Genomic DNA, 57671 nt, shown 5'->3' on the forward strand with positions numbered 1-57671 from the left:
CGTTAAATAAATATCTTTGAATGGAAAGAGAATAAATTTTAATTTTGAATTGCAAGCTCCTTTTCTACCTGAATTTGCAGCAATTCACACGCAGCATCCACTACAGACTCAGGCGTTACAAGACTTAGACATTGATGATGTCCTTCAGGGCAGATACTTTTGTAGCAATATTTGCAAGGTACATCGTGGAATAGCACCCGATTGGGAATACCCCAGGGAGTATGCTGAGGGTTAGTTAGAGCGTACAAATCAACAACTGGTGTACCAACAGCAGCAGCAATGTGGACGGGGCCAGTATTATTAGAAATTAGTAGGGAAGAAAGTTGCAATAGTGCTGCCAGTTCACTTAGGTTTAGGCATCCCACAAGTGAATGAACAGCAGCAGATTTTACAGATAAATCATTATTTACAGCAATTTTCTGACAGAAACCTTTAGCGATCGCATCCGTTGCCATCATTGCCTTTTCAATTTCTGCCACCAATTCTTGCTCTGATTCAGTACCAGTGAAAACAACTTGCATACCCATATCCAGAAGTAATGTTCTGGCAACCAGAGCAAATTTTTCTGGCGGATAGCGTCGTGAAGCAGCAGTCGCACCAGGATGAATCACAATTAAAGGACGCTGTTTATCAATGCTTAAGTTTTGGAGAATGCCCTCCACTACTGCCAAAGCTTCGTTTGGGACACGCAAAGACAATCTTTCATCATCTGTATAGCAGCCGATTGTGCCAACCAAATCCAGTTGACGCTGCACCTCATGACGCACAAACTTTTCCGGTTCTGGATCTTTTACCCAATCTGTTAGCAACTGATACGGATTTTCATGGCAGTGAGCTAACCGCAGAGGAATATCCGCCATGTAGCACAAAAATGCTGAGGGTAAAGGATTTTGACTATATACCGTGAAAATGATAGCACCATCGAAGTTTAAAAGCCGTAAATGTTCAGCCATTTCATACTCAGGACGGCTATTTAATCGCGGTGCTGTTGCTTTTAACCAAGGTGCATCGTAAACCATCACTTCATCAATTTCTGGCACAAGTGAGGCAGCGGCTACACCCGCAGAGGAAGTTAGCAGCGTAATTCGACGGCGAGGATTTGATGCTTTCAACGCGCGGATTGCTGGTGTAGTCATCAGGACATCGCCAATTGTGTCCAGTCTGATGCATAGAATATTTTCAGCAGATTCCCAGGTAGTCATTTGTTGTAACAATTTTGGATTTACGCTTGATGTAAATTGAAGTTGTGAAAAAGATGATGTTTTAGAAATCGACCACCGATGCACACAGATGGACACAGATAGACAGAATTCTCTTTAACTAATCCCCAATCCCTTTTCCAACTAGTTCACGGATGCGCTCAATTATGCGAGTAGTGGAACGGTTTTCTACAAACGGCAGCAATCTTACCTCTCCACCCAACTGTTCTACTAAAGGTGCTTCTGGTAATGTTTCTTTGGTATAGTTACCACCTTTGACAAAGACGTCGGGGCGAACTATACGAATTAAATTGCTAGGAGTATCTTCTTCAAAGGCTATTAGATGATCGACACAACCGAGTCCACTCAGAACTTGAATGCGGTCTTCTAAAGTATTAATGGGGCGACTTGAACCTTTTAGACGTCGGATACTGTTATCGGAATTCAAGCCAACAATCAAGATATCGCCTAATGCCTTAGCGTAATTGAGATAGGAAACGTGTCCGGCATGGAGAATGTCAAAGCAACCGTTTGTGAAAACAATTTTGCGTCCTGCTTTGCGGTAAGAGGTAACAAGGGCAAGGAGTTGGTTGAGATCCGAAATGTATTTTTGGGGTGACATTTCTGAAGACGCGGCTTCAAGGACGCGAGGAGATTGTATTGAAAAATTCCCCGTGTCTGCGTGTCCCCGTGTCCCCGTGTCCTTTTCTTCCCCCGTCTCTCCATTCAAGAGAAATTCCCGTAATTCTTCGGCAGAACAGACGCTTGTACCGTCTTTTCCTACAACTACAGCAGCAGCAGTGGCAGCGAAATCGGCTGCTAGTGGTGTTGCAGCACCAACAGCAAGGGCAAGGGTGAGGGCGCTAACAAATGTATCTCCAGCACCTGCGGTACGAGATTGAATTGTCGGTTGGGTATAGGTGCGATGGGGTTGTGAACCTCTCTCAAAAATAATTCCACCTTCAGCATCTAAGGTGACGGCAGCAATTGTTGCTCCTGTAAGTTCGAGTATCCGATCGCCATAAGGTAAGATTTGCTCAACACGCGATTTGACGCTCTGATTACCCGCTTTTAGAGGAGGAATATTCAGCAGTTTCAAAACCTGCTCATAATTTGGTTTAACTGCGGTAGTACCAATATGACGATAAGCTGCAAGATTTTTAGCATCAACAACTAAGACGTGGTTATGGCGTGCCTGGAGTTGAGATAATTTATCAATCACCCTTTCGGTTAAAATTCCATAGCCGTAATCTGACACGATCGCTGCATCACATTCTGGATATCTACGCTCAAGTTCGTCTATCAACGCTTGTTCAGCATATTCATCAATAGCATCTGTTGTACCAGAATCAAATCTTACTAGTATTTGTGAAGACGCCATCACCCTTTGTTTAGCCAGAGTTTGCCTGCCTGACTGTACTATTAGGTGTTTTGAGGGAACGCTGCGCCGTGAGAGTGCTTGGCATAGCAAAGAACCCTCGCCATCATCTCCAATCGCTGATATAAATGTTACTTTTCCACCCAGACTGCGGACATTAACAGCTGTATTAGCCGCTCCACCTGGAACATACTCGCTATTGGTAACAGTAACAACTGGCACCGGAGCTTCTCGACAAAGGCGATCGCTAAATCCTTCTAGATAGCAATCAAGAATCGCGTCACCGATAACAATGATATTTAAATTAGTAACTGCATCCAGTAAAGAATTTAAATGCGCTGTGGAGAATGCAGAATGCTGAAAATTAAAAACATGATGCTTCATAACTCATTTTTTGAGATTTCTTATAATCACTTGTGCTGCTGTTATCAAGTCAGCAACAGTGTAATGTGGGATTCGCATCCCAGACAGCAGCCATTCAGTCTCGTTGCCGTTGTCAATTAAAATCGTTTTACATCCAACCCGATTACCAGCTTCCACATCGTTGAGGATGTCACCGATAAACCAAGAATTTTGCAAATCAATATTGTGTTCGCAAGCTGCGCGTAAAATTAATCCTGGTTCTGGTTTGCGACAGTCGCAAGTAATTGCATATTCTGAAACCACGCCATCAGGATGATGGGGACAGTAGTAAAAACCATCCAGCGTAACTCCTTGCTCAGAAAAAAGTTTGAACAAATGCTCCTTAACCCCCACCAAGCCAGATTCTGGAAAATAACCCCGCGCAACACCTGACTGATTGCTAATGACAATCAATTTGTATTCATGTGCTTGCAGTAGTTGCAATGCCTCAATTGCACCCTGCGTTAACTCGATCAAATCGGGGCTAACGTTGTATGGCACATCCTCAATCAGAGTTCCATCTTTATCTAGAAAGACTGCTTTTGAAGGATAAAGTATTAAGGGTGAAGGCTGAAAAGATTTATTAGTCAGCTTTGGATATCTGTTGCTCATCTGTTTTTCACCTTGTTTTACTTCATCCTTCATACTTCAAACTTCATCCTTCCTACGGCCAAGATCCCTCAGCCATTGGCAAAACCATCATTTCGGGGATCACTGTTCCTTCTGGTGTTGATAGTAAAAAGCGAATGGTTGCGGCAACATTTTTCGGATCTTGCAACTTAGTGAGATCAATATCTGGGAATCGATCTAGCAAAAATGGTGTTTGCATACCACCAGCAACTAAGGCTGTAACTTTGATGTTATAAGGACGTGCCTCTACGTGCAAAGCGTAACTAAAGCCCAAAAGCCCCCATTTGCTGGCATGATAAGCGGAAGCATTAGCCCAAGCACGTTTTGCTGCTGTGGAAGATATATTAATAATGTGACCGCTACCTTGTTCTTTCATCACAGGTAAAGCGAACTTGGACAGGATAAAAGGAGCACGGAGGTTGACCGCAATAATTCTGTCCCAATCTTGAATCGAAAGCTCTTCAATCGATACAGTTACATCCGTTCCTGCATTGTTAATCAAAGCATCCAAGCGCCCGTACTGGGAGACAATTTTATTGATGGCGGTTTCTGCTTGCACTTCATCAGTGACATCTATTACCAATGGCATTGCTTGCAAATTATTTGCTTGAATTTCGCCAGCTACTTTTTGTGCCAATTCGTCTCGAATATCAGCAACCACAACACTCGCACCAGCTGAAGCTAAAGTGTGACATACAGCTTCACCTAATCCGCGCCCGCCTCCAGTTACCAATACCACTTTGTTTTTGAGTTCTTCCATAGTTATTTTTCCTTTGTTGTAATTAGATTGGTTAGTAGGGGAGCCAGTGCGTTGCGGAGAGAAGTCTGAGCGGCGGCTTCCGCCGCTCAGAACTTCGGAGGGTTTCCCCCGTTGTAGCAACTGGCGTGCGGGTTTTGCTGATTATCTTTAGGTTGAAACAGATAATTTATCTTTATAAACCTGCCTGTACAGTGGTTAGTAGTTAGTGGTTTATTACTCCCCTTGTCTCCTTGTCCCCGTGTCCCCTTGTCTCCCCCTCTCCCACTTGCTCCTCAACCAATTCACATAAAATATGCAGTACAAGGTGTTGTACCTCTTGGATGCGTTGGGTATCGGTTGCAGGAACGACGACTGCTAAATCTGCTAATGAAAGCAATTCGCCACCATCGCCGCCCAATAAGGCAATAGAGTTAATGTGAGCAGCACGTGCAGTTTTGAATGCTTCTATTAGATTGCGCGATCGCCCAGTTGTACTAATCCCAATTAACAAATCTCCTGGTTGGGCAAAAGTTTCTACTTGCCGAGAAAAGACATATTCGTATCCGACATCATTTGCCCAAGCACTCAAAAAAGATGAATCTGCTGTCAGCGCCATTACGGGAAGCCCCGGACGTTGGGAGCAGCGAAATTTACCAACAAATTCTGCGGCAAAGTGTTGAGCATCTGCTGCACTTCCACCATTGCCACATACCAGCACCTTACCACCCAAAGCAAAACAAGTGCTAATTGCTGCTGCTGCCTCAACAATTGCAGGTGCAAGAGTTTGTCGGGATTTTTCTAGTGCAGAAATCGCAGCTGTAAAGCTGTCATCTATAAGGGTAGAGGGTGAGGGAGAGTGGGGGAGTGGATGAGTAGGTGAGGGGGAGGGGGAGATGGGATAGATGGGGGAGAAAGTAGAGATGCGAAATTTCGCGTTTCTACTTTTTTCATCTGTTGGGGAGATTGTCAAAAATCTACACTCTTTGGCAGTGGTGGTTAAGTGTTCTGTTTGAGGGTACGAACCGTAAGGAACTTTTTGCAAGATTTCCTCGCTAATTTTTATGCTTGTCTGCTTGTAGCGTTTTACTGTAGTTAGAACTTCCTCATACAAAGCGGCAACAGCACTTGTTACCTGTTTCCAAGTAAATTTCTGATGAACGCGTTGTATTGCCTGATGACTCAAGCAATCAAGTATTTGAGGATTTTTGTAGAGGTAAGTAATTCGTTCGGCAATGGCATCAGGATTATTTGGTGGTACAAGATACCCTGTTTCACCATCTTTGACTGTAAATTTAATACCACCGACATTGGAACCAATCACAGGCGTTCCACAAGCCATTGCCTCTACAGGCGTAATCCCAAATGGTTCATACAAAGGCGTTGTAATAAATACATCCGCTGCACTGTAATAATATTTCAATACTTCTCGCTGACGGCGTCCAACAAAAGTCACTTGCGACTCAACACCTTCTTGACAAGCTATAGCCTGCAAACGAGCGATTTCAGGCGTGAGGCGAGGATCTGGTTGTTCTGATTCACCCCCGACAATCAATAGTCTTGCTTGGATGCGATCCTGTCTGAGCAAACATCCGAAGGCACGAATCACTGTATCGACACCTTTACGCGGCACTAAACGCCCCAATTGAAGGATGAGATTTTCATCAATTGGTAAACCAAGCTTCTGACGGGCTGTGGTTTTTTCTACTTGCCAAAATTCAGCCGTATCAAAGCCACAGGGAATGATTGTGATTTTCTCTTGGTTGGCATTGTAAAGACGCAATAGATCTTGTTCATCTTGGGGACATTCTGCGATGATGCGATCGGCTTCTGCTACAATGCGATCTTCAATGGTAAAACGGCGATCGGGAAATTCATCGGCATCACCTTGCCAAAAGCGACGCACTCTACCGAGAGCATGAAACGTGACAACAAAAGGTATGCCTAAAGCCTGCTTGATATCTGCTGCCACCATTGCTGACATCCAGAAATTTGCATGGATTAAGTCATATTTTGGTCTGTGCAAACTGCCGATTTCGTCAAAGCTGTGAGCAGGATTTTGACAAAAATTCAGAATATAAGCCGTAAATTCTTCCATATACGGCAGTATGTCTTCTTTTCGCACATATTTGGCAGGGCCAGCACCCACATTAATAATCCGAACGCCATCCATCCATTGGATGATTTCTGGCAATTCGTCGTTATCTCGTCTAGTAAAAACATCAACTTTGTAGCCAAAGGCAGCTAGATGTTTTGCTAACTGTCCTACATACACATTTTGTCCACCGCTATCTACACCCCCGAAGGTGCCAAGGGGTGAGGCGTGTTCGCTAATTAGGGCAATGCATTTAGTCATTAGTTAACAGTTATCAGTTATCAGTTATTGGAGAAGAACATTCATACCAATGACAGATTTGAAGGTTTTATCCCAATCGTTGATAAAGCGTTGGATATTAAAGCGTTTTTGTGCTGTTTGTGTTGCGCCTTGACTGAGATTTTGAGCGTGGTTTTGATTGCTTAAAAGCAGGCGCATTCTGAAAATCAGGTTTTCTAAATTCGTATCTACGTAACCCGAAACTCCGTTTTCTACTACCGTTGCCATTTCTGTAGTTGCCAGTCCAATGATTGGTAAGCCCACCATCATTGCCTCGCATACGGCAAGTCCAAGGCTGGTGTAGCGGATAGGGTTAAAGAAAAAGCGGTAACGTGAGGCAAATGCTGGCAGTTGGTGATGGGGAATCTCGCCGAGTCCATCCAGTTCTTCTGAACCCATGCCCACCAAGTCTAAAGGAACTTCTCGGCGAATGCGGGCAAATACATCAGCACCCAAACGACGACCACGCGATCGCAAACCATTCACTACTACCAGTCCTTTTTCTAACTCTCCTGTGTAGCGAATACCTTCAGGTACAATTACACCATGTTCAATCACACAAGTAGGAGTGCAACCGTTATCCCACATTAACTGGTTGAAATGCGTGACATGAACTAGCAATATATTTGGATCGTCTACGATGTGGCGTGTGTTGGTTGGATTTTCTCGTGGGGGATCGTGTTCTAGATAGATTCTGGGCAGTTGTCGCTGGGACTCAGAAAGAATCTCATACTGGTCTTCTAGATAATTTCGCTGAGACTGAAACAAAATACAGTCGAAGTTAAGGTTTTTGACTTCAGATGCCGGAAGATCATAAATATTATCTGACCAAGGCAAACCACCCAAACGGCCACCGTAACCTTCAGGTCGTTCTGGTTTAACAGGCAGGTAAAATTGATGCTGACTTTGGGTGAGGTAGTAAAGATAGCTGCCGTGAATATGCCAGGTAAGGATACGTAATGGTCGCATGGTTAAGTGAAGGGCTAGGGACTAGGGGCTAGGAGCTAGGAAAGAAGCACCAAGAGCAGAGGAGTAGAGGGGCAACAGGGGAGAGTGAGGGAGCGAGGGAGCGAGAGAATAAGAGTAAATACCCTCGTACCTTCCCTCTTTCATACCCTCACTCCTTCTGGGTGTCTCCTTGTCCCCGCGTCCCCGTGTCCTTTTCATTCCCCGTTGGTTTGACACAATGAGAAAGAACGCTGCCACCGAATTCTTGTGACTGACCGATGCGAATGGGAATTCCTGCTAGATAGCAAATGTAAGCTAGAGGATAAGGAGATTCGCTGGGATTGGTAAAAATTACAGATGCATCAAAAGCAAATTGGCGAAGTTTAGCAATTAAAGTTAGTTCGCACTCGCTATTCCTAAATTTGTTGTCAGCACCCTCGTATATCAATACGTCATCTATCCAAGGCAGCTGTAAACCTAATTCTTTGCCGCTGGGAGATACCATTAAAGTAATGGCTGCATCTGGTAGCAATTGACGCAACTGCTGTAATACCGTAATTGTCAGCATTAAATCTTGCTGACTACTTACTTGCATCACCAATACTCGCCGTAGATTTTTACACAAGTCAAGTAACAATTACAACCTCTTTAAAAAGTAAATCTTCTACCTGAGCCATTACCATTTCTGGGGTAACGGGAAGATAGGAGTTAGCAAGAAATATCGGACTTAGGGAACGGTGAATTTTACAGTTTAATGGTGCCCATCGATGCTGGGAGGAATTGGTAAAAATTACTACGCTTTTAATTTTTAAAGCAGCTGCTAAATGCGATACTCCTGTGTCATTACAAACTAGTAGGCTAGCCCTACTTAAAAGAGCTGCCATTCCACCCAAGCTTGTCTTTCCAGCCAAATTAATTGGTTCGCAATGCATCATCTGTGCTAATGCCTGCGTTAAAGTTGCCTCTGATTCTGAACCAGTCAGTACTACCTGAAAACCACGAGCAGCGATCGCATCACCAACAACTGCAAAGTTTTCTAAAGACCAACGCTTTTCTGGTAAACTTGCACCCGGATGAATGCAGACATATTGGCTTGGTATTTGCTGTATAGTTGCAAAATCTTCATCCTTGAGAGGAAATTCCAATTCATTACCTTGGAGTGGTATCCCCAAAAACTCCATTAGGCGCAGGTGACGCCAGATTTCCGGCTGATCATCTGGGTAAGGCAGAAAGTAATTGGGATCGGGGCAATAATAACCAGGAAGATAAAAACCAGCGTGAATACGAGCACCAAGCAAAGCAGTAAATGAATTAATGACAGTGCCGTTACCATGCATTTGCAATGCCAAGTCAAAGCATTGCTTATGGACACTGGTAAGAAACTTTGGTAATTTACCAACAGAAGGTGGCACTTCTGGAATTCCTGGATAGCCAGGAAATTCCAATAAATCATCTAGATAATGGCTAAAACGTTCTACAAAAGAATGCGCCCAAGGTAGACCGATTAAGGTAATCTGGGCTTGTGGGAAAGCAGCTCTAAGCGCTCGAAAGGCAGGTACAGCACAGAGCAAATCACCTAAACCTGGGAGCGATCGCACAATAGCTATCCGAGAAATAGACAGTTGCTTCAAGAGTTGATGCTCGTGTGACATACATCTTACAAAGGCAACTATCTTAAAAGTTACTTATTTAAGAGCTTAACTTCATTGGGCATTTGACTAAAGTATTGTTCTTATAAGTAATATCAATTATGCAAATGCACAATAACTCTCCATAGATTAACCACGTTTTTTCAACCCAGTTTTTTTATAAATTGAGAACTAATATCAAGCATTTAACTGTAGGCTTGCTAAGTAGGCTCATAAGCTCTCAAGGTTTATACAAGAGCGGAATTTGGTTACGAAGGCGATCGCTTGTAAGTAGCATTCATCTTGATGATAGTAAATACCTTCTATCTACAGAATAACCTGAGTAAAATATGTCTAACTCTTGAGCTAGAAAAAGTGCTTATATTTTCTCTTTCCATTTATAGATAATGTTTTGAAATCAATCAATTAAATTATCAAAATTATTATCAATAACCACTCCGGAGAAATTGTGTGAATCACGATGGTAGCTCTTTGAAAGAGCAAGTACAGAGTGGATTTACAGAGGCTGTCAAATCAAACCAGTCAGCCACGCTACCACCTAGCAAAAAAAATCTAAATGTATCTTTACTAAACACAACTACACAATTTGAACAAGTTGCCACCATAGTTGTAGAGCAGCTAGCACATCTACTGTGTGCTGAGGTTTGTATTATCAATCAACACGCTTATGTAATTGCCAGTAGCAACCCTAAACTAGTTAAACTTCACTTCAACCACATCTATAAAAATAATTCTCTAAATTATCTCAGATTACCACTATCATTCAATACACAAATTGGTGAAGTAATAGTCAGCAAACCCCACAATGGAGAAGTCATTTCTCCTCGGTTGGTGCAGGAAGTTGTAGAACTGGTAATTAATCAAACTACGGTAATTGATACTCTGCTCAACCAACACCAGCTGAAAGATAAGTTTATCTACGATTTACTTCACGGTTTGATTGATGAAGAAACAACTATTGCTCGCTACAGTAAGCTTTTAGGCATAGACTTAAACCCGCCTCGTGCAGTTATTTTAATCAATGCTGCTGATTATATATTGACGAATAATATCTCTTATCAACATCAGCAAGAAAATATTGAGACGCAAATACAGCAACGGGCAAATTTAGTAATTCGTAGTATTGTTAGTTTTTTCCAACTACCCAATGATACGATTTGCGCCTATCTCGGTGATGGTGAGGTGGCTGTACTGAAAGCCAGTGATACCAAAAACTTAGGTAACTGGGCAACTCGTGGAGATGTACCAGAGCAGTGTAGTTCTTCTTGGGCAAATCTCACGGCACTAAAGCGAGCAGCTAAAGCACTTTTAATGCGTTTGCAGAATGACACAGGTACATCAATTAATATTAGTATTGGTCGTTATCATCCAGGAATTCGGGGTCTTGCCCAATCTTATCAAGATGCGCGAGCTGCTTTGTCTTTGGGTAGTCGATTTCGGGGTTGCAATCAAGTACATTGTCTAGATGGACTGGGAATAGCTGCGTTTATTGGTATTGGAGATGAACGAACAAAAATCGAACTAGCTACTTATTTGCTGAGTCCTTTAGATCACGAACCAGAATTACTTGCTACCTTAGACACTTTCTTTACTGAAGACTGCTGCCCCTCTTCTACAGCTCATCAACTTTATATCCATAGAAATACCCTTAGTTATCGATTAGATAAGATTAACCTCCTGACAGGTTTCAATCCGCGCCGTTTTGATGATGCAGTGCAGATGCGTCTGGCTTTGTTGCTACGGGAATTGAGTAATCCAAGATAAAGGGGATCGGCAGAGGAAGAGATGAGGAGATAGGGAAGATGGGGAAGAATTTACTCTTATTACTTCCTCACCTCCCTTAACTTCCTTAACTCTTTGTTCCTTCGTCCTTTCCTTCTGCCTCCTGCCCCACCGAACTTAAGAGCGCCGTGCAACGGCGCTCTTAAGTTCTCTGTGCCATCTGCCTTTTGCTTATGATTCCCAACTAACTGCTCACGTGGGGATACAACCTATCTCCAGTGGTAGTATCAAACACAAACAATTTACTTAAATCCAACTCTAACAACAGGCGATCGCCAGAACGCGGATGCACATCTGCACCAGCTTGTACATTTACCATTACTCCCGAACCAAGCAAAGCTGCTCGAATTAAAGTCTCTCTCCCTAGTGGTTCTACCACCTTCACCTCAACCGCCAACTCTCCTATTTCTTCTCTTTGTGTCCTCTGTGTTCTCTGTGGTTCGTTAACTATATATATATGCTCCGGACGAATACCCAAATCAAATCCTTGCCCTTCCCGCAGATGTAACTTCTCTTTCATCTTTGTTGAAGCTAGGATGGTTTGCCCATTGACATCAAAACCTTGACCTACATATCTAGCTGGTAAAATATTCATCGGTGGGCTACCCAAAAAAGTCGCTACCATCCGACTGGCTGGCTTGGCATAAATAGTTTGCGGCTCGCCTATTTGTTGAATTCGTCCCCTTTCTAGCACCACAATTTTATCAGCCAAAGTCATCGCTTCCACTTGGTCATGGGTAACGTAGATTGTGGTAACACCTAAGTTTTGATGTAGTTCTTTTAACTCCGCCCGTGTATCATCTCGCAGTTGAGCGTCTAAATTGGATAAAGGTTCATCTAATAAAAATACTTGTGGTTGACGGGCGATCGCCCTTCCCAATGCTACTCGTTGTTGCTGTCCGCCAGAAAGCTGTTTAGGTTTGCGCTCTAAAAGGTGTTCTAGTGAAAGCGATCGCGCTACAGTCACTACCCTTTCTTTAATAATCTTGGGATCGACTTTGCGCATTCGCAACCCAAAGGCAATATTTTCTGCCACCGTCATATGGGGGTACAAAGCATAATTTTGAAATACCATTGCCACATCACGCTGTCTAGCCGGGACATCATTCATCAACTCATCCCCGATGTAAAGTTTGCCAGAGGTAGCAGTTTCTAAACCGGCAATGGTTCGCAATATAGTAGACTTACCACATCCTGACGGCCCCACCAAAACCCAAAATTCACCATCGGGAATATCAAAGCTAATATCCTCAATCGCGGTGACGTTGTTAAATTTGCGCTTAATACTTTCGAGACGAACTTTAGCCATTGTTCGATTTTGGATTTGCAATTTTGGATTGGTGGGAGCGATCGCATTTTATCCTAAAATCAATAATTTCTGCCTTCTGACTTTTATTTTGACCAAGCCGGATGAGCAAATAAAGAAGCAATTACTCGCACTCCACGCAATTGGTTAGAAAGAGGTAAGTGACCTTTAGGAGCATTTAAATCCCAGATAAATTCATTGGGATAGCGTGTCCAATTATTACCTTTTTTCCAACCGATTTTCGCCCAAAGATTATCCCAATTTTTTCCCAAACCTAACCAAATTTCTCGCTGTACTGAAAAGCCAAATTTGCCTTCGGAGTGAACTAACCACAAATTATTAATAGTTTGTAAGTCCGTAATTGGGAACTTGTCTACTTCGGTAAAATATAGCCATTTGCGTTTTACCGCCTCAGTACCAGCAACTTCACACATTTTTTGCAGAGTCATGTGATCGGCAGCCTGGAAATCTTGAGTTACGAGTAAAGTTTGTAAGGGACGGTAATTAATTCCACACTCTGATTTTAGAGGTACAACACCTTCCGGAAAATGAGTTTGCAGAAATTCTTTGGCTTGGGGCGAATCAGAGTTGTAAAGAGCTTGGTAGGCTTTGCCATCAACCCAAGTTGCGGTCGAGTCACGACGTTGCAGCAAAAATTCCATCAGGATATCTAATCCCCCATTATCTAAGACAGCAAGCTGCGGGATCAACTGTTGTTGCACTTGAATTGACCCAGCAATTAACTGGCGGCGCAAGGATTCGATGTCAGAAGAGGAGCCTGATACAATCATTGGGTCTGTCATGCCATTCTTGTGGAAACGCGATTGGTGAACAAGCAATTAACTAACAAATTTTGTGAACTGGTTAGTACTGATAGCGTAGAGTAGTTTACAGGAATTTGTCTGCGAAACCTACTCATTCATACTTGTGCTTTCATGAGTTAAATTAATATGTGCAGCACCTAAAGATCTGATAAACTCTCGCAAAATATCCGTTTTGGTTCTACCTACAGCCTGGCAGTGGGATTCTAAAATTGCGAACTCTTGCTCACTTACCCTGATGGTAATCTCTCGTTTGTTCTTCATTGCTGCTATTTTGCTGTATATATCCAGAGTACACTAATTGCGCCTGTAGGCGATAAGATAGCATCCAGAGACTCTGCTAACTCCTGAAAAGAAATACCCCGCTTTCTAACTTTATCAAAACAGGACAGGACAAAATCTGCTAGCCTTCCCAACAAGGCAGTACAGTTGGTTAGTAGTTAGTAGGGGAGCCAGTGCGCCCTTGCGGCTCCGCCGACATGTATCACAGCCGCGTGCGGGTTTTATTGATTAACTTTGGGTTAAGATTGACAATTTATCTTCTAAACCCACCCGTACAGTAGTTAGTGATTTACCACCATTCACTAACCACTATCCACTAACATTATTGAAGCTGAAAGCCCGAAATTCATTGATGTCGCTGCGTCACAATCAGGAGTGTGTGAATGTACGAAAAAATTACCCCCCCTTCAATTGGCTCAAAAATTACCTTCAACAATGGTGAGCCGATTGTTCCTGACAATCCAATTATCCCGTTTATTCGCGGCGACGGTACCGGTATTGATATTTGGCCTGCTACCCAGAAAGTGCTTGATGCTGCTGTGGAAGCGGCATACAAAGGCAGGCGGAAAATTAGCTGGTTTAAGGTTTACGCAGGTGATGAAGCTTGTGAATTATACGGTGTTTACCAGTATTTACCACAGGATACCTTGACGGCAATTCAAGAATATGGTGTCGCTATTAAAGGGCCGTTGACAACTCCAATTGGTGGTGGTATTCGCTCACTAAATGTAGCTTTGCGGCAAATTTTTGACCTTTATGCTTGCGTGCGCCCTTGTCGGTACTATGCAGGCACGCCTTCTCCTCATAAAAACCCAGAAAAACTCGATGTGATTGTTTATCGAGAAAATACGGAAGATATTTATTTGGGGATCGAGTGGCGGCAAGGTAGCGAAATTGCCAACACCTTAATTGAATATCTCAACAAAGAACTCATTCCTGCTACGCCAGAACACGGCAAAAAGCAAATTCCTCTAGACTCCGGCATTGGCATTAAACCCATTAGTAAATCAGGCTCCCAACGTTTAGTACGGCGTGCCATCAAACACGCTCTGCAATTACCTAAACATAAGCAAATGGTGACTTTAGTCCACAAGGGCAATATTATGAAGTATACCGAAGGTGCTTTCCGCGATTGGGGTTACGAACTGGCAACAAGCGAGTTTCGGCAAGAGTGCGTTACAGAGCGGGAATCTTGGATTTTGAGCAATAAAGAAAAAAATCCTGATCTAACTGCGGAAGCGAATGCCCGGATGATTGATCCTGGATTTGATGCCATGACTGAAGAGAAAAAAGCTCAAATTGTCAAGGAAGTGGAAACAGTTCTTAATTCAATTTGGGAAACGCACGGAAATGGCAAGTGGAAAGATAAGGTGATGGTAAACGATCGCATCGCCGATAGTATTTTCCAACAAATCCAAACTAGACCGGATGAGTATTCTATTCTGGCAACAATGAACTTGAATGGCGATTACTTGTCTGATGCGGCAGCAGCAGTTGTTGGTGGATTGGGCATGGGGCCGGGTGCTAATATTGGTGATCAATGTGCCGTTTTTGAAGCTACCCACGGTACAGCACCAAAACACGCAGGGCTAGATCGAGTTAATCCAGGCTCGGTAATTTTGTCTGGTGTGATGATGCTGGAGTATCTGGGATGGCAAGAAGCAGCAGACTTGATTAAGAAAGGTTTAGGAGATGCGATCGCCAATCGGCAAGTTACCTATGACTTGGCACGATTAATGGAACCACCAGTCGAACCCTTGAAGTGTTCTGAATTTGCTGAGGCGATTGTCAAGCACTTTAGTTAATAAAATTAAAGTCCTCAGACTTCGGTTGCAAGTGTTCAAATCCCCGATTTTTTAAAAATCGGGGATCTATAAAAAAGAGACTTATGGAATTAGTGTGCTATTAATTACGTGGATTGCCAACTGTGTCTCTACCAACTTCTTTTGCGTAGCTACCAGCATCCTGGATGTTTTCCTTGATATTTTCAAGTCCTTTTCTGGCTCCTTTGGCAAAATCTTCAGCTGTTCCTTGAGCTTTTTCTCCTACATCTCCAGCTTTTTGCTGAATATTTCTACCCAATTTTCCTGCATCGGAACCAACACGACTAGCAGCTTCACTTGGTTTATTTGTTGACTTCTCTGCTTGTAGTTGAGCAGAATTTTCCTTAAGATACTCAGCTCTTGCTTTTGCTCCACTAGCTGCTCTCTTGGATCTGGGATCTACATCACTAAAGTTATTCATCCCACCTTCAGGAGGATTGAGGACATTATCACCTTTGGGAACGTATACTTCTGAATTAGGTCTAACGCTGGGCTGGGAAGCTTGACGGGGTTGTACACCACTTTCCCCAGGCAGTGTCGCACCAGCACTACCACAAGCCTGTGTAAAGAATAATAGAATTCCTGCTACAAAAACCAGGAGAATTTGGTGTAGGTTAACTTTTTTGATCCAAGTAATGACTTTGTTCATTATGCAACTCCTTGCAGTTATTTGACGAAGTTAAAAGGTTAAAAGTTAGGCAATACCAATTCAAAATCTTAAATTTAAGATTTTAGATTGATAATAAATCTGAAAGGTTGGGACAAAAAATTACTTACCTTTATTTGCTATCTGCCCACTGCTGGATTTTTTTGCAATTCAGGTCTAGCACCAGCTTCATCTGCTTTATCTTTCAAAAAGCCAGAAGCTTCTTGAACTGCCTCTTTAACAGTCTCAAGTCTTCCTTTAACTCTTTCGCCTACATTTGATTCATATTGAATCTGTCCACCAGGTTCAGGTTGCTGAAAATCTTTTTCAGATTTCAATGGCAATTCACCTTCTTTGTATGCTCTACCTACAGGAGTTTCTGCACCTGGGTAAAGTAGTTCTTCGCTATTGGTGGTAGCAATTAGTTGTTGTGTATTTAGCTGTAAACTAGCTTGATCACGTCCAGACTTGGACATTTTCAAATTTGTATAATTGTCTCCACCATTCTTGTAGGGATTATTTGCGCCACCAGCTTGCACAGGTGGATTGTTGGGATTTGCTGCGTTAGGGTAGGGCTTACTACAAGCAGTGCTAACTATCAACAATAATCCGGCCAAAAATACAGTTACAATTTGGCGAATTTGCAGTTTTTTTAAAAAAGCAGTTAAACTGTTCACCAATTCCTCCTTTATAGTCCAAACAAGCTTCTGCACTGAAATTTCTATAAAATTCAGCCAAAAGTTCTTGCTGGATTTAATTGATTAGAAGCAACAATCGATTTTTAAGAATACGTAGTAAAAAGGAACCTTTTCCTCTAGCCGAAGTCACATTCTTATTTGTAATAGCGTGTTCTTTTTCTCTTACTTAAGAGAGATATAAGTTTCTATAATTAGCTTTTGATTTTAGTTAGTGAATATTAAATTATTAAATTAATGTTATAACCAGGCTGAATAAGTTGGCTGAGAAATCGACTAAAAGGGAAATGATAGCAATAAACTCAATAAATTAAAGTAACACTCAAGCAAGAATTTTTAGTAGCTAATATTTATTTTTTATAGACTGTCTCCAGCAAACTGATACCTGTGACTGAATTAGTATTAAATAGCTATAACAATACCACAAAAGGGAAATTTGAGAATTACTGGTGATATAACATATGATTTGATGTGTTCAACTATAAGAGTAGCTGCTCAGTTAAGTCACCACAATGATCAAAAAAATTTTACGCTGGCTAATTTTGGGTGGAACATTATTTTTTTTAGCAACAGCTTTAAAAAATAATTGGCAAGAAATTTCAGCCATTCACATTGATGCAGCAGGATGGGCAATTATCGCGATCGCTACGGGTGTAACTTTACTGGCACACACTTGGGCAGGTTGGATATGGACTTGGATTCTCAAAGATTTAAATCAATCAGTGCAGTCTTCCTCGTTTATCTATGTTTACTTAAAAACTAATATTGCTAAGTATTTGCCTGGTAATGTTTGGCATTACTACGGACGAATTATGGCAGCAAAAAATGCAAATATTTCAACTAGTGCAGCTACCCTCAGCGTATTACTAGAACCATTACTAATGGCAGCAGCAGCTTTAATTATTGTTTTGCTTGGCAGTTTTGTAGTTACAGTTAATACTCGTTTAGCTGTACGAGTAGTGCAAATAATTGGTTTGGTTGTAGTTCTTTGTGCAATCCATCCCCGTTTTTTGAACCCACTAATTCGCTTTTTACACCGATTGAAAACAAGAAAATCTAATACTGCAACATCCGATGTCAATTTAGCCATGAAAAACTATCCACTCCAACCTTTGTTAGGAGAGTTAGGTTTTTTGGGATTGCGTGGTACAGGGTTTATTTTAACTTTATATGCTTTGGAGCCTTTGAATTGGAGTCAAGTCCCTGTATTGCTGGGCGCTTTTAGTTTCGCTTGGTTGCTAGGATTAGTTGTTCCGGGTGCGCCGGGTGGATTAGGTGTGTTTGAAACAACAGCGATCGCATTATTACAGAATAATTTTCCGACGGCGGTAGTAATAAGTGCAGCGGGTGTATATCGATTGATGAGTATTTTAGCCGAAACTGGTGGTGCAGCCCTAGCATCCCTAGACGAACGCTTCTTTGATTAAACTAAAAATGCAGATCCCCGACTTTTCTAAAAAGTCAGGTAGATGAGACAGTGTTTCATTAGTATTCTGTAGGAATCATATTTGATTTTTGAAAAACACGTAGGGTGTGTTGTCGCGAAGCGCAACGCACCATTTTCAACGGTTGGGTGCGTTAGACTTAATTTTTCAGTAATCAAACCGGATTCCTATACATCTACCTTTAATTGAGAAAACACACGATAAGCATCCGGATTAAATTGAGATTTGCAGGTATGCTGCTTTTCTTCAACTTTAATCAAGTTATATTCAACATTTTCTGCATAAATAGCAAATGTGATACTAAAAATTTCAAGAAAATTTATCAGCCACTTACATTCTGCTTCTGAATACTGTTCGTAGTGATGAATTAAATGAGCTATACGAGCTTCTAAATGACTGCGAGAATTTGGACAAATCAAAATAATTTTTAGTAATACAATGACTAAAGTCAGGGGATGCCCTTGGGAAAGTAATAAAACAAACAAAGGCGAGGGTTCTTGCGTATTTTCTATTGTGAGATAATCAATAACTCGATTACAGGTTCTCAGTAATAAATCTTTATCAATAATCTCTTCGTCATATTCTGACTTCCAATTTAATAGCTTATCTAGTAGCTGTTGGTTTAAAGTCTCTATAAAGTTTTGTTGTCGGACATAAAAAATTAGATATTTTTGTAAGCTTTTTTTAAAATCTTTAAAAGTTTGATTTTTAATTTGCTTTAGAAATATATTGGCAATGTTCTCATAACTAAATACACCTTTCCTAACAATAATTGTTTTGATTAAACGTAATAACTCATCTCCCAAAATACTTGGATTTTGATAACGTGACTTACCAGAAGTATGAGACTGAGAACGAGCAATATACATTGCTAACTCAAATTTATACTTATCTTTTAGTTGCTTTGAAGCTTTTCTTGCTGCTTCTTGTTGCTCTTGAGAATTATTATTATCAATAGATTGAGCTACTAATAAATAAGAAGTATAACGATTTATCCAGTGAACTTTAGTCTTATCTTCATTTTTAGAGGCAAATAATTTAAGCTCTTGAAAATCCTTACTTGTAATAAATCTTTTTAGCCAGATTTGGTAAATATTATCTTTTTTATGATTTTTCCCTTGCTGCTTATTTGATTTATAGTCAATAAAAATCTGAACTAGTTCTTGAATATATTTATATTTTCTATTACTTTCCCAATTATTGACTAATATATAACAACAACGTTTCAGAGTATTGCGAAAATCTTGCTCATTATCAATAAGATGCAAAAGCCTATAGATTCCCGGTGCAGAATCTAAACTTATTGAATCCAAATTTTCTATAAATAAATGTTTAAATTCTCGTAAAACATCTTCAGGAGACCATACTTTTACAATTTCAATCAGAAAAATGTAAATTTTCTCCTGTATAACTTGTATATCTATATTCTTTACTTTTTCTTTAGAAAAAGGCTGCTCTGTATGAGTAATTGGTAAACTATTTGCCGTCATTATTACTTAAAATTTTTAAAGGTAGCATAGTTACATTTTCATTAGCTTAACTCTGCTCAAAAAGAGTATCAATCGACTCTTGAATAATTAAACTTTTTCTTCATCAAAGATTGATATACAGATTTATATATTGAAATAGATGAAGTATTTGATTGATTGAGTCTAAGTATAAAGTCAGCTTTGTAGTGTCAAAAATTACTATATTATTTAATTCCTTGATTCACATCTTGTACACCCAAGCTCACAAACCGTCGCTACTAGGTTTAACCTAATAATAAGAATTAGAGCCTCTGGCTCTCCATATTGAGGATTAAACGTTTAGATGAAGTTGCATGAATACAGATAAGATTACTTTTTGGCACAGTAGTAAACAAATCTTAAATTACTAAACATATGTCCGAAACTCCCTATTTGGGCTGTAACGGTTATGCTGAATCTAAGTGGTAACAGGCATATGTTTGTTTTGCCTTGACTCCACACTGTAGTAGCAAAACTACCATTGAGATTGCACTCTCGTAAGAGAATGCAACACCAGCGAGGATTAAGTGCATAAAAGAGGTAAACAGAAGGTGTTAAAGACACTTTTGGTAATTGCCATTGGTTTCTTGCCGTCTCTATTCTCTCTGTGGTTGATGCGTAAAACCCGGAATAGAACACGTTTGCTGCTCAGACGTACTGCTGTAGCTTTGCCTATGGAGCAGCTTCGGATCAATACCAGAACAAATGAGGGCGATCGCTATTACTTAGAAGGAGTGGGTTACCTGATTGGCGATATTAGCTGTCGATATAATGCTCGTTCTGGATATTTGCGCTGCGCTGTTAATCCTGATGGGCCATGTGAGAATTGTCGTTATTATGAACCTAGAGACTTCACAGGCATTGACAAAAAATCTTAAACAGTCTTTTACCCTTTAGAGTTGTTCTCAAAAGAGTGTTTGGGAGAAGTTGCAGTTACAAACAGCTTATTTTTCTCTTGACTTACAAACTTTTTATATCACACGATTTAACTGATTACGTCACTACGTCATCTTCTATTGATTTTGGTTAAGTAGCTGATTAAAGTCTTTGATAATAATCTTTTGCTAGCGGTAGTTCTCAGACTCATATTGATAAAATTAGTAGTTTTACAGAAGCCATATATTAAATTACTAAATAACATACCTAAATATATTCTATTGGTTAATAGATACAATTTATAAATTTAGAATCCTAAATCATTTATGAATAATTTTTTTCCCTGATCTCATGAGATAATTTCCAACTCAAATAGGACTACCATATATGACAATCTATTTTTATAGCACTCACGAACAATATGGCTGTTTCTCTAATTTCTCATACCACGGCTTCGAGTTAGATAATTTATATTGGCATACTAGCGAACACTATTTTCAAGCTCAAAAATTTATTGGCACACCTCATTTAGAAGAAATTCGTCTCATAAAAACACCAAAGGATGCAGCAAGAATGGGACGAGATCGCAAACGTCCTTTGCGTCCAGATTGGGAACAAGTCAAAGACGATATTATGCGAAAAGGAGTATTACGCAAGTTTGAAATCCATACTGATATTCAGGAAATTTTACTTTCTACAGGTGATAAGGAAATTGTAGAAAACTCTCCGATTGATTATTATTGGGGTTGTGGTGCTGATGGCAGTGGTAAAAATATGTTAGGAATCATTTTAATGGAAGTTCGAGAAATTTTACGTGAAGTTACTTGTTAATCTTTAATTACTAATTGTTTCTTACTATTATTTATCAACTATTAACAGTCACTTTTGTTGACTCCAACTTCTTTTAGCTGTCCAGTGGCGATCGCTTGATTGATAAATCTCTACTTTTTGCAAGTCTATCAGAGAAATTAACTGTTTCACTTCATCTAAAGTCAATGCAGCGTGGAGAGAGTCGCGGAATAATTTTTTTTGATACTCGTTGTATTCTTTACCAATACTATTAACCAAAGCATTCATTGTGGCTTCATCGGCAGGGCGAAACAAATCTCGGAGAAAGATACCGCCGTTAGGTTTCAGTACACGCTTAATTTCCGAAAAAAAGGACAGAGGATCGGGTAAATGGTGGACAAGGCTATTCGACACAATCAAATCAAATTGTCCATCCGCATAAGGTAAGTGTTTAGCATCTATCAACTCCAAACGAATTTGCGACTGTAAACCAGCCTGCTCAATGTGGCGAGAGGCAATTTCCAGCATATTTTTAGCTAAGTCAATAGCGATTATTTGCCATTGCGATCGCATCTGACACATTAAAATTGGAATACGCCCAGTTCCGGTACCAGCGTCTAATACTAAAGCATCTTCCGGTGGAGCCAGGGCGATCGCTTCTTCAGCAAAGGCAGTATTTACCTCAGTGAAGTTCATCTCATCATACTCAATGGCTTCTTCGAGGCAATCCATTACTTCTGGTTCTAAAACTCTTTCCATTGTTGGTTTGTTAGTCATTAGTGATTGGTTAGTGGTAGGGGCGGGTTTTTACAACAATCTCTCTAGGATGATGAAATATCTAAATAAACCCGCCCGTACAGTGGTGAGCCAGCACTCTTGGGAGGGTAACACGAGCGCAGGTGACTGGCGTAGACGCCCAGTAGACAGGCGTAGCCTGGCTTCTCGGAGAGTAGCCGAAGGGCTTCCCGCAGGGTACCCGGAGGGTTAGTGGTTAATAGTTAGTGGTTATTTGTCTCCTTTCCCCGTATCCCCTTTTCTCCCACTCTCCCTCTTTCGCACTCCCCAATCAATGAAAGATGTATCAAACTTCTAGGGAAGACTAAATACATATCACCAATATTAATTAGGGAAGGTTGATGTGGAAAGGCGAATTTTATCTCGCTCGAAAAACATACTTCCTTTGCAACTACTTAGAAACCTACCTCAAACACAGCAAACGCATTACAATTAGCCAAAATTTTAAAGAATGTTCACAAGCAGCACTCCAAATCCACAGGAGCAAGAGGATTGTAAATCGGAAGCATCAAAGCTATGGCAACAAGCCACTCAACAGCAACAAGCAGGTGAATTATCTGCTGCTTTGAAGTCTTTACAACAGTCATTAGTATTATTTCAAACAGTTAGAAATTGCCAAAAACAAGCACAAGTACTTTGTTGTTTAGCTTTGGTAGCATACAATTTAAGAGACTACAATGGTGCAATTTCCTACTCTCACGAGTGTTTATCTTTAGCACAGAATATAAAAGACTTACAGATCCAGGTGCAAGCTTTGTCCCATTTAGGCAATGCCTATCGTCATTTAGGAGACAATCATAAAGCTATTGAATCTTTACGAATATGTTTAGAGATTGCCCAGCAGTTGCAAGATGAGCGAAGTCAAATAGCAGCATTAAACAACCTGGGATTAGTTTATAAAGCTTTGAACGACATACCTCAGACTATTGAATTGCAGCAGCAAAGCCTAGAAATTACACGACAACTCCAAGATCATTGGGGTGAGGAACAAGTGCTGAAGAATCTGGGCAACTGTTGTTATGCTTTGGGGTATTATGCAAAGGCGATCAACTACTACGAGCAGTGTCTTGCGATAGCGCGTTCTTTAAATCGCAGTCGCAGCGCCATTCAGCTACTTAAAAATTTAGGTAATGCTTGCCATGCGATCGGCGAATACAACAAAGCAATTACGTATCATGAAGAACGTTTGGTATTAGCTCAACAAATCCAGGATACACGTACTCAAGAACAGTGTTTAGACAGCTTAGGAATTGCTTGTGAAACCTTGGGAGATTATGCCAAAGCAATAATTTATTATGAAAAACGTTTAGAGTTAGCTAGGAGTCTTAATCGCCGTAGCAACGAGCAACAAATTCTTGCTAGTCTCAGGGTAGCTTGCTACGCCTTAGGAGATTATGTCAAAGCAATGGAATACCAACAGCAGATTAAGTAGAAATATCACTATTAGCAGACATAATACTCGCTGCTACTTGTTATAACATAACTTTATTACAATCTAAATATTTAATTTAGATTTGACAGCTAGCGCTTACATTTAGTATTTAAAGTTTCATGAGTAGCGAACAACTAAGCCTTTTTGAAGAATCCAATTCCGATCAAAAAGAACTAATTCCCACAGACAGTAAAATTCCCATCCCTTCTGGCACCTATGGCAATATGGTGGAATTGGCACAGCATTGCAACCAGTGTCACCGTTGTGAATTGGGAAACACTCGTACTCATGCTGTTGTCGGTAGGGGCAACCTTGAAGCACAAATCATGGTTATAGGGGAAGCACCAGGACAAAATGAAGACGAAACAGGATTACCATTTGTTGGGCGAGCGGGACAACTTTTAGAAAAAATCTTGGCTTCTGTAAAACTGGATACAGAAAAAGATGTATACATTTGCAACATCAATAAATGTCGTCCCCCCAATAACCGAGTTCCTACCAATGAAGAGATGGAGGCTTGCAAACCTTATTTATTAGAACAAATTCGCCTAGTTGCTCCCAAAATTATTTTGTTGACGGGTGCAACTGCTGTAAAAGGATTACTTGGCGATAAGCGAGGAATTACCAAGATTCGTGGAACTTGGATGGAGTGGGAAGGGCATTTGTGTATGCCAATTTTTCACCCTTCTTATTTGCTGCGTAATCCATCTCGCGAAGTCAATAGCCCCAAATGGTTAATGTGGCAAGATATCCAAGCTGTACGTGCCAAATACGATGAAATTTGCCACAATAGCTAAAAAATTACTATTTTGAGAGGAAAAACTCCGCTCTTGTCTTGAGTTTGGATACAAGAGCGGAGTTTCTACTTAAACTAATGCCGTGACTTTCTCCACCAAGCCAACAAACAACTTCAATCCATCCGTATTGCCTAGCATTGAATCTGCCGCTCTTTCTGGATGCGGCATCATCCCCAACACGTTGCCCTCAAGATTGCAAATCCCGGCAATATTTCTCACTGAACCATTAGGGTTCTCTTGGGTGTAACGGAAGACAACCTGACCGTTATCTTCAAGTTTTGATATGGTTGCCTTATCAGCGTAAAATCTTCCTTCCCCGTGAGCAATGGGCAGTTGAATCACTTCACCAGCAGAATAAGTTTGTGTCCAAGGTAAATCGTTACGCTCAACTTTGAGGAGAACACGATCGCAGATAAAATGCAAATCTCGATTTCTTACCAATACTCCCGGTAGAAGCCCAGCTTCAGTTAATACCTGAAAGCCATTACAAATACCAAGAACAAATTTACCCTTTTGAGCGTGTTCAATCACCTGCTGCATTACGGGCGAAAATCGAGCGATCGCACCACAACGCAGATAATCTCCATAGCTAAAACCACCAGGGATAATTACTACATCCAAATCGGCAATATCCGTTTCTTGATGCCAAACCATCCGAGTTGGTTGTCCCAGTAAATCTCTGGTAACGTAAGCAACATCGCGATCGCAATTAGAACCTGGAAAAACAACAACACCGAATTTCATTTTTGGTTAAGAGTTAGTGGTTAAGTAGGGTATAGGTGGCAGGTGATAGGTGACAGGTAACAGGTGACAGGTGACAGTTTTCTTCATTCCCCCAACCTTATTCCCTGTTCCCTGTTCCCTTTTCCCTAATAAACTCCCGTCTGGGATTCCACCTCAATCAAATCAAACTTATAATTCTCGATTACCGGATTTGCTAACATTTTGTCACACATCTGATTCAAATCTTTACGAGCGGAGGTTTCATCAGGTGAAATAATATTTAATTCAATGTATTTACCAATCCGCACTTGTTCGACATTATCGTATCCCAACTGTTTCAGCCCAGATTGTACCGCCACTCCAGCAGGATCTAAAACTGAAGGACGAAGGGTAACTAAAATTTTGGCTCGATACTTCCTTTGCACTGACTTTTACTGAACACTGCGATCGCTATACTATATCTTTCTGTTGCTACTGAGCGACAATAATATTACAGAGCCATTAGCCTTAAGCTATAAGCTTACCTAAAATATACAATCTGAACGAAATTAACGTTCTGTCTAAAATTGCTATGAAATCCGTGCACACCCGCTCTCAAGAGCGTATTCTTAACCTTCTCAAAACCCTTAAACAAGGCATCTCTGCCCAAGATATTTACGTGGAATTACGTAATCGCAATCAAAGCATGGGTTTGGCAACTGTTTACCGCTCTTTAGAAGCTTTAAAGCTGGAAGGCTTGGTGCAAATGCGGACATTAGCTAACGGCGAAGCTCTCTATAGTTTAGTACAGCAAGACAAACACCACCTCACCTGTTTGCAATGTGGCATTTCTATTCCGATTTATCAATGTCCAGTCCATGAACTAGAAGTACAATTACAAACTAGTCATAATTTTAAGATTTTTTACCACACTTTAGAGTTTTTTGGTTTGTGCAATCAATGTCAAATAGCTCAAGCTGCTGGAGAGTAGGTAACAGGGAACGGGGAACAGGGAACAGGGAATAGGGTTGGGGGAATGAAGAAAACTGTCACCTGTCACCTCTTTTAACCCAGACGGTTATTATTTCCTGGGGAGATTTGGTTGTCTAATATAGGGTGATCTGTGGGAACATCTGAAACTATAGAGCGTATACCTTCCAAAGTCGCGGGAATAGTGCGCGGATCCATAAACATAACTTTACTGCTATCGCTTTTACCAATAGTTGCACCCATATCTAGATAGCCCAATGCCAACAAAATTTCTAAAGCTTGCTGGGCGCCAGGACTAGTTTTGATTTTTTGGGCAATAATGTCGGCAGATTCGGCAATTGCTTGAGCTTTGAGAACTTGCTGTTGACGCTCGGCTTGGGCTTTAAGAACCAGCGCTTTTTGTTGAGCCTCTGCTTCCAAAACGACTGCTTTTTGACGTGCTTCTGCTTCTAGAACTTGGGCTTCTGCTTTGCCTCTAGCACTATTAACAGCAGATTCTCGTTCACCCTCAGAAGTTAAAATTGCTGCCCGCTTGCGACGCTCTGCTGACATTTGCAATTCCATTGATTGCTGCACTTCCTGAGATGGAAGAATATCCCGCAATTCTACTCGTGTTACCTTCACTCCCCAAGGATCGGTAGCAACATCCAAATCCCGTAATAGAAGTTCATTTACTTCCGAACGTGCGGTAAAGGTTTCATCTAGCTCCAATTTGCCCATTTCAGCGCGGATTTGCGTCATCACCAAATTCACCATCGCCGCTTGAAGATTTTCTACTTTGTAGTAAGCTTTCTCCATGTCAACGATGCGCCAATACACCACTGCATCAACAACGATTTTGACATTGTCGCGGGTTATACATTGTTGTGGTGGAATATCTAAAACTTTCTCGCGGATTGTCTCACGGTAAACAATTCGATCAATAAAAGGAACAACAAAGTTTAACCCTGGTTCTAACTTTTTGTCGAAACTACCCAAGCGTTCTACTAAGGCTTCATTACCTTGATTGACTACTTTCACAGAACCCGCAACAGCAGAACCGCCCAAAATTAAACTAATTAGGAATAATATACCTTCCATAATCTATCCCCTGAATTTTTAAGTAGGTGATATAAATATTCTTTGCGTGATGGCTGTTAGTAGTTAGTAGGGGCGGGTTTTATCGATGATCTGTGGGTTCAAACCGACTATTTATCTTCTAAAACCACCCGTACAGTAGTTAGTAGTTGGTTGTTTACCACTAACCACTATCCACTAACTATTGGATTGAAGAATATTCTGGCATCACAATTAAAGTTGTACCTTCGCGCCTGACTACATAGACTTGTTGATGGGGTGCGATCGCCAAATGATCGTCAAAGCATCGGGCGCGCCAAGAATTGCCTTCGTATAGTACTCGCCCTGTTTTCCCGGCTGGTATCTCTGTTAAAGTTTCGGCTAAAACTGCGTCCTGAATTTTTGATTTTGCTCGCCGTGGTTTCACAAACCGACGGCAAAGCAAAATTAACACCACGGAAAGTAGTAGCCAAACCACCACTTGCAGCCATAACTTCCCTAAAATCACCCCAGAGAGTAACGCAACTACGAAGGCGCTAATTCCCATCATGAAAGCGACAAAAGCCGTTGGCAGCAACAGTTCCATTAAACATAAACCTGCTCCTAACACGAGCCAGATTATGGTAGAACTGGATATCGATGTTGCGGTATAAATTGGCATAGCGCCATCCTAGACACTACATTTGCGTAAATGTATTTCTGTTTTCAAATACAGACATACACAACTATTTCCAGAAATTGGAAGCTAGAATTTTTACGTAAGTTTTGGTTACTTTAAGTAATCAGTGTTGAATCGAAAACAGTTAAATCCAGTCTAATCTAACCTTTTAGTCTTTGACAGCTAGATTTAATCGAACTTCACCTATCCATTTGTTCGGATATTTACACCTGCATGATTTCTACCCAACAGTTAATTTATTGCCCAAATCCCATCTGTGCTAACCCCATCAATCCTGTAGACAACAGTCTTTGTGCAAGTTGTCAAACTCCACTGATTAAGCGCTATCTCTGGGCAGTTGGCGAATTTCCAACCAAAATTTCACCTGGAGAAATAGTGGCTGAACGGTATGAGGTAATAGCACCCCAAATCTGGTTAGATACTCAACCGGGAAAATTACCAGATATCCCTGAAGAAATATCAGATGAAGTTATTCCTTACCTGCGCTTATATCCACAGCGATTGCACTTGCCACAAATTTATGGATGTGTTCGCTCCCCAGCACAAGACGGAGTTGATCTTCTCTTGTTGGAAAACGTGCCTGTAGATGAAACAGGAAATCTCTACCCAGCGATCGCTACTGTATGGCAGCAAGCAACAGCGATTAGACAAGTTTACTGGCTATGGCAAATTCTACAACTATGGACACCTTTATCAGAATTAGGAGTTGCAGCCAGTTTACTGAAACCAGACAATTTACGAGTGCAAGGTTGGTGTGTGCGCCTATTGCAACTTCAGCATTCAAAAACAATAAGGAACCCCAGCTTGCAGGATTTGGCAGAGTGTTGGCAGCCTTGGGTAAATATCGCCAAAACTCAAGTTGCAGCGGGGTTGGAGAAAATAGTTCGACATATGGGTAATCCTGACGCCGATTTAGTGGCAATTTCTACTCAATTCAATACTTTTTTACTAGCATCTGCTGCCCAATTACCCTTAACTATCAAAATGGCAGGTGCAACTGATATTGGCTCGCAAGAACTGACTCAAAATGAAGATTCTTGTTTTCCCACTGCCAATGATTCAATAGAAGATCCTTTACTACTACAAGCAGCGATTATTTGTGATGGTATTGGTGGACATGAAGGCGGCGAAGTTGCAAGTCTTTTGGCAATACAATCTTTAAAATTGCAAATTCGGGCTTTACTCAAAGATATAGCTGAACAGACTGAAATTGTACCTCCTAATGTTGTACACAAACAACTAGAAGCTAGTTTGCGAGTTGTAAATAACGTAATCTGTAACTGTAATAACGAGCAAAAGCGCGGAGGTACTCAACGCATGGCAACAACTGCTGTCATGGCAGTGCAAGTGCCGCAAAATATCCCCAATGTTTCTAGTTTACAGTCAGAGAACGCCCATGAACTTTACTTAACGAGCATCGGTGATAGTCGTGCTTACTGGATTACTTACAACTACTGTCAATTACTTACAGTCGATGATGATGTAGTAGCAAGGGAAGTAAGTAACGCTCGCAGTTTTTATCATAAAGCGCTACAACGTCCAGATGCCGCTGCCCTTACTCAAGCATTGGGGACAAAAGATGGGGAATTTCTCCACTTTTGGATGCAACGCTTGATTGTCGAAGAAGACGGCATATTGCTATTATGTTCTGATGGCTTCAGTGACAATAACTTGGTAGAACAATCTTGGCGAGAGTATGCTTTACCAGTCTTAACAGGTGAATTTTCCCTAGAAGACGCTCTCTACTCTTGGATGAAAATAGCTAGTGAGAAAAATGGTTACGATAATATATCACTAGTTTTGATTCATTACCGTGTTTCCCCAGATTATCCAGTTCTGGTTACTAAGGCGCGATCGCAAATCGAAGTTGTTGAAGAAAAGCAAGTAGAAATCGTCACAGGAACACAACTAGAAATAGCACACGAACCCGAATTAGCAGAAAGTTCTCAGTTACTCTTGGATTTAGAAATTTCAGAACCTGCTACAGCCAAAGCAACCCAAACCCCTGCCAAAAATAAATCTCGTCAGTACAAACCAAAGTTTAGGCTCATAGGATTGTTGGTTGTATTGCTAGGAAGTACAACAGCAGGATTATATGCTTGGTGGCGATTTCATCCGCAATCATTCCAGCAAATGTGCCGACAACTTCCTCAGATAACGCGGCAATTTTGTATGCCTCGGAAGCAAGTGCTTAAAAATTCTCAATAAAATTAAATACGAATTGCGTATGAGATCAATTAGTAATGCTCTGGCAATGTGGTCAAGGCTAGGTATTTAATCCAAAGCAGCTATTCATGATGGTGTTATCTAATACAAGTATATAGAGTAACTGTAGAGCGGTTAATTCACAATACATCCTCTAGAATTTTTAAGTTTGTGAACGAAGAAAGTTCTTCTAGAGCAATACAATGTTCTTTATTGGAAAATACTGTACTTTTTAGGTAAATATTTCTTCACAAGTATATTATCATTGAAATAAGTATCAAGTTAATATCAGGTATATATAGGTTCGTAAATTTACTTTTTGTTTAACCATAAAATTGCCGTGGAAGAACTTATGGAATTTGTAGAAAGAATTCTACAAGATCAGCCTCTCAGTTCCATTCAGCGGTTTGTGCTTCATGAATCGTGGTTGGGCAAAACTTACGGTGAAATGGCAAAGAGATCAGGTTATAGAAGCCACTATATTAAAGAAGTTGGCTCTCAGTTATGGCAAGATCTTTCTGAAGCACTAGGAGAGAAGGTAACAAAAAAAAACTTGCATCTGGTCTTAAGCAAAAATCTGCAAGATAGAATAAAACCGCAAGAAAACAAGTTTTTACAGAATTTTTATTCAGATTATAGCTCAGAAAATAAATATTCAGACTTAGTATCAGTCAGTAAAATGGACTTTCCTAGCGGCCTTGTGCCTCTAGATTCTCCTTTTTACATCAATCGCCCTCCACTTGAAGAACTTGTTTGTCACGAGATTACACAACCTGGGTGCTTAATAAGAATCAAAGCACCAAGGAAGATGGGAAAAAGTTCGCTGCTCAACCGTGTACTTACTCATGCTAAAGAGTGGGGTTATCAAATTGCCTATTTAGATTTTCAAGAAGCTGATGAAGACGTTTTTACTTCCCTTGATAAATTCTTACGTTGGTTCTGTATAAATGTTAGCAGGCAGTTGAATCTCTTTGCCTGCCTAGATGATTTTTGGGATGCCCAGATGGGCAGCAAAGTCAGCTGCAAAATCTATTTCGAGGAATATCTGCTCCAATACATTGATAGTAGTCCTGTCGTCTTGGCTTTAAATGAAGTTCATCGGGTTTTTGAATATCCCAACATTGCCCAAGACTTCTTGCTTATGCTGCGATTTTGGCACGAAGTGGCAAAGCAGGATCAAACTTGGCAAAAATTGCGGATGATATTAGCCCACACCATAGAAATTTATGTTCCGCTCAAGCTCAACCAGTCTCCTTTAAATCTAGGAGTAACAGTTTCAATACCACCATTTACTCTAGAGCAGGTACAGAATTTAGCAAAATGTTATGGACTAGACTGGGCAGCAGATCAACAAGGGGCGCAACGCCTTGCTCCTCTACACGAAATGATAGGAGGATATCCCTATTTGGTAAACCTTGCACTTTATCATCTACACCACGGGAAAATCACACTAGAAGTGCTACTAAAAACAGCTCCAACACCAACAGGGATTTATAGTCAACATTTTAGAGAAATATTATCCCTACTCCAAGCTGAACCCCAATTGCTTTGGGCTATGCAACAGATTGTCACTACTCATGAGAGAGTGCAACTAGACACGATCGCTGCATATAAGCTCGAAAGCATGGGTTTAGTTAAACTAGATGGCAACCAAGCTCGTCTCAGTTGTGAGTTGTATCGTCTTTATTTTAGCCAGCAGTTTGGCAAGCAAAATAGCGCCAATGCTTTCTCAAAACTATCGGAGCAAGAACAAAAAGAATACTCGCTTACACTCTAAAACCAATCTAATTAGTCAGTTTCTCTGAGTAATTTTGCAGAGTTAATATTTTTTGGTACCTCTTTTCAAGTTTTCAGTCATCTGCGAAAGGCAAACTTCTCACAGCGCTGTCTTACAGTATCAGCTTTAACCTGTTAATTTTTACAAGTAGCAATGAAGGACGAAGGAATTGCTATTCATATCAAAGGATAAGTGATTGAAAACAGGTTTTGCATATTATATAAATTGATATTGTAATCACTTTTAAATATTCATAAGATTAGTATATTAGTTTTTAATACTTAAACTTAGAAACGCAGTCTTTGAACAATACTACTAAGTAGTCGTACAAAATAAATTATCTATTTAGGCAAGGGGACAGGGAACAGTCAAAGAATACAGCGATTTCAGTCGTGTTGCAAAATAGCTATTATGATATTTATGCATAGCTACTTAATTTAGCAGATCATACATATTTATTAGAATTATCGTTATTGAGCTTAAGGTTTTTATGGCATTCATTAAAGAACTTCATTAAAAGTTGAGTATTTATTTTTAGCTTAACAGATTTTTGAAATCAATGTAACTAAACCCTTAGAATCACTTCATTTCAAGAATCATAAAATTGATTTTGTAATTTAACTATTTTATTTAAATTTCATCTAATATTTTATTGTTTTTATATTGAATAATTTTCATTTCCATAGCAAAAAAATATATATAAATTTATCATTTATTAATTAGCAGTTTTTCTTGATAATCTAAATCTCAGTAACTAAACAAAATTAATTACAAACTCTCTACGTTTTTGTTCCCTGTTAAGAGTTCATTTCACTCCACCCGTAACTTTAATTTTGCCTAACCACTGATGTCAGCCTCAAGAACATAAATTTATTGGTTTTGAAAATACCATGTGGAAATTGAATACCGTTAACACTGCTAATATATTAGGTTATGAGTGGACAGAATCTTGTTAGTGGTAGTGCCGATGATACTATCAAAATTTGGCAGTTAACTTCCAATTAACATCAGATATAAATAAAAAACCCTTAGAGCGTAAGGGTTTTTAGATATAAATAAAATAAAAGAGAAAATGACTGTGTCGGGTGGTCTAATCATTTAGATAATTTGCATCTTCTATCTCCAGATTGTTTTGATGCGTCAATTATCTAAAGAATGCTAGCGTTTTTCCAGGAAATTTTGAATGGCATTGCCACCATTACCACCAACAGCAGGGATTTCTATCAGTTCATCTGTGGCTTTTCCAGTACCATCGTCTGTAACAGAGTTCTGATCACCTGGATGTCCATTGGGAATGAACAGTTGTGGATGGTCGAAAGGTGCTTTCTCAAAGCGAACTCGCTCATCGGTCAAACTCTTGAGAAAGGCAACTATATCCTGTTTATTCTGAGCACTCAGGTTAAGTACTGGCAGAACACCAGGAAAATCTCCTGCGCGAAAGTCTCCGCCACGACTGTAGAAATCTACCACTTGTTCGAGAGTCAATTGCCCACCATTATGGAAGTAAGGGGCAGTCAACTCTACATTGCGTAGTGTGGGTGTCTTGAAGGCTCCCTCTACACCCAAGTTTTCTTCACCCGTAGGGATAACTGATGGCTCTTCGCCAAGCAGTTGCTGGAATGTGCCATTAAGGGCTAGGCGAGATTCTGCAAGCGGATTGCCAAAAGGATCGTTACCACCAACACCACGGTCTTCCGCCGTAGGTCTGACACCGTTATTCAAGAAGCCAACATCTTCGATAGGTTGTTGACCAAATAGCGCAGGTGCGATGCGTCCTTGGGTTTTGATATGGCTAACTGAAGCAATGGTAAACTCTGCACCTATATGACAACCAATACATCCTTGCTCTTGGAAAGCTTGCAATCCCCGCTGCTGTTGTTCGGTGAGAGCATTGGTATTTCCTTCCATAAAGCGATCAAAAGGCGTATCGTCAGAGATAAGCGTGGACTCGTACATCTGAATGGCTAACCCGAAGAACAAGGGGAAGTTGTACTCCATCAAATTGTACTGGTTATTGTCTTGAAGATTGGGTATATCAACTATAGTCCGCGAACCATCAGAATTAATTTGAATCCACTTAGTAGATCTCCACCACTCTGGCTTGAAAGCATCCTCAATCAATCTTTCGTAGGTTATGGTTTTAAGACCAGGCTTGGGGTATCTACTATCAGCACCTAAAACACTATCTTCTGGATGCACAATTTGTTTGCCTAGCGGGCGAATGGGAAGCAACTTTTGACCTAGTTTTCGAGGTAGTTTTCTGCCCCTTTCAAAGACGTCGAATTCAAATCCTTGGTTGATTTGTCTCAACCTGTCAACTCGTCCTAATTTGTCACCAATCTCCTGAAACGTGCGACCATCAGCCGACATCTCAAAGGAACTGATTGGTGGAGCCAGCGCCTGGGAAGCTAGAGATGAATTCTTGAGACTAACTTTGACAAGTTCTAGCTCATGAGGCTTGTTTGCCTTACCAACAAACGCATTGGGATCTCTTAAGCCCCACGGATTTACACCATTGAAGATGTTCTGTGCTCTTCCATCCCAAAAGTTACGGAAGTTGAAGACTGCATCAATAACCGTTGGAGCGTTCCGCGGCTCAACCCGCCGTACATTAGTGCCATTAACGTTAAATATCGGATCGTCTTTGTGATTTACTTTGTCCTCCGCCTGACCAGGAACAACTTCAACAAACTCCGTATTGAAGACCGCATGGGATGAAACGATATCGTTACTGTCAGACAAGACCGTACTATTGACATCATCTGGATTCGACAGCTTGTGGAAAGGAAAATCTTCCGGCTTGAGCTGGTAGTTCGCTCCATTCCCGACTTGGAAAGTTGCATCCTGAACTAGGGGATCATCAATATTGACGCGCTCAACACCAGGATTGATCTGATTTTTGGATCTGTTGTCTGCGCCAGCATGGAAATGACAGCTAGCACAAGTCATCACGCCATCACTGCCAAGTTGCATATCCCAGAAAAGGGATTTCCCTAGCTTGATTGCGGCTGTCTTATCCCGAATGAAGTCTCCAAGATTATCAGGCTCTGGAACCGATACGGTTTTAAGCGAAGCCAAATCATCTGACGATGATGTTACCTGCGCCGACACAGTATGTCCACAGATGACAGCTGCGGTTACCAATACCGCAATTGTTATAGTTTTTGAATACTTTGATACTAGTCGTTGAGTAAGGTTTACAAAAATAAAACCCAACCCTCTCCCGAACATCGAAATTTTGTTACGGGATAATATTCCTCGTAGTATGCCCATTATGACAGTTCCTACTGCAAAGACAAAACCTAAATATTAAGATGAGATTGTTGACCATCTCAAAAAATAAACAACAACAAAAATCTCAATACAGCCATGCTATTTGAGTTGCTAGATTACTCTTTGGATCTGTAATTTGCCATCAGCAATCACAAGTCAATTACGCCTGATGTGAATTAGAAATGCCTCTTAATCCTAATAAGGCTTTCTAGGCTTTCTGAAGACAAGTATCTCAAAAATAGATGAAATTATAAGGATCTCAACACCCAGTTCACATTGAAACGCAAATTTTGACAGATGACAAATAAAAGTCAGTTCTAAACATCTCACAAATAAACCAGAATTACTACATATATAAGTTTTTTTTATTAAACATAAATCAAAAAGTATCAAGTGGGCAAAGCACAGATAATAAAAAGTTTTTATATTTAATTCTTCTTCTGTAAGTATTTAAGTTTAAAAACGTGAAACGTATACAGACAGAGATCTTAAGAATTTTATAAAATAATAATTCAAGAAAATTTTAGTATAAAATTATTTAATTAAATTTGCTAAATCCTACTTTTCTTACTCCAAATCCCACTTTTCCTACTTTAAAGTTAAAATGTAAATATTGGATCTACTACCAGTCTCAAAAATACTAGAAGTCTTACTAGAAGCATGTTATTTTAAAGTGTAAAATTAATTTGTATTATAAATCACGAGAATTTTTTGAATTATTCCAAAAGAAAGATAGACAAAATGATTTGTAATACTGTTATACTAATTTCGGTTATTTTCATTTGTTTTTATTGGGTAATTTTTTACTATTTATAAAATTTTTGTTTAGTAATACTTTCTTACGTTAATTTGCATCAAAAACTGCCAAGCATTATAAGTATGCAGCTTGCATTCATTAAAAAAGTATTAGTAGTTATTGCTTGGAATTGATGCCTTTAGTGTTCTTCAATGAGGCTAGATATTAAAGTGATGCTTATGGGTAGTAGGCAAGAATGGAATGAAAAAAAAATTCTGGTAATTGAACCTGAGGCAGAAATCCGAAATATATTGTTAAAAAGCCCCGGATCAAAAGGATTTTACATCATAGCTGCTGAAAATGGTCTTATTGGTGTCCAACGAGCGCAACAAGAGTTACCCGATTTCATCGTAAGTGAAATTTTGATTCCCAAGCTCGATGGTTACAATGTGCTATCCACGCTGCGCCACAACTTTGTTACAGCTATTATTCCTTTAATTTTTGTCACTTCTAAAGTGAATCGAGACGATATTCGCAAAGGTATGGAACTGGGAGCGGATGATTATCTGACTAAACCCTGTACAGGAGATGAATTGCTTAGAGCGATCGCTGCTTGCTTGCACAAACGAAACATCCTCCAGTACTGGTATGCTAAACAGTCTCAAGCATTGCCAGAACCATCACTAGCCGAACCTCATCACCAATGCCAAACATGCGCAGAACTACCACTAGCTGAATCTCATCAACAGTGCCAAACATGCGCAGAACAAATACTAACTGAAAACAGAAAACCGACAAACCATGAGTTTGTATTTCCGTCCGATCCTATGTTAAGTGAAGTCTTTAGTTTCATTGAGGCTAATTATCACCGACAAATTACCCTCAGCGACGTAGCTGTTGCAGTTGGTTACTCCTCGACTTACCTTACTAACCTGGTGCGACGTCAAACGGGACAAACCGTTCAGAACTGGATTATTGAGCGTCGAATGGCTGCCGCTCGCACCTTGCTCTTGGAAACTGATGAAACAGTAGAGGAGATAGCTACCAAAGTAGGATATCACAGTGTGGCTCATTTCTTTCGCCAGTTTCGCCAACACCATCACACCAGTCCCCAAGCTTGGAGAAGAGAGCAATTTATAAGAGGAGAAGCAAGAGCAAAGGAATTGCTATTAATATCAAAGGATAGGTGATTGCAAATAAATTTTGAAGTCATATATGCTTGTATTATAAATATATTTAATTTTTCTTAAGGAGTGTATGAAAATGACTTAGAAGTCAAATTTCAACTCATTTTTTGTAGGTTCATAATGGTTAGAAAATCCTGTGTACTAGTTCAGGTAATCTCATCATATTTGGTAGTTTCATAATATCAAAGCTGAGTGGATAATCATTAAATTTATCAACAAGCAAAAAGTGACCTAAAAAGCCTGATTAAATATAGTGGCAGTGTAGGATTTATTGTTGGTTGGGATTATTAATCAAGGTTGAACTTTCAATATTTGTGGACTTGACAATATAGATAAACCATTGAATTTATGCAACTAATGAGAAGTAGAGTTGCATATGCAAATTTGTAGCTAAACAATTGCAAAGCTACTTACTGTTAAGGCTTTTAGTTAAATAACACAACTGCATTGACAAGGCACGTGAAACAGTGCAGGGTTTTGGCTCTAAAAATTCATCTCCATACAAATACTCTCTGAGATAGACAAGAGATTTAGTTATATTCACTTAGGAAAATTATCAATTTTAATTCTAGATAATTTGTCTGAGTTGTAAATACCATTATTGACAATATATTCAAGGAGCGTAATTAATGATTATTGTCATGGGAAACAAAAGCCCAATAGAAGAAATTCAGCGAGTTAGCGAAGAACTAAGTATTTGGGATGTTACACTAGAAAAATCTATTGGAAAACACAAAGTAGTTATTGGCGTAGTAGGTGATACAGAGGCAATAGATCCCAAACAAATTCAAAATTTAAGCCCTTTTATTGAACAGGTTTTACGGGTGAAAAAACCCTTTAAACGGGCAAGTTTAGAATTCCGTTATGGAGAACCCACAGAGATAGTTGTACCAACCCCAAATGGATCTATAACTTTTGGTCAAAACCACCCTTTAGTCATTGTCGCCGGGCCGTGTTCTGTAGAAAACGAAGAGATGATAGTAGAAACAGCGCTGAGAGTAAGAGCCGCAGGAGCGCAGTTTCTCAGAGGAGGAGCCTACAAACCCCGTACCTCACCTTATGCTTTCCAAGGACACGGTGAGAGTGCGCTATCGCTATTAGCAAAAGCTCGCCTCGTTTCAGGTTTAGGAATTATTACAGAAGTCATGGATACAAGTGACTTAGATAAGGTTGCATCTGTGGCAGACATAGTGCAAATTGGTGCTCGAAATATGCAGAATTTCTCCCTATTGAAAAAAGTAGGTGCAACGGGTAAGCCAGTGTTGCTCAAGCGTGGTCTGTCAGCAACTATTGAAGAGTGGTTGATGGCAGCCGAGTACATTCTAGATACTGGTAATCCCAACGTAATTTTGTGCGAGCGGGGGATTCGTTGTTTTGATCGACAGTATACCCGCAATACATTAGATATATCTGCAATTCCGGTATTGCGATCGCTCACGCACTTACCTATCATGATTGATCCCAGCCATGCTACTGGTAAAGCAGAATATGTGTCTACCATGGCGATGGCTGCAATAGCTGCTGGCACAGATTCGCTGATGATTGAGGTTCATCCCAACCCAGCTAAGGCACTCTCAGATGGGCCTCAATCTTTGACAGTGGAAGGATTTGAACAATTTATGCAGGAGATGGCTGGTTTGGGCAGATTCTTCGGTCGTTGGACTCAAGATTACAACACATCTGCAACATTATCGCTACAAGTTTCTTCCACCACAGCTATTTTCTCTGGCTAATCCATGTCTGCACTGACTAGGTGTGCAGCATGAGAAGAAAATTCTAGATTAACACAGCACCCTTAGTTTGGGAATTTAGACAAAACTAAAACTTTCAAGGAGTAGAACACAAGATGATTGCAGTCTAACTGCACGCTTTCTCAAAAAGTTTTCGAGGAATTATCAATGTATTTGAATACTCATTGCTACAAAACTAAAGGCGAAATTTTTGTTTCTCGCTCCGTGACTAAAACTTCAATGGAGACTGCGATTGAAGAAGTTCTGTTGCGTCTTGATTCTCAACGTGGAGGGTTGCTAAAAAGTAGCTACGAATATCCAGGGCGGTATAAGAGGTGGGCGATCGGTTTTGTCAATCCACCCCTAGAAATTGCCACTCGCGACAACAATTTCACACTCACAGCCCATAATGAGCGGGGTATGGTGCTGCTAGAGTATCTGGCAGAACGTCTACACAATTTAGCCCAACTTCAGGGAGTAACCTGGAAAATTAATCGTATAACTGGCTCAGTTCGACCAACAGAACGTTTCTTCTCAGAAGAAGAAAGAAGTAAGCAACCTTCAGTCTTCAGCATAATCAGAGAAATTCTACACACTTTCAGTAGTCCAGAAGATGAGCATCTGGGGCTTTATGGTGCTTTTGGTTATGACTTAGTTTTTCAGTTTGAGCAAATGCCAAAGCATTTGCAACGTGCTGAAGACCAAAGAGATTTAGTGCTGTATTTACCTGATGAATTATTAATTGTTGATTACCATCAGCAAAGCGCATTTTGTTTGCAGTATGAATTCGTGACCAAGAATGGTAGCACTAGGGGACTGCCTCGCAGTGGTGAAGTGATTAATTACAGAGGTAAGCATCTCACCGCTACTCAAGTTTCCGCTCATGCACCTGGAGAGTATGAACAGCAGGTAGAAAAAGCACTCTCATACTTCCTTCGCGGCGATTTGTTTGAAGTTGTTCCCAGTCAAAGCTTTTTTCAAGCCTGTGATAAACCTCCAACCGAACTGTTCCGAACACTACAGCAGATTAATCCCAGTCCTTATGGATTCATCTTGAATTTAGGTGGCGAGTATCTTGTCGGCGCATCTCCAGAAATGTTTGTACGAACTGAAAACAGACGCGTCGAAACTTGCCCAATCAGCGGTACTATCAAACGAGGACAAAATGCCATTGATGATGCTGCTCAAATCCTGAAGCTATTAAACTCAGGTAAGGATGAAGCAGAATTAACGATGTGTACTGACGTGGATCGCAACGATAAGTCACGGATCTGTGAACCTGGCTCAGTACGAGTAATTGGTCGTCGTCAAATTGAGTTGTACAGCCATTTAATTCATACAGTTGACCACGTTGAAGGGACACTGCGACCTGAGTTTGATGCCTTAGACGCATTTCTTACCCACCTATGGGCAGTTACAGTCACAGGAGCACCAAAACGTTGGGCAATGCAGTTTATCGAACAGCACGAGCGTAGCCCTCGGCGTTGGTACGGTGGAGCTGTCGGATACTTAACCTTCCAAGGTGATTTGAACACTGGTCTGATCCTGCGAACTATTCAGTTGAAAGATTCAATAGCAGAAGTGAGGGTGGGTGCGACAGTTCTTTACGACTCAATTCCCGAAGCCGAAGCTCAAGAAACTATCACAAAAGCTGCTGCCCTCTTCCAGACACTTTATCAAGCTAAACTCAAAAGTAGTGATTTCTCAAGTAGCTTAGAAATTGAACATCAGCAGACCAGCGTAGAACCTGGCAAGCGTGTCTTATTAATTGACTATGAAGACTCTTTTGTACACACACTTGCCAACTACATTCGTCAGACTGGTGCTACTGTCAAAACATTACGTCACGGCTTTTCCGAATCAGTCTTTGATACAGAACGCCCAGACCTTGTTGTTTTATCTCCTGGCCCTGGTAGACCGAATGACTTTTGTATGACAGAAACAATCGCAGCTTGCATCAAACGGCAAATTCCCATCTTTGGTGTTTGTTTGGGATTGCAGGCAATTGTTGAAGCTTTCGGAGGTGAACTGGGAGTGCTTGGCTATCCCCAACATGGCAAGATGTCTCGTGTTTCTGTAGTTGCGACCGAGTCTGTCATCTTCAAAAACTTACCACAATCATTTGAAGTTGGTAGATATCACTCTTTATTTGCTTTACCTGAGCGTCTACCTCAAGAACTAAAAGTTACAGCAATTTCAGATGATGGTGTAATTATGGGTATTGAGCATCAAACACTACCCATAGTGGGTGTTCAGTTTCATCCAGAATCAATCATGACTTTGGCTGGAGGAGTCGGTCTAGCAATTATTAAGAATGTAGTTAGTGTATACGCAACTAAAAAATCCTCCTCAGTTGTCGCTGCATAAGAAGGCAGCTATGCAGGAGGCAGAAGGAAAAAGCCTCTTCAGGAGGAGTGTTACTGGTTGGCATTTTACATTTAATTATGTCCACCTATTTATTTGCAGAATTTTTCTGAGTTACCATCTAACCACCCCGGTTCCGTATGGATGTAAGTAAGAGTGTCTCTACCCTTGAAATTAATAACCCGGTGCCTGCACACTCGGTAAAACCGAGCCATATTCTTGAAGAGATTGTATGGCACAAACAAAAAGAAGTTGTATATATGAGCGAGCAGCTACCTTTGGTTAATTTACAAAATCAGATTAGTGCTGCTCCTCCTCTCCAAGATTTCTTGGGTGCCTTACGGCAGAATCCTATTAAACCTAGCTTAATTGCAGAGGTTAAGAAAGCCTCACCCAGTAAAGGAGTCATTCGTGCTGACTTTGATCCAGTTGAAATTGCTCAGGCATACGAGCGAGGTGGCGCTACTTGTCTATCAGTACTGACAGACAAGAAATTCTTTCAAGGCAGTTTTGAGAATCTGCAAAAAATAAGGAAGAGTGTAGCACTGCCGTTGTTATGCAAGGAATTCATTATTGACCCTTATCAAATTTACTTGGCACGAGTTAATGGAGCCGATGCGGTATTATTGATTGCTGCTATATTATCCGATCAGACTCTGCAAAATTTACTTCAACTCGCTCAGTATCTGGGCATGACTGCCTTAGTAGAGGTACATACTCTAGCTGAACTCGATCGGGTGCTGAGGTTACCAAATGTGCAATTGGTAGGAATTAACAACCGCAATCTTCAAGACTTTACTGTTGACTTAAAAACAACTCAAAGCTTATTGACAGAGCGTCGGGAAAGGCTAATTAGCTCAGGTATAACAGTCGTGAGTGAGTCTGGTTTGTACACATCCGCTGACCTAGCCTTTGTTGCCGAGGTGGGAGCCGAAGCAGCCTTGATTGGAGAATCCTTAATCAAGCAAACTGATTTAGAACAGGCAGTTAAATGTTTATTAAAACTTGTTAGTGGTTAGTAGTTAGTTGTTTACTACTCCTCCTCTCCTTGTCTAGTTGTCCCCTGTCTCCACCTCCCGATTTACCTACTTATTAACTTTCATGACTTTCATTGGCTCATAAAAATGACTTCTATTTCCCATCACTTTGAATCTTTACGAGCAAGCAATCAGTGTGCTTTGATTCCCTTTGTAACAGCTGGCGATCCCGATTTGGAAATTACAGCAGAAGCTCTACGAGTTTTAGATTCGAGTGGTGCTGATTTCATTGAACTTGGAGTTCCCTACTCAGATCCATTGGCGGACGGGCCTGTGATTCAAGCGGCAGCAACCCGTGCCTTAAAACAGGGAACCCGTTTGGCTAATGTTTTAGAAATGGCTCAAACAGTCACTCGTAGCTTGCGATCGCCTATCATCCTTTTTACTTACTACAACCCAATTTTGAATTTGGGTAAAATTTCGTTCCTAGAACAAGCTGCGGCATCGGGAATCAAAGGATTAGTGGTGCCAGATCTACCTTTGGATGAAGCAAGCGATCTGCTAGAGCTTGCTGATGCTGTCGGAATTGAAGTCATCTTGTTAGTAACTCCTACAAGTTCAAAAGAACGTATCGAGGCGATCGCTCGCCAATCTCGTGGATTTATTTACCTGGTAAGCGTAACTGGCGTGACTGGTATGCGTTCTCATCTCCAAATACGCGTTAAAGATGTACTAAAAGAAATCCGCAACGTTACAGACAAACCCATCGGTGTTGGTTTTGGGATATCAGGGCCAGAACATGCTCGTCAGGTAAAAGAATGGGGCGCGGATGCTGTTATTGTCGGCAGTGCTTTTGTAGAGCGTTTGGCAGAAAGCACGCCATATCGGGGGCTGCGAGCTATTAAAGATTTCTGTAGTGATTTGAAGACATCGATAGAAGGCGGAAGGCAGACGGCAGACGGCAGAAGGTAAGAAGAGTTCAAAACTCTGCGCTTCTTTGCGCTCCTGTGCGTTAAAAAATATATTTTTCGATGGCGTGCGATAAACCACTAGAGAAACCAAATTTATTTCACTTTTATTCCAGTATTATTCGGTAAATTCAATGTTAATAAATACACAAGCAATAGAAGCTGCAACTCAACTCCTCAGTCAGCAACCCGATGCAAATGGCAGATTTGGTCAATTTGGCGGTAAGTACGTACCCGAAACTTTAATTTCAGCGCTGATTGAGTTGGAATCTGCATTTAAGCAGTACCGTATCGATTCACAATTCCAGCAAGAACTCCAGGCGCTGCTACGGGACTATGTCGGACGCCCTACTCCACTCTACTTTGCCGAGCGTTTAACTGCTCGCTATGCTAGAACTGATGGCACAGGGCCGCAGATTTACTTAAAACGTGAAGACTTAAACCATACAGGCGCCCACAAAATTAACAACGCTCTGGCGCAAGTACTGTTAGCAAAGCGTATGGGCAAACAGCGCATTGTTGCAGAAACAGGAGCTGGCCAGCACGGTGTTGCCACTGCGACAGTATGTGCTCGCTTTGGTCTACAGTGTGTAATTTATATGGGCATCCATGACATGGAACGGCAAGCCCTAAATGTATTTCGGATGCGTTTGATGGGAGCAGAGGTTCGCTCTGTAGAAGCAGGAACGGGAACCCTCAAAGATGCAACTTCTGAAGCAATTCGGGATTGGGTGACAAATGTAGAAACGACTCACTACATCCTGGGTTCGGTTGCAGGGCCGCATCCCTACCCAATGATAGTACGAGACTTTCACGCAGTTATTGGTGAGGAAACTCGCGCTCAAGCACAAGAAAAATGGGGAGGGCTACCAGATATTCTCCTGGCTTGTGTGGGTGGTGGTTCCAATGCGATCGGACTGTTTCATGAGTTTGTCGATGAACCTTCTGTGCGACTGATTGGTGTTGAGGCTGCGGGTGAAGGTGTTGACACCCAAAAGCACGCAGCAACTCTGACAAAAGGAAGAGTTGGGGTATTGCATGGAGCCATGAGTTACATACTCCAAGATGAAGATGGTCAGATTGTTGAGGCACACTCAATCAGTGCAGGGCTAGATTATCCCGGAGTTGGGCCTGAACATAGTTATCTCAAAGAAATTGGGCGTGCTGAATATTATAGTGTGACAGACCAACAAGCACTACAAGCATTTCAACGCCTCTCGCAACTAGAAGGAATTATTCCAGCATTAGAAACTGCTCATGCGATCGCATATTTAGAAACTCTTTGCCCACAACTGGTCGAGAGTCCCCGAATTGTTATTAACTGTTCAGGGCGCGGTGACAAGGATGTGCAAACAGTTGCTTCGAGAGGAATAGGGACTAGGGACTAGGGACTGGGGACTAGGAATTTTAGATTTTAGATTTTTGATTCAATTCTAATCCAAAATCGCAAATCCGAAATCCAAAATTTAATTGCCCAGTCACCAATCCCTAATACCCAGTACCCAATCACCAGTACCCGATCCCCAATCTTATGGTTACAGTAACTATCGGTGTTGAAACAAATTCCTTAAACAACGACTCCCCTAATTGGTCTGCAATATTGCAGCAATTACTAGACCGTCAATCACTTTCGGTTTCCCAAGCTTCCGACTTAATGTACGGTTGGTTGGCAGAAGCTATTCCTCCTGTAATGTCAGGTGCGATTTTAGCAGCGATTCAGTGCAAGGGAGTATCTGCTGAAGAATTGCTGGGTATGGTCAAGGTTCTATACTCTCAATCCTTAAAAGCCACCTTGCGTGATCGCGTGGTTGGGAATTCATCACTCGTTGATACTTGCGGTACTGGCGGAGATGGAGCTTCAACATTTAATATTTCTACAGCTGTTGCCTTTGTCACCGCCGCAGCTGGGGTAAAAGTTGCCAAGCATGGCAATCGTTCGGCATCGGGTAAAACTGGCTCGGCTGATGTATTGGAAGCTTTGGGTTTAAATTTGAAGGCCAGCACCAAGAAAACTCAAGAAGCGGTTGAAGAAGTTGGCATTACTTTTTTGTTTGCACCAGATTGGCATCCAGCCTTGAAGGCGATCGCACCACTGCGAAAAGCACTGAAAGTACGAACCATTTTTAACTTACTTGGCCCTTTAATCAACCCTTTGCGCCCAACAGGACAGGTTGTTGGTGTTAACAATCCGGCAGTGGTTGAGACTTTTGCTCAAGTTTTACATCAACTGGGAATTCGTCGGGCGATCGTACTTCACGGGCGCGAGAAATTAGACGAAGCAGGTTTGGCAGATAAAACTGACTTGGCTGTAGTGACAAATCAAAAAATGCACCTGCTGGAATTAGATCCTCAGTATCTAGGTTTCAACCCAACTCCAACTAGTGAACTACGAGGTGGAGATGTCCGAGAAAATGTGGAAATTCTCAAGGCAGTCTTGCAAGGCAAAGGTACTCAAGCACAACAAGATGTAGTGGTATTAAATACGGCTTTAGCGCTCTATGTCGGCGAAACAGTACCGAAGTCTAGTGATTATTTTGATACTTTTGCTAAAGCTGTTGTTCTTGCCAGAGAAATTCTTCACAGTGGGCTTGCCTGGAAAAAGTTGGAACAGCTTGCTCAATTTCTTCAGTAGAAAAGTAGAAATGCAACAGTGATTCGCTATTTTGCCAGAGAATTCGGAGTATTTTGCCAATGGATATTAAAAGAATGCTTAATATGTGCAAGCTGGCGAATCGCCACGAAGGCAAACGCGTGACCATCTTGGGTGCTGGCATTGCAGGTCTGGTAGCAGCCTATGAGCTTGAGCGTTTAGGCCATCAAGTGGATATTATGGAAGGAAGCTCGCGCATTGGGGGTCGAGTCTGGACTCATCGCTTCACAGATGGCTTTAATGCTGCTTACGGGGAACTTGGGGCAATGCGTATCCCCAGCGAACATAAGCATGTTCTACACTACATACATGAAATGGGGCTGGCTGACAAGCTCTGCAAGTTTGTCACAGTCTTTGAGGAGCAAAATGCTCTGATGAGTATCCAAGGAAAAGTCTTCCGCATGAAGGATGCACCTCAGATATTTCAAAAACGTTATCCAAGTATTTTCTCTGACACGCGCTACAGTGAAAAAACTAAGCTGTTTGCAGCTTGGTTCAAGACAATTGTGGATGTGATTTCTCCTGGCAATCTGCGCTACAGTCTAGAGTGCGACCTCTCTTCAAAATTGATGGACGAGTTAGAGAGGTTAGATTTAGAGCCATATTTTAACGATGATAGTCAAACTATAGACCTCCATAGTTTTATCAAGGCAAACCCAAGCTTGCGGGCGCGGTGCAGTAAAGCACTCGATATGTTCCTGAGTGATATCCTGGTTGAGACAAGCCACGATTTACTGCAACTAAAAGGGGGGATGGATCAGCTAATCACCCATCTCGCTGCAGCAGTGAAAGCTCCGATTAAGTTTAACCAGAAGATAGTCGGTCTGCACGTACATGAAGACCATGTGAAAGTGTCTTACTTAGAGGAAGGGCAGTTGCGTACACGTCATTGTGATTACGTAGTGTGTACAATCCCCTTTTCTATAGTGCGTCAGATGGAGTTAGGTGGGTTTGACGATGATAAACTTGCCTCTGTCCACAACACTTTTTACTGTCCAGCAACCAAGGTTCTGTTTCACTGCACTGAGCCTTTCTGGCAAAAAGCCGGAATTAAAGGTGGTGCCTCATTCAACGACGAAGGCATCCGCCAAATCTACTATCCTTCGGTTGAGTGTAATCCTGCTAGTGGTAGCACGCTGCTGGCTAGTTACACCATCGGTGACGATGCAGATCACTTGGGCATGATGTCCGAACAAGAGCGTTACGCCTTTGTGAAAAATGCCGCGAGCAAGCTTCACCCTGAAATTGAAACACCCGGTATGGTTGTAGACATGGCAACGATCGCCTGGGGTAACTACAAGTGGAGCGCTGGTGGATGCTCTATTCCTTGGGGCGGTGACATTACCAGTGAATCTAACCACCACATCCATTACCTAGAGGCTGCCAGACCCCAGAATAAACTCTTCTTTGCTGGCGAGCATTGTTCCAGATTTCCAGCTTGGCTTCAGGGTGCGATCGAGTCATCCATAGAAGCAGTATACGATATTGCCGCCTCCAAGCCTGCTACTAAATCTACGACTCCAACCCCATCGGTGTCTGTCGAAAAAGTCAATGCTCCTACTTTAGTAGGTTACGGGGCATAGGTGAGAGGTTACGGTTTTCCTGTCCCCAGTCCCCAGTCCCCAGTCCCCTGATTTAAAAGCTATGAGCATCTTGGATTTTCCCCGTTTACATTTCCAGGGTTTTGCCCGTATCCATGCGCCCACAGGACAGAAAAATGGTCTAGTGGATCTAGGTAGCAATACTGTTTATATGAACGGTGTTCGCTTCGACCACCGCCGTTCATTGTCAGAGTTCCACGAATATTTATATAAATTGGGGCCAAGGTTTAATGCCGCAGGGGAATGGGATGAGAATGGCCCTTTTAGCATGGCTATGGGATGGGATTTTGGGGGTAATGGTCACTTTGCCATTGACGCAAAAATTGTCAGCACCCAACGTGAGTTTGGAGAAATTGACCAAAAAGATCCAGTAGTGGGACGCAGCGTTGATATGTGGGGTCACTACAACGAATATCTGGGAACTACCTTCAATCGTGCCCGCATCTTTGATTGCGATCCTGCATCCAATTGGACGACCACAATTATGGTGGGACAGTTAAGCTTTGGGCGACAAGGCAACTCCCATGAAGTCCCAAATATGCTCTCGGCTCCTGTAGAAGGGATGCAACCTGCCCGCTGGCAGAATTTCAACTATATTCGCGAATTGCCTGCACACTGCCTTAACAGTGAGTTTCAGCGTGCGGCTGTACATCAGTTCACTATCTCTAAAGTAGCCAAAGATTTGCTGTGGGGTGAAGAGACTACACTTTCACCAACCGTATCGTTGTTACGCGAGGCAATGAATCGTGACGATGTGTTGGGACTGGTTGTGCAGTTTGGCTTGAGCAATATGTCAACCCCACTGCAACCCGATTCGCCAACCTTCTGGGAACTGCATGGAAGTATCGGTTTGTGGTGTGAGGGTGAAATGAGTACTTATCCTCACGGGCGATTGTTGATACCAATTCTGTATGAAGATGCGCTGCGCGCAAGAAAGAAAAACGAACCACAAAGGACACAAAGTACACAAAGAGAGGAGGTATGGAGAAAATTTGGCGCGGCTTCACAAAGAAACGGTATGACACCTAAGAAAGAAGTCAAAGGGCAGTGGTTCGACTTCGCTCACCAACCGGCAGATGGCAGTAGACGCGGAGCGGCTTCCGAAGGTAGGGAAGAAAAAGCGCTATCTAACCTTACTGTCCAGGTTACTCACCAAGGTGTCAGCCTGAATATGGTTACAGCAGTGCCGTGTGTGGGGCGGGCGGTAAAAGCAGGGCCGGGGCCAACTCATGCGATCGCTTCTAAACTTGACCTGGGTGAGTTGGAATTACGTACAGTCAAAAGCCAACGTCTAGTGGCACGAATTCCCACAGAAGTTTACCAAAAAGAGGCACATCAACTCACTAGCGGCATTGTAGACATACCGCTAGCAGAACCCTTTGAAAATCTGCGTGATGAAATTGAACAGCAGGGTTTGTGCATAATAGACGAACAAGGGCAAATTCTGATTCAGGAAAAAGAAATCAATCTCCAGGTAGATAATGCTTGTCTATTTTTGGAGTTTCCTGACTGGAAGCGCGGTCAAGATTACACAGAAGAAATAGAGATACGCTCATTTGTCCGAGGGCGTCCAGCAGCAGTCGAGACTGTCTATCTGCAACAGTTCTACAATCCCAGAGGGCTGCCTCAGCTACGCTACGAATTTGAACGAGACACCGCTAACTTTGGCCAAACTTTCCACTTCCCCCCCAGTTCTGAACTGAACATCGTCCATTTCAAAGGGGGCAAGCGAGAGGAAATTAACGGCTTTGCCCCTACGTGCGTAGTTTCAACCAACTGTGAGGGGCGTGGATGGATAACTCTACACGGTGTCCAATCAGGAACTACACGGGTGCTACTGTCGGCTCAACCCGACGAACTACCCTGTGACCCTAACCACCTCGATCAAGCAATTCTCGCCTACGATAAGGATGATTTGCTTGGCTTCTGGTCTGGTGCTGGTTCCTTTGCTGTAAGAGTTTTAACCAACGACTGGTACTTGGAGGAAGTTGCGGATGAGGCAGTAGACTTCAACTTAATTTACGAACACATCTTGGCTTACTACGAGCTATGCTTCTCCTTCATGAAAGCAGAAGTTTTTAGCCTCGCTGATCGCTGCAAGGTAGAAACCTACGCCCGCTTAATGTGGCAGATGTCTGACCCCAACAATCGCGGCAAGACATATTATATGCCGCCAACACGAGACCTTTCCCAACCAAAAGCAATGCTCCTACGTAAGTTCCTGCACAATCAGCAGCAAGTGGGCTATGTCCCTGATTCTGAACCTGTGCCAAAACGCACTCAACGCACCATTCAAACTCGCGATGAATTGGTTGTTGCCCTGCGTCATGCCGCAGAATTGGAAGTAGCAGTGATGCTGCAATACATCTATGCGGCTTACTCGATCCCCAACTACGTCACCGGACAAGAATACGTAAGTCGTGGTTTGTGGACGCAAGAACAATTATACCTAGCTTGTGGTAACGGCGAGGAAGTGCGCAATTACGGGATGCGAGGAGTGTTGCTGGAAGTTTCCCATGAGGAAATGATCCACTTTTTGATGGTCAACAATATCCTCATGGCTATGGGTGAGCCTTTTTATCCGGCAGTACCTAACTTTAGCGAGCTAAATCGACGCTTCCCCATTGAAGTGGATTTTGCGCTCGAACCGTTCACTGCCACAACTATACAGCGGTTCATGCGCTTTGAATGGCCTGATTTTCTAGAGAAAGACCTTGCTAACGATACCGAACACAGCGATCCAACAGCCGATCGCCTGCACGGCTATGGCTCTTTAAGTGAGTTATATCGGCAAATTCGCCAAGCAATTAAAAATATCCCAGATCTATTTGTGGTGAAAAAGGGTCGTGTCGGGGGCGAACATCACTTGTTTTTGCGTGAAGACTTTAACAAAGTCCACCCAGACTATCAGTTGCAGGTTGACGATGTGGAAAGCGCCCTGTTTGCCATAGATTTTATCGTTGAGCAGGGAGAGGGATGCAACCCCAACTCACCCAAATTCGAGCAATCCCACTTTCAACAATTTCGACATCTGGCTGAGGCGCTAGCCCAACAGCATATCACTCCCACAGGCACTCTGATTCCGTGGAACCCCGCTTACCCTGCATTGCGTAACCCCACACTCCATTATCGGGATGGCAATAGCAGCGTCGTTACTATTCCTGAAACTCGTGCTGTGATGCAAATTTTCGATGAGTGTTACTTCATTATGATGCAACTGATGGTGCAGCACTTTGGGTTAACGCCCACCGCTAGTCTCAGACGCTCAAAAATCATGAACGCTGCCATTGATGTGATGACAGGCATGATGCGCCCTCTAGGTGAACTGCTTGTGAGTATGCCTTCCGGTAAGCGCGGCAAGACAGCAGGGCCAACTTTCGAGATCACTATGCCAATGTATATCTCTACACCAGAAGTTGCCTGTGAAGCGATCGCCCGTCGATTTGAAAGTTTAGCCCGTAGAGCTAGGGAATGTGAGGCAATTCACAGCACCGTTTATGAGATGTTCGATTTCTACACAAAATTCTTTGAAGATTTTGCCAACAATCCTCAGCGCTTACTTCATTAATTAGTCATTAGTCATTAGCCCTTTGTCATTTGATTAATAACTAACAACACTTGACCAATCACTGTACGGGTGGGTTTTATTAGTAATCTCTCAAGATAACGAAATATCTACATAAACCCGCCCCTACTAACTACTAACCACTATCCACAGAAATGCGTATGAATAATAACATTATTGAAACAGATGTCATAATTGTCGGCGGCGGCCCTGTCGGTTTGGCGATGGCGCTGGAACTACGCTACCAGGGTATTGATTGTATCCTCGTTGAGGAGTCAGATGGGGTAATTACTCACCCTAAAGTAGGTACTGTTGGGCCACGCTCAATGGAACTCTGTCGGAGATGGGGCATTGCCCAGCAACTACGTGATGCTGGCTGGCCTTACGACCATCCCCTAGATATTGCCTGGGTTACAACTGTTGGTGGTCACGAAATTTTTCGGCTTAATTTTCCGTCTGCTGGCGAAAGACCTTTACCTGTTTATACACCAGAACCAGAGCATCCCTGTCCTCACCACTGGCTTATACCTTTGTTAGTACGTAACCTGGGTGAATATCCTTATGGCCCGGTGCGCCTGCGCTGCCGTTTAGAGAACTTTGAGCAGAAAGATGATGGTGTTGTTGCTCAAGTAACTTATCTTGATAGTGAAAATACAGAGACAATTCACGCCAAATACTTAGTAGCTTGCGACGGTGCTAAAAGTCCAATCCGTAAGGAATGTGGCGTTGATGCTCCGGCATATCACCCCACACGAATATTTCAGAATATTCTTTTCCAAGCACCAGAGTTACCGGAAATTCTGGGTTCGCGTAAAGCCTTAGTATTTTATATGGTTAACCCCAAGAGATTGCGGTATCCCCTCCGCTCAATTGACGGTAAGGGGTTGTATCGTTTGACAGCAGTTCCACAGGAAGACGGCGAAATGCGCGATCCTCAAGAAGCGGTTGAAGAGGCGCTTGGAATTGATACGCCGATAGAAATTCTTTCTAGCCTTCAGTGGCATCTTACCCACCGAGTCGCCGAACATTACCGTAGCGATCGCATATTTTTTGTTGGCGATTCTGCTCACACTCTCTCGCCTTCCGGTGGTTTCGGTATGAACACTGGCATCGCTGATGCAGTTGATCTGGGTTGGAAGTTGGCGGCTGTTCTTAAAGGTTGGGGGGGTTCTAACCTACTTGATAGCTATGAAACTGAGCGGCGTCCCATTGCGGTGCGAAATATGGAAGAAGCCAACGTCAATTTGCAACGCACCCTCAAGCGCACCTTGTCTCCAGAGATTATGGACGACTCTGACGCAGGTGAACAAGCACGCAAGCAGATGGCTGCAAACATGGAGCGCGGTGATGTGCGACGGGAGTTTGAAGCACCAGGAATTCACTTCGGTTTCCGCTACGAGTCGCCTGCTATTATTCCTGACGACTGTCCACCACCCATCAACGATCCTCATCAGTGGACGCAAAGTAGCTATCCAGGCTGTCGGGCGCCCCACGCTTGGTTAGAGCCTGGGAAGTCCACATTAGATTTATTCGGTCACAGTTTTGTGTTGATGTGCTTCCAAGGGCAGCAAGGAGTCGAAAACTTCGAGAAAGCTTGTCAGCAAAGATTTGTACCTTTTACAAACATACAAATCAATAATCCTGAAATTGCCAACCTCTACGAGCGTGCCTATGTCTTAGTACGTCCTGACGGACACGTAGCTTGGAGAGGCGATCGCTTGCCTGGCGATCCAACCACAGTAATTGACCGTGTTCGAGGCTATTTCTGAATTTGAGTCATTTGTCCTTTGACTAATGACTAATAACTAATGACTAATGACTAACATGAAATTCTACTACGCTCCTGCCTCATCCTACTCCCAGCGAGTTCTCATCGCTCTCTACGAAAAGGGTATAAATTTTACACCCATCGAAGTAAATCTTTTCAATTCCGAAGCGCGATCGCGTTACATCCAAGTTAATCCCTTTGGCAAAATTCCAACGCTTGTAACTGATCGAGGTCAGGTAATTATTGAGGCTGCCATCATCATTGAATACCTCGAACAGTACTGTCAAAACGAACCTCGCCTCATTCCCAAAGATCCAGAACTTGCTTTAAAGGTTCGCTTACTGGAGCGAGTGATCGATATATATATAAACGGTGGACGTGAGGTACTATTTGCCAACACCCAACGCCCGGTTGAGGAACGGGATGGCAAAGGCGTCGTTAAAGCAAAGCGGCTGTTAGAGACGGGGTGCACTCTTTTGGAAGAGCGGCTGCAAGGGCGCACTTGGCTAGCAGGTGAAGAGTTCTCCCTAGCAGACTGCGCTGCTGCCCCAACCCTCACCTACTTGCGGATAGTTTATAGCTACAAACATCTGCCAGCCTTAATAGATTATGTCAGGCGTTTGGAGTCGAGACCTTCTGTAATGCGGGTTCAGCGATCTGGACGCGAGCAAATGACACGGATGCTCTCTGCACTGCGATATCCGTTAGAATTGCCACCTTTAGAAGAAGCACCAATTTATGAGGGACTAATACCAATTCTCTAAAATTTTGCTACACATCAATCTCCGCGTCTTGTTGTCTTTGCGTCCTCGCGTCCTCTTCTTCCCGCTCCCCGATCCCCTAAAAGAGAAAACTAAACCCTAATTGGATATTAATAATGACAATTTCGACGATTGAAAGACTAAATCCATTTATATCTGAAGTCATTGAAGATCCCTACAAATTCTACCGACGCTACAGAGAGGAAGATCCGATTCATTGGGGAGTCGCTTCTAATCCCCGGTTGCCTGGTGCTTGGTATCTGTTTCGTTATGAAGATGTAATGCAGGTGCTGGAAAGTCCTAAATTCGGTCGTGAAGCTTCAAAAGTCCGAGATGACGGTGAAGGTGCACCAGTGCCAGCTGCCTATAAGGGATTTCGGTCGATGGTTGGCAACTGGATGGTTTTTCGAGATCCACCCGATCACACGCGGTTGCGATCGCTAGTCAACAAAGTCTTTTCCCCCAGGATGCTTGAAAACATCCGTCCAGCTATCTTTAACATTGCTGATAGTTTACTGGATCGGGTTCAAGCCCGTAGCGAAATGGACTTAGTTGAAGATTTTGCCTTTCCTCTGCCAGTCATGGTCATCGCTACTATGTTAGGAGTGGATGCGAGCGATCGCCCAACGTTCCGTGAATGGGCGCTAGCTTTACAGCACGCCAGCGCCTCCCGCCTGACTCCCTTACCAGAGGTTTACGCTCAAGCCGAGCAGGCTACTTGGGGATTTATCGACTACTTTAAACAGGCGATCGCTCAACGGCACACCGAACCACGCCAGGATCTAATCACTGCACTAGTCAAGGCTCAAGACGAGGGCAATAAACTCAACGATGAAGAAGTCCTCGCTACATGCATCCATCTTCTGACAGCTGGTCATGAAACCACAATTAACCTGATTGCCAAAGGAACACTAGCGTTGCTTCGCAATCCGGATGCGCTCAATTTGTTGCGCTCTCACCCAGAACTCATTACCGGAGCAGTAGAAGAACTCATACGTTACGACAGCCCCGTGCAAATGGTGACGCGCTGGGCTTTTGCAGACGTTGAGATTGGCGGTAAACTCATCCGACGTGGTGACAGCGTAGGGTTAGTACTTGGCTCTGCTAACCGAGATCCTGCACGCTTTGTCAACCCAGATTTCCTTGATATCCAACGTCAGGACTGCAAGCACTGCGGCTTTGGTAGTGGCATTCACTTCTGCCTTGGTGCTGCATTGGCACGTGCCGAGGCGGCTATTGCTTTGAATGTCTTGCTTAACCGTTTACCCGAACTGCACCTGCTAGATGAAAAGGTTGAATGGGCAAACAATATCGTGTTCCACGGGCCAAAACATCTGCACGTTGCTTTTAGGAAGGCTATGGTAAACGCATCATAAGTAAGTCCTAAAACCGTAAGGTGGGCACTATCCACAACGTAAAAATAAGGGTTTGAGAAAAATTAGACAGTGCCCACCCTACAAAAATTGCTTTGTGTCCTTTGTGTTCTTTGTGGTTTATTTTTCGTTACTGCTGCCTAAGAACCGTAAGGTGGGCACTATCCACAACGTAAAAATAAGGGTTTGAGAAAAATTAGACAGTGCCCACCCTACAAAAATTGCTGCCCAAAAAGTTTACTAATTTACAAGGAATAGAAAAAATGATTGGACAGGATTCGATACAAGCTGATAAAAAAACTTGTCCCCATCTTGGACAGGAGTTCCAGCCCTTCCTTCAACCACAACTTGACGATCCCTATTCATTCTTTAAACGGGCTAGAAATGAGGAGCCGTTATTCTACAGCCCAATATTAAACGGCTACGTTGTCACCTGCTACAACGATGTCCTCACGATATTAAAAGATCCAGCTCGATATTCTTCCGCCGAAAACCTCAAACCTATTGTTCAGTTTACACCAGAGGTGATTGGAGTCCTCAGACAGGGCTTTCCCTTTGTTGCTGACTTAGTTAACAGCGATGGCGATCTTCACAAACGCTTACGTGCTCCTTTCATGAAAGTATTTGCACCAGAACGGCTGCAAGCGTTGGAAGATTCTATTCGTGCTATTGCTAATAGGCTAGTAGACAATTTTATCAATGACGGACAAGTCGATATTATTTCCCAATTTACTTATCCGTTACCGCTTGGGGTGATCCTCACCATGTACGGTGTACCTCTAGAGATGATGGCAAACATCAAAAAGTGGTGCCTTGATATGACAGCTTTGTTGTCGTCGCAGCTGACACCAGAAAAACAGCTAGAGTGTGCTCGCAGCTTTGTAGCGATGCAGCACGCCGTTGCGGGTTTAATCGAAGAACGGCGAAAAGCTCCTCAAAATGACTTAATAAGTAATATCCAAGATTCTGACTTGAGTCTGAACGAGCAGGTCATTATTTTATGTGGATTAATACTTGCTGGACATAAAACTACTAGCCATCTCATTGCCAGTGCCATTAAACTTTTGCTCGAACAGCCTCAGTTGTGGGAAGCAATATGTGATATTCCCTCACTTATTCCTGCTGCTATAGAAGAGGTACTAAGGTACGATGCTCCTGTTCCAGCGATGATTCGTACTACTACCGAAGAGGTTTCCTTAGCAGGAGTTACACTGCCCCAAGGTACTCGGCTCTTTTTGATGTATGGTTCTGCCAACCGAGATGAAAATCAGTACGGTAATGCGGATAGTTTTGAGATTGAACGCTTTAAACAGACAACTGCTAACCATCTTGCATTTGGTCATGGGGTTCATCATTGTATTGGTTCAAACTTAGCCCGTCGAGAAGGGCGGATTGCTCTAGAAGTATTGTCTTCGAGGTTACCAAATTTAAGACTTAGCTCAAATCAACAACTAACTTATATCCCAGCATTGATGAACCGTAGTTTTACAAACCTCTATGTGGAATGGGATGTCACTTGATTGAAGTTTTCTGAAAATTATTGATATTAAAAAGGCTGAAAATTAGACTCAAAATCTCGTTACCATGTTCAACATGGTAACGAGAAAAAGCTGAAAATCAAATAATAAATTTTTCAGCTTTATTTTTGACATCATATTGACTATAAAATAATATTGATAGCAAAATAGTCTAAGTAATTAAGAGGCTATCTTTATTTCTAAATCCATCCAAATCTATATTTTTTCATAAAAATGGTTCATAAAAAGGGCTTGGATAAATTTTGTTTTTAAATACCAAAAATACGAGTATTCAGTATCAATAGATAACAGAATTTATATTAAATGAAATATATAATAATGAAGCAAGCAGATGAGTAGCTCTGCCATGATAAAAAAAACTAAACAAGCCAGCAATGGTAATCAAGACAAGAATTTTTACATCATTATTTGCTTGACGCTGATAGCAATTATCGGTGGAACTATTTATAGTCCTGCACTGCCAAGCATAGCAAATAATTTCAATGTTTCCAGTGACCAAGTTTCACTAGTATCGACACTATTTCAATTTCCAGGTGCAATTGTAACTCCTATATTTGGGGTTTTAGCTGATAGTTTTGGTAGAAAGCAGGTACTTGTTCCTTCGCTGCTAGTATTTGCACTAGGCGGAGCTTTCAGTGGTCTTGCCCCTAATTTTCGTAGTCTTGCAGAATGGCGATTGATACAAGGTATTGGTACTGCTAGTTTAGAGTCTCTACAACTCACTATCATCAGCGATAGTTATAAAGGGGAAAAATTAAACTCTGTAATGGCATTTGTTGCTAGTTTGAATGGAATTAGTTCAGCAATTTTTCCTCTCATTGGTGGTTTATTAGCTTCTTTTAGTTGGCGATTTCCATTTTTAGTATCGTTATTTGCTATTCCATTGGCACTGATGGTGTTAACAACACTAAAGCTGCCACAACAGGAACATCCTGCACAAAATTTCCAACTCAAACCCTATTTGAAAAATACTTGGGGCAGTATTAACAATCGTCAGGTAATTGGACTTTTATTTGCAGTGATGTCTCTGTTCATGGTGCAAGTAGGAGCCTGCTTAACTTACATTCCAATTTTTGCAGGAAAACAACTTGGTGCTTCTGAACTATTAATAGGTATCACCCTGACGAGTCTATCCTTGTCTCTTGCTATAACTGCTTCCCGGTTGAATTTATTATTACGGTATTTATCGCAAGTACAACTTATTAAAATCTCTTTCCTTCTATCTGGTTTAGGATTATTGATTATCCCTTCAGTTCATAACATTTGGTTGCTGTTAATTCCGATTTTTTTTCTTGGTGCAGCTCAAGGTATTGCATTTCCATCTACTCAAACTCTGTTAGCAATGCTTTCTGCTCAAGAATCTAGAGCTGGTTTTATGGCGGTGAATTCAACAATTCAGTCGTGGGGACAAACACTTGGCCCTTTGTTAGGAAGTATTGTTGATGCAATTTGGGGAAC

The 57671-nt window shown here is 41.9% G+C and carries 44 protein-coding genes (1 of these 44 running past the window's edge); 24 read left to right on the top strand and 20 right to left on the bottom strand.

Features of this window, described 5'->3' with window-relative positions:
• Positions 1–38: 38 nt before the first annotated feature.
• The 8 genes from waaF to U2718_RS18155 all read right to left on the bottom strand — a co-directional run bounded on the left by waaF (position 39) and on the right by U2718_RS18155 (position 9319).
• Positions 39–1202: a lipopolysaccharide heptosyltransferase II gene (gene waaF, locus U2718_RS18120; RefSeq protein WP_341999991.1), complete on the bottom strand. Its 1164-nt coding sequence runs from the start codon at positions 1200–1202 to the stop codon at positions 39–41.
• Between the two features lie 118 nt (positions 1203–1320).
• A complete protein-coding gene (rfaE2, locus tag U2718_RS18125; RefSeq protein ID WP_341999993.1) occupies positions 1321–2961 on the bottom strand; it encodes a D-glycero-beta-D-manno-heptose 1-phosphate adenylyltransferase in 1641 nt (546 codons plus the stop codon).
• 3 nt (positions 2962–2964) lie between these two features.
• Entirely contained in the window at positions 2965–3591 is a 627-nt protein-coding gene (locus tag U2718_RS18130) for a D-glycero-alpha-D-manno-heptose-1,7-bisphosphate 7-phosphatase (protein WP_411813323.1), read from the bottom strand.
• Between the two features lie 52 nt (positions 3592–3643).
• Positions 3644–4369 (bottom strand): SDR family oxidoreductase, encoded by a 726-nt coding sequence (locus tag U2718_RS18135; protein ID WP_341999997.1) that lies wholly within the window; start codon positions 4367–4369, stop codon positions 3644–3646.
• Positions 4370–4571: 202 nt separating this feature from the next.
• Positions 4572–6701, bottom strand: a complete 2130-nt coding sequence (locus tag U2718_RS18140) for a glycosyltransferase (protein ID WP_341999999.1) — start codon at positions 6699–6701, stop codon at positions 4572–4574.
• Between the two features lie 24 nt (positions 6702–6725).
• Positions 6726–7688: a glycosyltransferase gene (locus U2718_RS18145; RefSeq protein WP_342000001.1), complete on the bottom strand. Its 963-nt coding sequence runs from the start codon at positions 7686–7688 to the stop codon at positions 6726–6728.
• 148 nt (positions 7689–7836) lie between these two features.
• Entirely contained in the window at positions 7837–8262 is a 426-nt protein-coding gene (locus U2718_RS18150) for a hypothetical protein (RefSeq protein ID WP_342000003.1), read from the bottom strand.
• Positions 8263–8293: 31 nt separating this feature from the next.
• Positions 8294–9319, bottom strand: coding sequence for a glycosyltransferase family 9 protein (locus tag U2718_RS18155; RefSeq protein ID WP_342000004.1), 1026 nt, complete (start codon positions 9317–9319; stop codon positions 8294–8296).
• Between the two features lie 447 nt (positions 9320–9766).
• Between U2718_RS18155 and U2718_RS18160 the strand changes: the two genes are divergently transcribed.
• Positions 9767–11080: a PucR family transcriptional regulator gene (locus U2718_RS18160; RefSeq protein ID WP_342000006.1), complete on the top strand. Its 1314-nt coding sequence runs from the start codon at positions 9767–9769 to the stop codon at positions 11078–11080.
• A gap of 202 nt (positions 11081–11282) precedes the next feature.
• Here the strand turns inward: U2718_RS18160 and U2718_RS18165 are convergent, their stop codons facing one another.
• The 3 genes from U2718_RS18165 to U2718_RS18175 form a co-directional block, all read right to left on the bottom strand.
• A complete protein-coding gene (locus U2718_RS18165; protein ID WP_342000008.1) occupies positions 11283–12407 on the bottom strand; it encodes an ABC transporter ATP-binding protein in 1125 nt (374 codons plus the stop codon).
• Positions 12408–12490: 83 nt separating this feature from the next.
• Entirely contained in the window at positions 12491–13207 is a 717-nt protein-coding gene (locus U2718_RS18170) for a GUN4 domain-containing protein (RefSeq protein WP_342000010.1), read from the bottom strand.
• Positions 13208–13315: 108 nt separating this feature from the next.
• Positions 13316–13489 carry a hypothetical protein gene (locus tag U2718_RS18175; RefSeq protein ID WP_342000012.1) on the bottom strand — a complete coding sequence of 58 codons (174 nt, stop codon included), beginning with the start codon at positions 13487–13489 and terminating at the stop codon, positions 13316–13318.
• A 401-nt stretch (positions 13490–13890) separates the two neighbouring features.
• On the opposite strand from U2718_RS18175, the gene U2718_RS18180 reads away from it, so the two are divergent.
• Positions 13891–15312, top strand: coding sequence for an NADP-dependent isocitrate dehydrogenase (locus U2718_RS18180; RefSeq protein WP_342000014.1), 1422 nt, complete (start codon positions 13891–13893; stop codon positions 15310–15312).
• Between the two features lie 100 nt (positions 15313–15412).
• Here the strand turns inward: U2718_RS18180 and U2718_RS18185 are convergent, their stop codons facing one another.
• On the bottom strand, positions 15413–15979 hold the full coding sequence (locus U2718_RS18185) for a DUF6658 family protein (protein WP_342000015.1): 567 nt from the start codon (positions 15977–15979) through the stop codon (positions 15413–15415).
• A 137-nt stretch (positions 15980–16116) separates the two neighbouring features.
• Entirely contained in the window at positions 16117–16653 is a 537-nt protein-coding gene (locus U2718_RS18190; RefSeq protein ID WP_342000016.1) for a DUF6658 family protein, read from the bottom strand.
• A gap of 530 nt (positions 16654–17183) precedes the next feature.
• Here U2718_RS18190 and U2718_RS18195 point away from each other — a divergent pair.
• Positions 17184–18098, top strand: a complete 915-nt coding sequence (locus U2718_RS18195) for a lysylphosphatidylglycerol synthase domain-containing protein (RefSeq protein WP_342000019.1) — start codon at positions 17184–17186, stop codon at positions 18096–18098.
• A 185-nt stretch (positions 18099–18283) separates the two neighbouring features.
• Here U2718_RS18195 and U2718_RS18200 read toward each other — a convergent pair whose 3' ends face one another.
• Entirely contained in the window at positions 18284–19606 is a 1323-nt protein-coding gene (locus U2718_RS18200; protein ID WP_342000021.1) for a hypothetical protein, read from the bottom strand.
• A 569-nt stretch (positions 19607–20175) separates the two neighbouring features.
• On the opposite strand from U2718_RS18200, the gene U2718_RS18205 reads away from it, so the two are divergent.
• On the top strand, positions 20176–20502 hold the full coding sequence (locus U2718_RS18205) for a DUF6464 family protein (RefSeq protein ID WP_342000023.1): 327 nt from the start codon (positions 20176–20178) through the stop codon (positions 20500–20502).
• Positions 20503–20887: 385 nt separating this feature from the next.
• Positions 20888–21331 (top strand): NADAR family protein, encoded by a 444-nt coding sequence (locus U2718_RS18210; RefSeq protein ID WP_342000025.1) that lies wholly within the window; start codon positions 20888–20890, stop codon positions 21329–21331.
• 48 nt (positions 21332–21379) lie between these two features.
• On the opposite strand, the gene U2718_RS18215 is transcribed toward U2718_RS18210, so the two are convergent.
• Positions 21380–22048, bottom strand: coding sequence for a class I SAM-dependent methyltransferase (locus U2718_RS18215; RefSeq protein WP_342000249.1), 669 nt, complete (start codon positions 22046–22048; stop codon positions 21380–21382).
• 487 nt (positions 22049–22535) lie between these two features.
• Between U2718_RS18215 and U2718_RS18220 the strand changes: the two genes are divergently transcribed.
• Together U2718_RS18220 and U2718_RS18225 are read left to right on the top strand one after the other, a co-directional pair.
• Positions 22536–23516 (top strand): tetratricopeptide repeat protein, encoded by a 981-nt coding sequence (locus U2718_RS18220; protein ID WP_342000027.1) that lies wholly within the window; start codon positions 22536–22538, stop codon positions 23514–23516.
• Positions 23517–23635: 119 nt separating this feature from the next.
• Positions 23636–24313, top strand: a complete 678-nt coding sequence (locus U2718_RS18225) for a uracil-DNA glycosylase (RefSeq protein WP_342000029.1) — start codon at positions 23636–23638, stop codon at positions 24311–24313.
• A 69-nt stretch (positions 24314–24382) separates the two neighbouring features.
• Here U2718_RS18225 and purQ read toward each other — a convergent pair whose 3' ends face one another.
• The gene (gene purQ, locus U2718_RS18230) at positions 24383–25057 is read right to left on the bottom strand and encodes a phosphoribosylformylglycinamidine synthase subunit PurQ (RefSeq protein WP_342000031.1); all 675 of its coding nucleotides are present in this window, start codon (positions 25055–25057) and stop codon (positions 24383–24385) included.
• Between the two features lie 125 nt (positions 25058–25182).
• Positions 25183–25461, bottom strand: a complete 279-nt coding sequence (purS, locus tag U2718_RS18235) for a phosphoribosylformylglycinamidine synthase subunit PurS (RefSeq protein WP_342000032.1) — start codon at positions 25459–25461, stop codon at positions 25183–25185.
• Positions 25462–25607: 146 nt separating this feature from the next.
• On the opposite strand from purS, the gene U2718_RS18240 reads away from it, so the two are divergent.
• Positions 25608–26006 carry a Fur family transcriptional regulator gene (locus tag U2718_RS18240; protein WP_342000034.1) on the top strand — a complete coding sequence of 133 codons (399 nt, stop codon included), beginning with the start codon at positions 25608–25610 and terminating at the stop codon, positions 26004–26006.
• 74 nt (positions 26007–26080) lie between these two features.
• Here the strand turns inward: U2718_RS18240 and U2718_RS18245 are convergent, their stop codons facing one another.
• Both U2718_RS18245 and U2718_RS18250 read right to left on the bottom strand, forming a co-directional pair.
• Positions 26081–27085 carry an SPFH domain-containing protein gene (locus U2718_RS18245; RefSeq protein WP_342000036.1) on the bottom strand — a complete coding sequence of 335 codons (1005 nt, stop codon included), beginning with the start codon at positions 27083–27085 and terminating at the stop codon, positions 26081–26083.
• A 178-nt stretch (positions 27086–27263) separates the two neighbouring features.
• Positions 27264–27722, bottom strand: coding sequence for an NfeD family protein (locus tag U2718_RS18250; protein WP_342000038.1), 459 nt, complete (start codon positions 27720–27722; stop codon positions 27264–27266).
• 231 nt (positions 27723–27953) lie between these two features.
• Between U2718_RS18250 and U2718_RS18255 the strand changes: the two genes are divergently transcribed.
• Together U2718_RS18255 and U2718_RS18260 are read left to right on the top strand one after the other, a co-directional pair.
• Positions 27954–29948: a serine/threonine-protein phosphatase gene (locus U2718_RS18255; protein ID WP_342000040.1), complete on the top strand. Its 1995-nt coding sequence runs from the start codon at positions 27954–27956 to the stop codon at positions 29946–29948.
• A gap of 349 nt (positions 29949–30297) precedes the next feature.
• Positions 30298–31722 (top strand): AAA-like domain-containing protein, encoded by a 1425-nt coding sequence (locus U2718_RS18260; protein WP_342000042.1) that lies wholly within the window; start codon positions 30298–30300, stop codon positions 31720–31722.
• 1158 nt (positions 31723–32880) lie between these two features.
• Here U2718_RS18260 and U2718_RS18265 read toward each other — a convergent pair.
• Positions 32881–34953: a cytochrome-c peroxidase gene (locus tag U2718_RS18265; protein WP_342000250.1), complete on the bottom strand. Its 2073-nt coding sequence runs from the start codon at positions 34951–34953 to the stop codon at positions 32881–32883.
• A 1017-nt stretch (positions 34954–35970) separates the two neighbouring features.
• Between U2718_RS18265 and U2718_RS18270 the strand changes: the two genes are divergently transcribed.
• The 14 genes from U2718_RS18270 to U2718_RS18335 form a co-directional block, all read left to right on the top strand.
• Positions 35971–36921 (top strand): DNA-binding response regulator, encoded by a 951-nt coding sequence (locus U2718_RS18270; protein ID WP_342000044.1) that lies wholly within the window; start codon positions 35971–35973, stop codon positions 36919–36921.
• Between the two features lie 626 nt (positions 36922–37547).
• Positions 37548–38651 carry a 3-deoxy-7-phosphoheptulonate synthase gene (aroF, locus tag U2718_RS18275; protein ID WP_342000046.1) on the top strand — a complete coding sequence of 368 codons (1104 nt, stop codon included), beginning with the start codon at positions 37548–37550 and terminating at the stop codon, positions 38649–38651.
• 165 nt (positions 38652–38816) lie between these two features.
• Complete coding sequence (locus tag U2718_RS18280; RefSeq protein WP_342000048.1) at positions 38817–41015, top strand: anthranilate synthase; 2199 nt, start codon at positions 38817–38819, stop codon at positions 41013–41015.
• A 137-nt stretch (positions 41016–41152) separates the two neighbouring features.
• Positions 41153–42031 carry an indole-3-glycerol phosphate synthase TrpC gene (trpC, locus tag U2718_RS18285; RefSeq protein WP_342000050.1) on the top strand — a complete coding sequence of 293 codons (879 nt, stop codon included), beginning with the start codon at positions 41153–41155 and terminating at the stop codon, positions 42029–42031.
• Between the two features lie 105 nt (positions 42032–42136).
• Positions 42137–42961, top strand: a complete 825-nt coding sequence (gene trpA, locus U2718_RS18290; RefSeq protein ID WP_342000052.1) for a tryptophan synthase subunit alpha — start codon at positions 42137–42139, stop codon at positions 42959–42961.
• A gap of 130 nt (positions 42962–43091) precedes the next feature.
• A complete protein-coding gene (trpB, locus tag U2718_RS18295; RefSeq protein ID WP_342000054.1) occupies positions 43092–44345 on the top strand; it encodes a tryptophan synthase subunit beta in 1254 nt (417 codons plus the stop codon).
• Between the two features lie 143 nt (positions 44346–44488).
• On the top strand, positions 44489–45589 hold the full coding sequence (gene trpD / locus U2718_RS18300) for an anthranilate phosphoribosyltransferase (protein ID WP_342000056.1): 1101 nt from the start codon (positions 44489–44491) through the stop codon (positions 45587–45589).
• Between the two features lie 83 nt (positions 45590–45672).
• Entirely contained in the window at positions 45673–47190 is a 1518-nt protein-coding gene (locus tag U2718_RS18305) for an NAD(P)/FAD-dependent oxidoreductase (protein ID WP_342000059.1), read from the top strand.
• Positions 47191–47251: 61 nt separating this feature from the next.
• Positions 47252–50776: a ferritin-like domain-containing protein gene (locus tag U2718_RS18310; protein WP_342000061.1), complete on the top strand. Its 3525-nt coding sequence runs from the start codon at positions 47252–47254 to the stop codon at positions 50774–50776.
• A gap of 158 nt (positions 50777–50934) precedes the next feature.
• Entirely contained in the window at positions 50935–52542 is a 1608-nt protein-coding gene (locus U2718_RS18315) for an FAD-dependent monooxygenase (RefSeq protein WP_342000063.1), read from the top strand.
• Between the two features lie 55 nt (positions 52543–52597).
• Entirely contained in the window at positions 52598–53305 is a 708-nt protein-coding gene (locus U2718_RS18320) for a glutathione S-transferase family protein (protein WP_342000251.1), read from the top strand.
• 113 nt (positions 53306–53418) lie between these two features.
• Positions 53419–54678, top strand: a complete 1260-nt coding sequence (locus U2718_RS18325; protein WP_342000065.1) for a cytochrome P450 — start codon at positions 53419–53421, stop codon at positions 54676–54678.
• Positions 54679–54938: 260 nt separating this feature from the next.
• A complete protein-coding gene (locus tag U2718_RS18330) occupies positions 54939–56195 on the top strand; it encodes a cytochrome P450 (RefSeq protein ID WP_342000067.1) in 1257 nt (418 codons plus the stop codon).
• Positions 56196–56559: 364 nt separating this feature from the next.
• Positions 56560–57671, top strand: the 5' portion of a protein-coding gene (locus U2718_RS18335; RefSeq protein ID WP_342000068.1) for an MFS transporter. 82 nt of this gene lie beyond the right edge of the window; only the first 1112 of its 1194 coding nucleotides appear in the window; its start codon is at positions 56560–56562; its stop codon lies beyond the right edge, outside the window.

The organism is Chlorogloeopsis sp. ULAP02 (genome assembly GCF_038404745.2).
GTDB lineage: Bacteria > Cyanobacteriota > Cyanobacteriia > Cyanobacteriales > Nostocaceae > Chlorogloeopsis.

Bases quoted from the DNA above. Each gene is read 5' to 3' on its own strand.
- U2718_RS18150 (WP_342000003.1), bottom strand. From the start codon at position 8,262: ATGCAAGTAAGTAGTCAGCAAGATTTAATGCTGACAATTACGGTATTA.
- U2718_RS18305 (WP_342000059.1), top strand. From the start codon at position 45,673: ATGTGCAAGCTGGCGAATCGCCACGAAGGCAAACGCGTGACCATCTTG.
- U2718_RS18280 (WP_342000048.1), top strand. From the start codon at position 38,817: ATGTATTTGAATACTCATTGCTACAAAACTAAAGGCGAAATTTTTGTT.
- U2718_RS18215 (WP_342000249.1), bottom strand. From the start codon at position 22,048: ATGGAAAGAGTTTTAGAACCAGAAGTAATGGATTGCCTCGAAGAAGCC.
- U2718_RS18310 (WP_342000061.1), top strand. From the start codon at position 47,252: ATGAGCATCTTGGATTTTCCCCGTTTACATTTCCAGGGTTTTGCCCGT.
- U2718_RS18185 (WP_342000015.1), bottom strand. From the start codon at position 15,979: ATGAACAAAGTCATTACTTGGATCAAAAAAGTTAACCTACACCAAATT.
- U2718_RS18220 (WP_342000027.1), top strand. From the start codon at position 22,536: ATGTTCACAAGCAGCACTCCAAATCCACAGGAGCAAGAGGATTGTAAA.
- U2718_RS18145 (WP_342000001.1), bottom strand. From the start codon at position 7,688: ATGCGACCATTACGTATCCTTACCTGGCATATTCACGGCAGCTATCTT.
- U2718_RS18130 (WP_411813323.1), bottom strand. From the start codon at position 3,591: ATGAGCAACAGATATCCAAAGCTGACTAATAAATCTTTTCAGCCTTCA.
- trpB (WP_342000054.1), top strand. From the start codon at position 43,092: ATGTTAATAAATACACAAGCAATAGAAGCTGCAACTCAACTCCTCAGT.
- U2718_RS18210 (WP_342000025.1), top strand. From the start codon at position 20,888: ATGACAATCTATTTTTATAGCACTCACGAACAATATGGCTGTTTCTCT.
- U2718_RS18245 (WP_342000036.1), bottom strand. From the start codon at position 27,085: ATGGAAGGTATATTATTCCTAATTAGTTTAATTTTGGGCGGTTCTGCT.
- U2718_RS18325 (WP_342000065.1), top strand. From the start codon at position 53,419: ATGACAATTTCGACGATTGAAAGACTAAATCCATTTATATCTGAAGTC.
- aroF (WP_342000046.1), top strand. From the start codon at position 37,548: ATGATTATTGTCATGGGAAACAAAAGCCCAATAGAAGAAATTCAGCGA.
- waaF (WP_341999991.1), bottom strand. From the start codon at position 1,202: ATGACTACCTGGGAATCTGCTGAAAATATTCTATGCATCAGACTGGAC.
- U2718_RS18200 (WP_342000021.1), bottom strand. From the start codon at position 19,606: ATGACGGCAAATAGTTTACCAATTACTCATACAGAGCAGCCTTTTTCT.
- U2718_RS18170 (WP_342000010.1), bottom strand. From the start codon at position 13,207: ATGACAGACCCAATGATTGTATCAGGCTCCTCTTCTGACATCGAATCC.
- U2718_RS18195 (WP_342000019.1), top strand. From the start codon at position 17,184: ATGATCAAAAAAATTTTACGCTGGCTAATTTTGGGTGGAACATTATTT.
- U2718_RS18180 (WP_342000014.1), top strand. From the start codon at position 13,891: ATGTACGAAAAAATTACCCCCCCTTCAATTGGCTCAAAAATTACCTTC.
- rfaE2 (WP_341999993.1), bottom strand. From the start codon at position 2,961: ATGAAGCATCATGTTTTTAATTTTCAGCATTCTGCATTCTCCACAGCG.
- U2718_RS18135 (WP_341999997.1), bottom strand. From the start codon at position 4,369: ATGGAAGAACTCAAAAACAAAGTGGTATTGGTAACTGGAGGCGGGCGC.
- U2718_RS18260 (WP_342000042.1), top strand. From the start codon at position 30,298: ATGGAATTTGTAGAAAGAATTCTACAAGATCAGCCTCTCAGTTCCATT.
- trpD (WP_342000056.1), top strand. From the start codon at position 44,489: ATGGTTACAGTAACTATCGGTGTTGAAACAAATTCCTTAAACAACGAC.
- trpC (WP_342000050.1), top strand. From the start codon at position 41,153: ATGGATGTAAGTAAGAGTGTCTCTACCCTTGAAATTAATAACCCGGTG.
- U2718_RS18330 (WP_342000067.1), top strand. From the start codon at position 54,939: ATGATTGGACAGGATTCGATACAAGCTGATAAAAAAACTTGTCCCCAT.
- U2718_RS18240 (WP_342000034.1), top strand. From the start codon at position 25,608: ATGAAATCCGTGCACACCCGCTCTCAAGAGCGTATTCTTAACCTTCTC.
- U2718_RS18315 (WP_342000063.1), top strand. From the start codon at position 50,935: ATGAATAATAACATTATTGAAACAGATGTCATAATTGTCGGCGGCGGC.
- U2718_RS18250 (WP_342000038.1), bottom strand. From the start codon at position 27,722: ATGCCAATTTATACCGCAACATCGATATCCAGTTCTACCATAATCTGG.
- U2718_RS18175 (WP_342000012.1), bottom strand. From the start codon at position 13,489: ATGAAGAACAAACGAGAGATTACCATCAGGGTAAGTGAGCAAGAGTTC.
- U2718_RS18270 (WP_342000044.1), top strand. From the start codon at position 35,971: ATGGGTAGTAGGCAAGAATGGAATGAAAAAAAAATTCTGGTAATTGAA.
- U2718_RS18140 (WP_341999999.1), bottom strand. From the start codon at position 6,701: ATGACTAAATGCATTGCCCTAATTAGCGAACACGCCTCACCCCTTGGC.
- trpA (WP_342000052.1), top strand. From the start codon at position 42,137: ATGACTTCTATTTCCCATCACTTTGAATCTTTACGAGCAAGCAATCAG.
- U2718_RS18155 (WP_342000004.1), bottom strand. From the start codon at position 9,319: ATGTCACACGAGCATCAACTCTTGAAGCAACTGTCTATTTCTCGGATA.
- U2718_RS18225 (WP_342000029.1), top strand. From the start codon at position 23,636: ATGAGTAGCGAACAACTAAGCCTTTTTGAAGAATCCAATTCCGATCAA.
- purQ (WP_342000031.1), bottom strand. From the start codon at position 25,057: ATGAAATTCGGTGTTGTTGTTTTTCCAGGTTCTAATTGCGATCGCGAT.
- U2718_RS18255 (WP_342000040.1), top strand. From the start codon at position 27,954: ATGATTTCTACCCAACAGTTAATTTATTGCCCAAATCCCATCTGTGCT.
- U2718_RS18320 (WP_342000251.1), top strand. From the start codon at position 52,598: ATGAAATTCTACTACGCTCCTGCCTCATCCTACTCCCAGCGAGTTCTC.
- U2718_RS18265 (WP_342000250.1), bottom strand. From the start codon at position 34,953: ATGTTCGGGAGAGGGTTGGGTTTTATTTTTGTAAACCTTACTCAACGA.
- U2718_RS18165 (WP_342000008.1), bottom strand. From the start codon at position 12,407: ATGGCTAAAGTTCGTCTCGAAAGTATTAAGCGCAAATTTAACAACGTC.